Raw genomic sequence first — 57,671 nt, 5'->3', positions numbered from 1 at the left:
GGGGATGGGGCCGATGAAAGACGGCCACATCGGCCCACCGGATATTGTTACGCGCGAGCCGCTGCCCTCCTCAAGCTCCGCGCCCAAGCCCTTCAACAGAGACTCCACATCGGCCCACCGGATATTGTTACCCGGATCTTCACAGAAGAGTTTCTCCAGCGTCTTGCGTTGTTTGCTGTTCACCACTCGATGATACTATGGACAGTATCGCTTCGTCAACGGTGACGGCAATTGCGCCGGATACGGCCTCTAGTCCCACCTCACGCCAGCGACAGGATCTTCTCGGGTATCGCGTCCAACGAGCAGACATGCTCCACGGCGCCGCGCTTGACGGCTTCCTGGGGCATCCCGTAGACCACGCAGCTTTGTTCGTCCTGCCCGATGGTGGCGGCGCCCTGATCGCGCATCATACGGAGGCCGTCGGCCCCATCGGCGCCCATGCCGGTCATGATCACACCGATGGCGTTGGCGCCGGCGTAGGTGGAGACAGACTTGAAAAGGACGTTGATGGAGGGTCGGTGTCGACCGACGAGAGGTCCGCGGCGTATGGACACGTAGTATTGCGCGCCGGAACGGGCGAGGAGCATGTGGAAGTTTCCGGGGGCGATAAGGGCACGGCCGGGCTGGACGATGTCGCCGTCTTCGGCTTCCTTGACCTGCATGGCGCAGAGGCTGTCGAGGCGCTCGGCAAAGGCGCGCGTAAAGTGCTCGGGCATGTGCTGGACGATGACGATGCCGGGGGCGTTGGCGGGCAGGGCGGTCAACACGGACTGAAGGGCCTGGGTGCCGCCGGTGGACGCGCCGATGGCCACGACCTTGTTGGTGGTGCGGGTCATGGCGAGAGAGCGGGCCGCCAGGGCGACGGTGTCGGCGTGGAGGGCGCGCCGCTCGAGGTGGGCCGAGGCCGCACCCTTGAGCTTCTCACAGAGGGACTCGGCGAGATCGTCCACGCTGAGGGCGGACCCGGACTTGCACATGACGTCCACGGCGCCGGCCTCCAGCGCCTCCATGGCGAGGGCCCCACCGCGCTGGGTGAGCGAGGAGACGACCACGGTTGGGATAGGGTAGTAGTGCATGAGCTTGCGCAGGAAAGTGATCCCGTCCATGCGGGGCATTTCGATGTCGAGGGTGAGCACGTCGGGCTTGAGCTCGACGATCATGTCGCGGGCGACATAGGGGTTGGGCGCGCTTCCGACGACTTCCAATTCGGGGTCTCGCGCAAGTTCACGGGTGAGCACGCTGCGGACCAGTGCGCTGTCGTCCACAATGAGGACGCGAACCCGTTTGGGAGGGCTTGGCTGCATGGACATGTTCTGCCTCCTTTCAGGCTTTTCGCGCGTTGTTGAGCAGACCGGCCGTATCCAGAATCAGGCCGACGCGCCCGTCGGGCATGATGGCGCCGCCCGCGAGGCCCGGCACGGAGCCCAGGCTCTTGCCCAGAGGCTTGATGACGACCTGCTGCTGGCCGATGAGGTCATCGGCCAGAACGGAGATGCGGCGACCGGCGTCTTCGAGAATCAGCACGATCCCCTTTTCCGGATCGTGTTCCGCATGGGGAATGTCCATGAGCGCGTGGAGCCTGAAGAGCGGTATCAGGCGGTCATGCTGGTGCAACACCTCGCCACTCGTGTTAATGGTGTGTACTTCACCGGGCTCGGGCCGGGTGGCGCGGACCACGTTGCCGATGGGGATGATGAATCGCTCTTCCCCGACCATGACGGCCATACCGTCGATGATGGCGAGGGTGAGGGGAAGGCGGATGGAGAACGTGGACCCGACGCCGCGCTCGGAGCGGATGTCGATCCGGCCGTGGAGCGCGTTGATGTTGCGCTGGACCACATCCATGCCCACACCGCGCCCGGACACGTCGGTCACTTCTTTCGCGGTGGAGAATCCGGGCTGGAAAATGAGATTCCACACGTCGCTGTCCGGCGGTTCTTCGCCCGGCTGCACCAGGCCGCGCTCCACCGCCTTGGCAAGAATGGCCTTCCGATCCAGGCCCTTGCCGTCGTCCGTAATGTCGATATAGATGCCGCCGCCTTCGTGGTAGGCCCGGAGGATGACTTTCGCCTGTCGGGGCTTGCCGGCGGCTTCGCGGGCCTCGGGGCTTTCGATGCCGTGGTCAACGGAGTTGCGCACCATATGCATGAGGGGATCGGCCACCATGTCCACCACGTTCTTGTCGAGCTCGGTGTCGTCGCCTTCGGTGATGAACTCGACGTCCTTGCCTTCCTTCTTCGCCAGATCGCGAACCAGCCGGGCCATCTTCTGAAAAGTGCCGCGCACGGGCACCATGCGCATGGACATGGAAATGGACTGGAGCTCGCGCGTGATCTTGTCCATGTGGCCCAGGCGTCGGGCGAGCAGGGCTTCGGAGTCTTCGCGGCCCATAGGGGTCTGACTGACCATGGCCTCGGCAATAACCAACTCACCGATGAGATCAACCATGAGATCGAGACGGTCCGCATCCACCTTGATCGACTCCCGCGCCTGAACGATGGGGCGGCGCTGCTCCTGCTGCTTGCGCAGGGCCTCTACGGCGTCGCGCGCGCTGACCGCGCCGGTGCTGACGAGGACTTCGCCCAGCTTTCGGGGCGGGTCGGCGCTGGCCTGCACGTGGAGCGCCGCGGTGACCTCTTCGGAAGTCGCCGTTCCGCTTTCGATAAGGATCTGGCCCACGCGCTTGACCGGTTTGCCCTGGCCGGTGAGCGCCTCCAGGCGCATCACGAGATCGCGAATCCATTCGGTGGACCGGGGCGCGGCGCCGCTCCCCAGTACCGCCTGCTGATCCTCCACCAACTGCTTGAGCCCGTCGGCGGCCTCGAAGCAGAGATCAATGACGGGGCCTTCCATCCGGATCGTCCCCTGGCGCACTTTGTCGAGGAGCGATTCCGCCACGTGGGCGAGAGACTGGATGGCGCTCATCTGGAGGAGGCCCGCCCCACCCTTGACGGTGTGGAAGGCGCGAAACACGGCCGCGATGGCCTCGGCGTTCTCCGGCTCCGCCTCCAGCGTGAGCAGGTGAATGTCCGCCTGTTCCAGGTGCTCCCTGGCTTCCTGAAGAAACTCGTTCAACAGCTCGGGGTCGCCGCAGAAACTGTCCACGACGTCCGGGGTGTCGCCCTCGTCCTCTCCCCCGTCTTCGAAGGCTTCGCAGTCGGAATTCGTGGCGTTGTCGTTCTTCTCGGCGCCATCCAGCGCCCATTCGGCGGGCAACGGAGGCACATGGCCACGTCGCACGGCCGAACGCATGAAATCCACCATCTGGCCCAGCGCTTCAAAGGTTGCTTCGGGCTCGTTGCACTCTTCCATGATGATGACCGCGAGGAGCCCTGCCGCATGCCGGGCAACAACCACGAGGTCCGGCAAGGTCTCGGCTTGGAGCACATCCCGGGCCACTTCCTCGAAATCCGTGTGGAGCGCCGCGAGTCCGGCGAGGTCGTGCGCGTCGAGGAAAACAAGTTTTTCGCCGATGGCCTCCAGAGCCGCTTCGATTCGGGCGCCGAGTTCCGTCTGTGTCACAATCTCATCCCCTTCCCAGGCAGCCATCGCCACGGTTTCGACCGCAATCTCTTGGCATTCCATCAGCCCCGAACCGGTTTCTTCCATCACGGTTGATTCTAACTCGGCTTGTCCCATGGCTTCACTCACTTTCTTTCGCACTGGCGATACGCACCCTGACCTCCGGGCTGGCCCGCCCCCGCGATAGTCGGGGGCGGGCATCGCGATCGCTAGAATTCTTTGAAATCGTCTTCGTCCAGCGGAATTACACTTTCGGCGGCAACACTGGCGTGGGTAAGTTCCTGCGCGTTCCGCATGGAACGGGCGCCGTCTTCGCTCCGCACACTGGATTCTTTACTACTGAGGGCGTAGCGGGCGCGTTGCGCCTTTGTCGCTTTCCAGGACTCCCGGCGCGCGGGCAGGTGCTTCACGGTCGACTCGGCCGTATAGCCATTGTTGGCCGCGCCCGCGCCCTTGACCATGGCGGTGAGCTCCACCACCATGTCCTGGAGTTCCCGCGCCTGGGCGGAGAGCTCTTCGCCCGCCGCCGCCGACTCTTCGGCGTTGGCCGCGTTGGACTGGGTCACCTGATCCATGTTGCTCACGGCCAGGTTGATCTGTTCCACGCCCTGGGTCTGTTCGCGGCTCGCCGCCGACACTTCGGCAATGAGCTGGGCCACCTTGTCGATACTGCTGGCCACCTGACCAAGCACCGTGCCCACTTCCTGCGCCGCCGTCACACCCGACTTGGCGTTCTGCTGCGACTCTTCAATGAGCGTGGAGGTGTTCCGCGCCGCCTGCGCGCTGCGCTGCGCCAGGTTGCGCACCTCTTCGGCCACCACCGCAAAGCCCTTGCCGGCTTCGCCCGCCCGGGCCGCTTCCACCGCCGCGTTCAGCGCCAGCAGATTGGTCTGGAAGGCGATCTCGTCGATGGTGCGGATGATCTTGGCCGTCTCGTCCGACGACACCTTGATCTTCTCGATGACCGAGCTCATGGTCTGCATCGCCTGTGTGCCGCGCACCGCGCCGTCGCGCGCTTCGCGGGCCGCACTGTTCGCCTGCTCGGCGTTGCCGGAATTCTGGCGGGTCATGCTGGAGAGCTCTTCGAGCGAAGCCGAACTCTCTTCGAGGGAAGCCGCCTGCGAGCTTGCGCCCTCGGCCAGGCCCTGGCCCGACTGGGCAACCTGGTTCGCGGCCGAGGCCACCTGCTCCGCGCCACCACGGAGACCGTCGATAATGCGCTGCAGCGGGCCCGTAATCGAACGGGTGATGAAGATAGCCAGCGTGACGCCCAGAACCACCGCAATCGCAAGACCGATAACCATCACGGTCGACGCCACCCCGAGAGCGCTGGACGCGTCGGTGCTGGCCGTGGAGGCGGTCTTCATGCCATCCTTGGAGGCGGTTTCCGCGGCTGTCAGCACGAGGTCGGCGGCGGCGCCGCGCTTTTTGCCCAGTTCTTCGCGCTTCAACCAGCTTTCGAGGAAGCGGGTCATGCCGTCATTGTAGGCCTGGCCGGCGGCGCGGCAGTCCTCAATCTGCTTCAGGTTCAATTCCTGCGTGGTAATCGCTTTCAATTCATCCAGTTTGGCATTGACCTCGGCAAACTTCTTCTGTGTTTCGGTGAAAAGGGCCGGGTCGCGCAGGGAGATGGCTTTCCAGACACCGATGCGGATATTGTTGCCCAGTTCGATGATATCATTCGTCATGGCGGTCTTGGTGAAACGTTCCTGGACCTTCTTGGCCTTTTCGGAGGCCGTGGCCGCCGTACTTACCGCCGTGGCTTCCGCGCCCGCGGCCGAGGCGCCCGCCAACTCGGCGATTTCCGCATTCAGCTTATCCGTCTGATCTTTCAGAAAGACATCGCAAATGCTCATGTACTCCTGAGCGGCCTTGTTCAGCGCCTCTTTCTCCACGTTGAGTGCTTCCGTGGTGGTCACCGTCTCCTCAAGGAGCTTCTCGTACTCCAGGGCGGCCGCTTCCGCGCCCCTGGCCTTGGCGTCGAGATCGGTGTCATTGAAGGTCGCCGCGTGCGCCTCCACCTGCTTCAGAAAATCCTTCACCTTGGCGAGTTCTTCGCGCGCCGTGTCCAGATAGGGTTTTTCTTCCGTGAAGGCGTAGCCTCGGGTGGCGTACATGGTCTTGAGCGAGTAGCGCTCCACTTCCGTGGCCAGCCCGACCTCGGGCATCGCCGACGTCGCGAGCATTTCCGCCGTGTTCTTGACGCCGTTCATGTTGACGACGGCGAGACCGCCAAGGGCGATCGCGATGACAAGCAGCAGCGTGAAGCCCATGCCGATTTTTGATCCAAGTTTCATGCTCTTAAACATAAGCCTGTTCTCCCAGTGTTAAACCCTGTTCAGCTTCGAAACACTCGAAGCCCTGCTCAAACCGCTTCCGCGGGTATATCCAGATCGAGCGCCACGCCGGACTCGATGACACGGGCCATGTCCAGCAGGATGACCACCTTGCCGTCCACCTTGCCCATGCCCCGAAGGAAGGCGTCGCCGTGGGCGCCCCCCAGGTCGGGCGGGGATTCGATATTCTCGGCGTGGATATTGATCACTTCCGAGACTTCATCCACCACCACCCCCATGGTGATCGAGTCGCCCGCCCGCGCAAGCTCGATGACGATAATGCAGGTCAGCGAGGTTTCATCCCGGTCGGGCACGCCGAAGCGCCGCGACAGACTCATCACCGGAATCACTTTTCCCCGCAGGTTGATGACCCCACGGATAAATTCGGAAACCTTGGGAATGCGCGTGATCGGCATCAGACCGATGATTTCCTGCACGCAGAGAATTTCTATGCCGTAGGTCTCCGGGCCCAGCTTGAAGGTCAGATACTTGCCCGCCATACCGGCGGCTCCGATTTCCTGTCGTGCGCTGTCTGTCATGGCCGTCACTCCTTTCCTGATGCGTTGCTTGATGGGGGTTGAAATTGCGTCGGATTGTGCTCGTCCAGGTTCCAGGAAACCTGGCAGACGGTGCGGCGCCCGCCGAGCTCGAAGCGCAGGGAATCGCTGAGCGCGTTCACCAGCCGCAGGCCGCCCCGGCTCGAATCCGAGGGGCTGTCGAGGAATTGAAGATCCACGTCGTCCGCGGTGAAGCCCAGACCTTCATCGGTGACGCTCAACTCGACCGAGTGGGGGCTGAGACGCGTGACGCGGCACACGACACCCCGCCGGGGATCGTTGCGATTGCCGTGCTCGATGGCGTTGCCCAGCAACTCGCGGAGCACAAGATTTACTTTGGGCATTTCCCCGCCTCCGGGACCCGCGGCAAAGGTGCTGCTCGCGAGGCAGATCCCCGGAACAAGTTCGCGGAGAGAGGAGAAGCGGAGCTCGATTGCGCTGCAGCCCGGCGTCGATGGGTGGGGTGGAATGTCGTCTCGTAATGCGTACATGGCCCAATCTCCTTTCAGGGTTGCTGCCCTGCTAATGCATGGACCGTGCCAGCATCAGCCAGGGAAGGATTGGGCTGAAAACAGGAGCAATTGGCGCCCCGGCGCGCAATAGCGGGATGCGCAAATCGGAACAGGGCCGGGAGAGCGCACGCACCAACCCATTGTGGATCAACGGGTTAAGCGCATGTTCAGATCGGCACTGCTGTGCCGATTTTCACACCCCGCCCCGGAGCGGCCCTGTGGATCCGGATGAGATTCGGTGAAGGGCCCCGAAATCGCTCCGTGAATTACTCGGCGGCCTCGGAAGACGAGGTCTCGTGATTGTGGAGACGCTTGTTCAAGGTCGTGCGCGAAATGCCGAGCATGCGCGCCGCGATGCCCTGATTGCCATCGGCGCGGCGCAGGGCGTCTTCGATCAACTGGGCCTGGGCTTCGGCGATGGTGGGGAGTACGTCCATCTGGTGGAACAGGTTGGACGGATTGGGAGCGTGGCCGTTGCCCCCCGCGGGCACCGTCTCGCGAGGCGCGCCTTCCCGCACGAGATAGGGCTCGAACAATGCAAGGGACAGGGCGTGTCCCCGGGCTTTGGCGACACCATCGAATATCATGGCTTCCAGCTCGCGCACATTGCCCGGAAAAGCGTGGGTATTGAGCAATTGAAACAGGGCCTGGGGAATCACGGGAGGATCCACGCCCAGATCCGCCGCCGCCCTGACCACGAAATGGCGCACCAGCGGAACGATATCGCGCCGGCGCTGGCGCAAGGGAGGAATCTCGATGAAGTGGGTGGAAAGGCGGTAAAACAAATCGCCGCGAAAAGTACCCGCGTCCCGCATGGCCTTCAAGTCGCGATTGGTGGCGAAGATGAAACGAGCGCTGGTGCGCTGGAGCCGATCCGACCCCAGGGCCCGGAATTCGCGCTCCTGGAGCAGACGCAAAAGCTTAACCTGCGACGGCGCGGAAAGATCGCCAATCTCATCCAGGAACAAGGTGCCCGATTCGGCGCTCTGCACCAGCCCCTGGCGCGCGCCCGAGGCGCCGGTAAAAGCCCCGGCCACGTGGCCGAAGAGGGCGTCGCTGAACATATTGTCGTCGTAGCCGGCCACCGTCTCGCTGACAAACGGACCGGGTACGCCGCTGGCGCGGTGCAGCGCGCGGGCGATAAGTTCTTTGCCCACGCCGCTCTCACCGGTCACCAGGACCGGTTTTCGAGAGGGCGCGATGGTTTCCACATAGTGGAAGATCGAGCGCATGTTCGCGCTCTCCGCGATGATGCCCTCGAAAACTTCCGGATGGTCCAGATGGTCCTGGGTGGATTTGTTGATGAAGGTGCGGTATTCATCCCGCAGTTCGCCGATCTCCAGGGCGTGGGTCACGCTGGAAATGAGCCGCCTCGGCTCCACCGGCTTGGAAAGATAGTCCCGCGCGCCCAGCCGCATACAGCGGATCGCGGTTTCGAGATCGCTCTCCCCCGTGATCATGATAACGGGCACGGCGGGATGGGCCTCCCGGATCTGGGCAAGCAGCTCGTGGCCCTGCACCCCGGGCATGTGAAGATCCAGCAGCACGAGGCTGACGGGCCGCGTGGCGAGCAGGGCGGGCACGAGGGATGCATCCGACTGGGTCACGACATTGGAAAGCCCCTCGGACTTCAGGGTGAGTTCGATTACCCGGAGCACCTGGGGTTCATCATCGATGGCCAGGATGGGATCGGCCGGATAGAGGCGATTTTTCGCGCCGATTTCAATCATCTGAAAACTCCCGCTCTATTCTTGCGGATCCCGCGGGGCTCAATTCCGCGAGGCCCGTTGGCCGACTCCCCATGGCGCGCTAACGCGGGATTCGGCTCCGCTTTTCCCGACCACTGATTGCTAGCCTATCACAATACGGCTCGGTCAATCACCGCGTTCTTGCCAGGACGGGGCTTTCGCATCCAATTTATGGTCCATCCCCAGGCCGGAGAAAACGCAATGATGACTCGGACACGTCTTCACCATCACGCCGCCCCTGGATTGCGCACGGAACTTCACGAAAGAAACCGTGTTCAAGACGGTATGACCGGAGCTTGGCGCACGGTGGAAGCAACTGGTTTTCTGAGGTATCGAATAGATTCTCTGTCGTTCACGCAACGGTCCCCCATAGGTTGCCCTGCCATGAACCCGCGAGAATCGGTATCGACGCTTCCTTGTCTTCCGGTACAGGCTTTTCAGAAGTCCTCGCCGCGTTTCGAAATTTAATGGCTTGGGCCGGGCATCACGCCGCAGCGGCGCTGTTGCCCAGCCGGACCTGCGGCGTGGTATACTGTCAGAAATTGGTCACTATTGTGCGGGACGATTTCCCTGAAATTGCCCTGATATCCACTTTCGGGCAAACCCGCAACGTGGCGATCCATTTCATCAGGTATCTACCCGATGTTGATGGTTGTATGTACATGGGGGCGTTTTCCTGGCGCTGGAGACGCGCCCACTGGGACACGAACCCGGGAGGCTGACCTCTTACTTCCCCCCCACGTACCGGCGCATTCAAGCGGGGTACGCCCGTGAGCCGCGAAAACGTCCGGAAGGTCTATCTCCCCACAATCCTGTCCACCGTCCTGTTTCTCGGTGTGCTGGCGCGCGCCTACTGGCTCTTTGACGCCTCCTTCAAACCGGTGTACCGGCCGAATCGCCATCTCCATGAAGCCGCCTATGCCCTCAACCAGACCATGGAACACGCCCTGAAACGCGATGGCGTTGATGGTTTCGCCCGGCTGCGGGCCGCACGGGAAGGCATGGCGGGGGTCACCGGCCCGTTGGCGGAAGTCGCGGACGACGAGCTGGTCAAACATTCCGCCCGGATTGAGGCCCGCCTGGCCGAGGCCGTCGCCGCGGGCCAGCCCCTGGACGCGGACGGCTGGTTGCCCATTCTTCAAGATATCGCCGCCCTTCAGGTGCGCTTGAATCTGAAGGATCAGGGGATGCTGTTGGAAATACGGAATCGGTTCCACGGCGCCTTTGATCGCATGGACTACTACGCGATTGGGAGCGTTCTGCTCGTGGTCGCCATGTGGCTGGTGAACAGCTTCTGGCTGGTGCCCCGCTACGCCGTCCGCCCGCTGGAGGCGCTGCTTAAAGCGCAACGCGAACAGGAAGCCCACGTGCGAAAAAGCGAGGCGCAGATGCAGGCCATCGCCAATGCGGTCGCTTCGGGTATCGCCCTCGCCGGTGACGACGGTCGCATCAAATTCTGGAACCCTTCGGCGGAGCGACTGCTGGCTTGCCCGCGCAACGTCGCGCTGGGCGCGCCCCTGATCGAAATACTGACGGGGGCGGATGGGAGTCCGTTGCCGATTTTGTCGGGCTCACCGGAGCCCGGAAGCCGGGATCACCTGGTTGAGGATGTCGTGGTGCGCAAACACGATGGAGACCACCTGGCAGTGTCCCTGTACCACACGTCGGCAACGCTCGACGGGAGCCCCCACACGGTGGTGGTGTTCCGCGATGTGACCGAGGAACGTCAACTCCAGGCCGAATTGAACAAGCGCCACGCCGAGTTGCAGGCCCTGTACGAAAACACGCCCGTAATGATGGGGCTGGTTGACGAATCAACCACAATCCGCTTCGGCAATCCCGCCTTCATCGCCTACGCCAGTCCCGAAGAGGGCTCGTGCCTGGGCATGCCCCTCGGCGATGCGCTGGGCTGCATCCACACCCATGATTTCGAAGACGAATGCTGTTCGACCGGAGCCTGCGGGGCCTGTTGCCTGCGGGCCGTGGTCCGAACAACGCTGGAAGGCGGCAACGCCCCCCACGAATTTGAACACCACGCCCTGCTGCGGCGGGGCGGTCAAACGCGACCCGTCACCCTCTTGGGAACGGCGGTTCGGCTGGACGCGGGCGACGATCCCCGGGTGCTCCTCTGCCTGCAGGATATCACCGCGCGCAAGCAGACCGAGGAGGCCCTGCGGCGCAGTGAAGAGCGTATGGCGCTGGTCCTGGAAGCGGCAACGGACGGCTGGTGGGATTGGGACCTGGTCAACCACGACGTCTTCTACTCGCCGCGGTGGTGGGGCATGCTCGGTTACGCGCCCGACGCCCTTTCGCCGGATGAGGACTTGTGGCGCCGCCTTACCCATCCGGACGATGCGGAACGGATTAACGGATTCTTTCAACACGTGTTGCAAACCTGTACCGAGAACTACGAAGTGGAGTTCCGGCTCCTCCACGCGGATGGCCACTACGTTCCAGTGCTCTCCAAGGGGCATTTCATTCGCGATGCAGAAGGCCTTCCCCTGCGCGTCTGCGGCTTCAACATTGATCTGAGCGAGGCCAAGCGGCGCGAAAGCGAATATGAAGAATTGATCCAGACTTCCATGGACGGCTTCTGGGTCGCCGATGCCGGCGGGCGTATCCTGCGGGTCAATCACGCCATCTGCGAAATGCTCGAGTATTCGGAGCACGAACTGCTCCGGATGAGTATTGCCGATGTGGAAGCCAACGAATCGCAGGCGGATGTGGCCGGTCACATCGAGAAGATCATGAAGCTCGGTCACGATATCTTCGACACGCGATTGCGCCGACACGACGGCTCGCTGCTTGAAGTGGAGGCGAGCGTAAGTTCTCCGCCGGAATCCAAGGGCCAGGTTTTTGCCTTCCTACGCGATATCTCCGAGCGCAAAGCCTATGAAGCCAGCCTTCAGGCGAGCGAGACCCGTTTCCGCTCCTACATCGAGCACGCACCCGTTGGGGCCGTGGTCGTGGATCGGACCGGGCGCTATCTCGAGGCCAACCGCGCGGCGGCGGAGCACCTCGGCTACACACGCGAGGAGTTTCTCGGATTGTCCATCAAGGACCTGCGCATCGATACATTCGAGGCCCTTGCCGACCGACATTTTCAGCGGGTGATTCGTGGCGAAAAAAGTGCCATTGAGGTGCCGCTCCGACGCAAGGATGGCGGCACCGCGCCCACGGAAGTACACGCCTCACGACTTGACGACAATCATTTCCTCGGATTTCACATCGACTTGAGCGAGCGAAAAAAAGCCGAGGCCGCCCTGCTTCATCAGGCGGCGCTGGACGCGGTCCTGGCGGAAGTTTCCCAAGCCATGGTGGTGGAAGAAAGCGACGCGGACATCGCCGGCCAAATCCTGCGCCACGCCGGTCGGCTCGCCGGGACCGCCCTGAGCTGCCTGATGATCCCGGGCGAATCGCCGGGCTGCGCCACGGCGATACGGCCCGACTTGCCGGACCTGACGCTTCCGGGTACGGCCGACGAGGAAGACCCCGACCTTCCCCTGCTGGAAAGGCTCTGGAACGATCTGGGCCGAGTCGAGGCACCGCGCACCACTAACGTCCTCGTGCCCGGCGCGGGAGCAACCCTGCCCGGCGCTCATTCGCCAATCAGGGTTCTCGTGCTCCCCATACTTCAGGGCGGCGAGTGGCTGGGGCAGATCGTCCTCGCCCACCCGTCCCAAGACTTCAGTTCGGTCGATGTGACTTCGCTCGGGCGCCTGGCGGAGCTCTATCGCCTGCACCTGCAAGGCATGCGAATCCGGCGGGAACTGGAAATGAGCCGACAGCAGTTTCTCCAGGCGCAGAAGATGGAGGCCGTGGGGCGGCTGGCGGGCGGCGTGGCCCACGACTTCAACAATATCCTGGGCGTAATCATCGGCTACTCCGAATTCGCCCTGCGCAATGAAGCCTGCACCACCGAGTTGCGGGAACACCTGGAATCCATGCGCACGGCGGCGCTGCGCGGGGCCGACCTCACCCGGCAGCTCCTCGCTTTCGCGCGAAAGCAGACCGTTCAACCCCGGCGTCTGGACCTGAACGAGAACGTGGGCGCCATGCTCAAACTCCTCGGACGGCTCGCGGGCGAGCGGATAACCCTGTTCTGGCATCCCTTGAGCCGTCCCTTGCCCATCCAGATCGATCCCTCCCAGTTTGACCAGTTGCTGGCCAACCTGATCGTCAATGCCCGGGACGCCATGAGCGGCTGCGGCACCGTCACCATCGGAACCGCCCTGGAGTTTGTGGACGATGAACGGGGCGTGCTGCTCGGCAGAGAACGAAAGTCGGGCTCCTTCGCGGTGTTGTCTGTGGCCGACACGGGCTGCGGGATGGACGCGGAAACGCTGAACCACATCTTTGAACCCTTCTTCACGACCAAGCCGGAGGGCCAGGGCACGGGCCTGGGCCTTGCCACCGTCCATGGCATCGTCCATCAGAACGGCGGCTTTGTGACGGCGGACAGCGAACCCGGCCAGGGGACCACCTTCCGGATCTACCTGCCCATCCAGGAATGCGAAAGCGCCGACGGCATTAACCACCCGGATCGACCGAAGGGCGACCCCTCGGGATCGGAGACGATCCTGCTGGTGGATGACCAGGGCGACTTTCGCGAGGCCTGCCGGACCATATTGCAAAGTCTGGGATACCGAGTCATCACCGCCCGTAACGGCGACGACGCCCTGCGCTCGCTCAACGGCGACACCGACAAGATTCAGCTACTCATCACGGACCTCGTGATGCCAGGTATGAACGGTCGCGACCTCTGGGCCCACCTGAGCGCGCGCTGCCCGAAGCTTCGCTGCATCTACATGTCGGGCTACACCGCCGACATCATTGGCGAGCAGGGCGTGCTGGACGAGAAAGTTTGCTTTATCGACAAGCCCTTCTCCATGGGCACCCTCGCCCAGCGGATCCGGGAAGTCCTGGACGCCTGACGGGCTACGGGGCCTTTTCTTCGTTCCGGACCGGCGCCGACTCGGGCGCCGCCGGTTTGAGCGCGAGCTCCTGCTTCACCAGGGTCACCAGCGTCTTCAGCTTCTCCTCGCTGAAACCGGCTTCGGCAAACTTTACAACGCCGTCTCGCCCGATAATGACGTTGCGCGGGATGAACTTGGTGGCGTAGAGGCTGTAGATGCCCCGATCCGGGTCGGGGGCAAACGGAAGGTCGAGCCCCTTCTGCATACGAAAATCCTTCAGCTCCGCCGCCGTGTGCTCCCGCCCGATGACGATGAGCCTGAAGTCCGCCTCGTCCTTGAACGCCTCGTGGATGCTCTTTTCCAGCTCGGGCAACTCCGCCAGACAGGGGCCGCACCACGTGGCGAAGAAATTGATAAACACCACCTTGCCCGCGTGCTCCTTGAGCGAGAATTTCTCCCCGTCAATGGTCTCGCAGGTGAACTCCGGTGCTTTGTCGCCCACACGGGTCACCGTCGTCTCCTCGTATTCATCCGCGCGCGCCGCCACCATCAACACGGCCAGACTGATGGCCAACAGAACTGGGGATTGGCGTTTCATGGCTCTGCCTTTCGTTGTTGCGGGTGTGCGCCCGCCCTACCGCATGATGCCGCGCCGCCGATGGATCCCTATCCGCAGCCCGGCAGCGACAACTCCTTTGTCTCCAGTCTAGCACGGCACGAAGGGATGCGCGGGAAGAAATCGGTCGTCACACCCTCCGGTCGACGGCCATGCCCTGCAAGAATTGCGCACGTTGCAGCGTCACGGACCATTTCTGCAGGGCAGGCGCCCCGAATCGAGGGAAAATCGTGGGCACGCTTTATGCCCCTGTAAAGGTGGAGTCGCCACAACGGCGGCTGAAACGGGATTCCCGCCGAGGCGGGCCCCAGAAAGGAAAGGCACCCCATGAAACGCACAACGCTCACTCGAAGCCTCCTGGCGGCCGCCGGCCTGGCGCTGGCCCTCGCAACGCTCCACGCCGCGGCCCAGCCCGGTAACGCCGCACCCCGGGGCAATTGCTACCTGAACAGTATTGCGACCGGAAACAACGCGGCGCCGACAACGCCCCTGACCGACGCGGAGAAGACGGCGCTGAACGGCGCGATTCAGGACGAGTACAAGGCACGCGCCACCTACAACAAGATCCTCGACACCTTTGGCCAGGTTATGCCCTTCGCCCATATCGTGAACGCCGAAGATCGCCATGTGGAGGCATTGGCATACCTCCATGAACGCTACGGCGTGACCCTCCCGGAAGATACGTGGGCGGACAAGATCCCAACCTACGCCACGCTGACGGAGGCGGCGGAGGCCTCGGTAAAGGCCGAAGTCGATAACGGTGCGCTCTATGACGCGCTGATGAAGGACGTGGACAACGTGGAATTGACGAACGTGTTCAAGGCACTCCAGTTTGCTACCATGGAGCATCACCTGCCCGCCTTCCAGCGGCTCCTTGATCGCCAGAACGGTGTCGTCACCGGAACGGGTAGCGGGATGGGTCGCGGCATGGGTATGGGCCGCGGCATGGGTCGCGGTTGCGGCGCAGGCGGATGCTGCGCCGTCGCGCCGACGGCCGGACCGGGACGGGGCATGGGCCTCGGCGGCCAGGCCATGCGCGGGCGTGGAAACAACTGGACGCCCGGACAGGGCAAGGGTCTCGGCGCGGGCCGGGGCAACGCCACCGGACGCGGCTACGGCCAGGGTTACGGCATGGGCCGTGGCGCCGGGCGGGGTATGAACCCCAACCCGCCGGCGAACTGCCCGCGGATCAACTGAACTGATTGGCGCAAGGCGCAATGAAAATCGAAAAGGCAACGATCGGTATCGGGCTGGCGGCCATCACGGTTATGGCCGCCAGCCTCCTTGTGCTCGTGGCGGACTATCGCACGGCGGTGGCGGGGCACCGCGCCGTGCTGCTGGCCCGGGGCGAGACGGCGCTGGACGCACTCGCGGCGGGCATCCGCGCCCAGGGACGCATGGGACGCTATCGCGGGGATCGGCTGGACTACATCTTCGAGGAACTCATCTCCGCGCCGGGCATCACGGGGGTGGCGCTCTTCGGCGCGGATAACGAAATCATCGCTTCCGGAGGTGACACGGCGCTGCTGATCGGCTCCAGAACCGGCGCCGTATGGGAAAGCGCCGCACTTGTCCTGAGCCGCGAAGTATCCCTGGAAACCGGTGGACACGGCCCTGGGCTGGGCCAGGGTCGCGGCGCACAGCGATGGGAGGCCGAAGGCTTTGAAGCCCTGCCGGCCGGGCCCTACCGATTGGTAATCGCCCTGGACACCGAGTTGATGTACAACTTGATGTCTGTTGACGCCGCGCGGCGCATACTGGTCTTTGGCGAAATTGGGGTCTTCACGCTCTTGTGCGGACTTGCCGCGGAAGGGGTGCTCCGTCGGCGCAGACTACAGGCCGCATTGGCAAAGGCCCGCGATGACGCGGCCCACCAGGAGCGCCTCGCCCGCCTCGGCGCGGGCCTGGCCCACGAGACGAAGAACCCCCTCAGCGTCGTGCGCGGCCACGCCCAGCTTATCGCGGAGTCCCCCGAGGACCACGAGGAAAATCGCGCGCGTGCGGAGCGCATCGTAGACGAGATCGACCGCGCCGTGGGACATATCAATGGTTTCTTGAGCCTTTCGAAGCCCCGAGAGCTCGAAATCGCCCCCCTGGCGCTCCAACCCTTCCTCAAAGCCTTCGTGGCGCTCATGGAGGAGGAAGGACGCCAGAAGGGCGTGGCGATTGCCGCCAACATACCGGATCTTGTCGTGCGCGCCGATGGAGCCCAGCTCCGCAAGGCTTTGCTCAATCTCGTGCTGAATGCCCTCGCCGCCTGCGCGCCCGGCGACCGGATCGCTATCGCGGTAATCCCATCCAATGGAAAAGTCTCCCTCACCGTACGCGACACGGGCCGGGGCATCGCGCCGGAGGATCTCGCCCGGGTGACCGAGCCCTATTTCACCCGCTCGGAGAAGGGCTGCGGCCTGGGCCTCGCGCTGGTGCAACAAATCGCCGAGGGACACGGCTGGACCTTGGAAATCCAATCCGCGCCCGGCGAAGGCACGACGGTTTCTTTGTGCGGCCTGGAAAGCGTATCGTGACGCCATGACGGACACACTGTCTATCGCCATCGTCGATGATGACCCCGGCCAGCGCCAACTGCTGGACAATGCCCTCCAGCGCGCCGGCTTCGCCACCCTGCTCTGTGCCGACGGCCCGTCGGGCCTGGCGGCGGCGCCCGATTGCGCGCTGATGCTCCTGGATGTTCGGATGCCCGGCATGAGCGGTCTGGAGGTGCTGGCGAAGGTGAAGGCGGATCATCCCGCGCTGCCGGTGATTCTGCTCACGGCCTATATCGACGTGCGCGACGCCGTTGCCGCAATGAAGCAGGGCGCGCTGGATTACCTGGAGAAGCCGGTGGACCTGGACGAGCTCATCGCGGCGGTGGACGATGCCCTGGGCACGCCGCCGGACCGAGCCGCCGATCCGGAATCCGCAACTCTGCCGCCCGGTATCGTGGCCGAAAGTGCCGCCATGCGGCTGGTCTTCCATCAGGCCATGCGCGCCGCCGGGAGCGACGCCACCATACTCATCACGGGCGAAAGCGGCACGGGCAAGCAGGTGCTGGCCGAGTATATCCAGCGCCAGAGCCCGCGCGCGGGGGGACCCTTTGTCACCGTGAACTGCGGAGCCCTGCCCGAGCACCTGATCGAGAGCGAGCTCTTCGGCCACGAGAAAGGCGCCTTCACCAGCGCGGACCGCCAGCACACGGGGCGCTTCGAGGAAGCCCACCGCGGCACGCTCTTCCTGGATGAAATCGGCGAATTGCCCCTCGCCCTGCAACCGGCCTTTTTGCGCGTGCTGGAATCGGGCGCTTTTCGGCGCGTGGGCGGCTCGGAAGAGCGCCGCGCCGATGTGCGCCTCATCGCCGCGACCAATCGCAACCTGGAGGAAGCCGTGAAGGCGGGGCGCTTCCGCGAAGACCTGTATTACCGGATCAACGTTTTCCCGCTGCATGCGCCCGGCCTTGCGGATCGCCCGGAGGACATCCTGCCTCTCTCGAATCTCGTGCTGGCGCCCCACCGAAAACGCCTGAGTCCCGCCGCGGAGCGCTGCCTGCTGGCCCACCCCTGGCCCGGCAACGTCCGCGAACTGCGCAACGCCCTGGAGCGCGCGGCCATTCTCGCCGACGGCCACCAGATCCTGCCCGACGATCTGCCCGAGGCCGTGCGCAAGAGCGAGCACCTGCCCCGGAAAACCACCGGTGTGCTCGTGGGCGACATGCAGGCCATCCAGCGACAGGCCATCACCGAAGCACTGGAAAAAACCGGTGGGAACAAGACCCGCGCCGCCCAGCTACTCGGTATAAGTCGCCGCAATTTGGTATACAAGCTGCGCGACTATGGTATGTGACAATGTGACGCCCGTGCCGTGAACCCTCGTGGCGGGAGCGTCTTCCGGGTTATGTTCGATCATCGAAGCAAGGAAGTTGCGGATGCAACGCTCAACGACAAGTAAACTGGCCCTTGCGCTGCTGCTGGCGGCAACCTCCCTGCCTGCGCGCGCCCACGATGGCGACCACGAGCTTCTGCCCCAACCACCGACCCTCGCGCAGGCCGGGACGCGGGTCACGCCGCCCGAGGCAGCCACCTGCGCCCTTACCCTTCGCGTCATTGATACCGTCACGGAAAAAGCGATTCCCGCCTTGATCCATATTACCGATGCACAGGGCCAAACGATCCGGCCGGCGGAGCTCCTTCCCCGGAGCACCGCCCTGAACGGGAAAACCGTGGGCGAGGCGGCTTTTGCGTATATGGACCGCTGGTACATTCTGCCGAGTGAACGGACCATCGAAGTGCCTGCGGATGCCGCCCGGGTTGACGTGTTTTCCGGACTTGAATGGTCGGCGGTGGAGCAACCCCTGAACCTCCGTGGGAAGACCGGCGCCACGGTGGAGCTGCGCCTGGATCGCTTCCACACGCCGGTTGAACACGCGGGCAACGTCCATCTGCACCTCAAGGAGATGACGCTTCCCGAGGCCGAGCGCTACGTTACCGAGACCGCCGCCGCCGATGGCCTGGACCTCGTTTTTCTATCCTACCTCGAGCGCCCCGGCGCGGACGCCCAGTATATCTCGAACTCCTTTACGGCCCCGGACCTCAGGCGCTTCGAAGAACACTCCGGGGTCATCTTCGGCTACGGCGAGGAGTATCGCCACAACTTCCCCCGTGCCGAGGGCTATGGTCACGTCATGTTTCTGGATCTTCCCCAGCTCATTCTTCCCGCGAGTCTCGGGGCCGATATCATGAAGCAGGGAAACGACGACATCGGACTGCGGGGCGGTATCGAGGCCGCGCGGCGCCAGGCGGCCACTATTCTCTGGTGCCACAATGCCCGGGGCTTCGAGGATATTCCGAGCTGGGTGTCCGGCCTGCTGGACGGGCAGATTGTGTTTGACGGCGGCGCGACCGGGGGCTACGAGCGGGGCTTCTACCGCTATCTCAATGTGGGACTCGAGGTACCCATCGCCATGGGAACGGATTGGTTTCTCAACGATATGGCCATGACCATGGTCCGCCTGGAGGACACCCCCGCCACCGCAAACTGGCTTGCCGCCCTGCGGGAAGGGAAGTCCTACATTACCAACGGCCCCCTACTCGAATTCTCCGTGGACGGCGCGCGGGCCGGCGCGATCATTGAGCCGGGCCCCGATGGATCGGTGCGCGTACACGGGCGCGCGATCGGGCGCAACGACTTCAAGGCGCTGGAACTGGTGGCGAACGGCGCGGTGATCGCGCGCGCCGATTCGAAAGCGACGACGGGGGCCTTTGAGGCAGATATCGACCAGACGGTCGCCGTACGGGAATCAACGTGGCTGGCGCTCCGGACCGTCCCGTTTGAAGTCAACTACGACCGGCCCGAAGCGGTGAGCATCGGCTTCAACGAATATGGACGACCCCTCTTTGCCCATACGAGCCCGATCTACGCGCGCGTCGCGGGAAAGCCGGTGTTCCTGCCCGAAGCGGCCGAGGATCTCATCGCGGAGTTGCACTCCTGCATGGTGACCATCGGCCGCACCGGAAACTTCGGCAGCGAGGCCGCAAGGGACAGCGTGCTCGCGGTCTACGAGGCCGCGCGGGTGGCGCTGGAGAAGAAGCTGGGTCGCTGAGGAGCTATCGCAAGGAATAGCGCGGAAGCCGGAATCATCCGGCGCTTGGACGGCGCTCAGTCGATGGCGGACGTCTCAAATTCTCCAAGTATGGGGAGTCCCCCGAGGTTGCTTCCGAGGGTGCCTCCAAAGGTGCCGTCGAACCAGTCCATGCGCCCGTCGCCGTCGGAATCCGTACCCTTTCCGAAGAGTGCGATCTTTACGCAGTCGCCGCTGGCGCATGTTTCCAGCAGGTCCGGGGTATTGAGCTCGAGGGCGCCATCGGGCAGCAGCACGCCGGTGACTTCGATCGCGGGCAGGTTGAGGAGGCTGGCCACACCGGCTTCCAGTCCGCCCGCGCCCAGAGCGGCAAGCCCCGCACCTCCCCCACTCGCGAGCAGGGCCAGGTCTTCCGGCAGCACGCACCCGAAGGAGAGGGTAACACTTCCGGTGACTCGGCCGTTTGCGAGGGGCAACCCCGCCACATCCTGTTCGAGGGTAAGCAGCATGCCGCACCCTTCGATAAGTTCGAGGTCCCCGGCGCCCACGGCAAAGTCGCCGCCGTAGTTTCCGGAGGCGTCAAAGGGGGGCGACAACTGGGGACATCCCGCGAGAGAAAGACTGCCGAGGGTCAGGGCGGCGGCAAATGTGTGCTTCATTTTCATGGGGATTCACCTTTCGTTGGGTGGCCGATTCATCCAGGACAATGTCCACCCGATCTATGGGTCGGTGTCGCTCCCATTACGCGGCAGGGGGCCGCTTTACCAAAAACTTACCTGGGACGTCCGCGGGCATTGGAACGCGGTCCAGGGGCCATTTTTGCTGGGTGGCATGGACAAGTCCCCGCCCTGCTCCGGCCCCTGTTCCGAGCGGAAAGAACCCCATAATCCATTTATTTTCATGCACTTACCCCGATCCAAAGGCACCGTTGTAATCTTTGCCAAATCACTGCCAATCCCAGGCGGATTCCTAGATCCAGCCGGTTAAAGTTTCACCAGAACCCAAACGGAGGATCGAAATATGAATCACGCAATGGTAATGAATCGCAGTTCGATGGACAGAATGGGAGTACGTCCTTGGGCCGCCACCGGAAATCGGAAAACGGCGCCGGAGCAACAGACCGACGAGGCCCTCATGGCCACCGTCGTGCAGGGCGACCAGAACGCCTTCGCGACGATTGTCGAACGGCATCAGGTCGACTTGTTTCGATACTGCATGAGTTTCCTGAAGAACCCCGAGCGCGCGCGGGACGCGGCGCAGGAAGTCTTCCTGAAGGCCTACAGCAAGGCGGGCACCTTTGACCGGGATCGGCTTTTTCGCCCCTGGTTCTTCCGGATCGCCCGAAACCTCTGCCTCAATATGCTTGAGCGGGATCGGATCGTGGATATGACCTCGCTGCAGGATCCCGCCTTCAACACGTTTGGTCAGGATGGCCGGATCTGGGAGTCGGATATGCCGGACCCGGCCGCGATGGCCCTGGAGGATGAGCGCCACCAGTGCCTCCTCGCGGCAATGGAACGACTGCCGGAACGGGAGCGGGAGATTGTGGAGCTGCGGTTCTTTCAGAACATGTGCGCCCGTGACATTGCGGCCATTGTCGGAAGTACGGAGGGCGCCGTGCGCACTAAACTTCATCGAACGCTGAAGTCCCTCCGGGCCGATCTGTCCGCGTATATGGCATAGCGCCCGCCGCGTGCTGGAAAGACACCGGCGGCAGAATGTCCCGGCAGTAAAGGCGCATGGCGTACACCAGTCGATTTCGGAGAATAAGCATGTTGGCAATCAGATTTCGGAGCATGGATTGGTTCCTTTCAACCGGAGCGCATTTTGCCGAGATTCGTGTTGAGGCCGAGGGCGTAGCCGGGCATCCCTTCACGCCGAGAACTACCCGTGCCCGTGGGTGTCGTTACTCCGCCGGGAGGGAGCGCGCCCCGTCTTGCGAGAATTCGTAGTGGCGTGTAACACACGGCGACTTCGCCCGTAACTAAGCACGCAGCCCACTGTGGGTTGCCCAGGAAACACTGTCGGTTCAATACCCACCCCCAAAAAGGAGTACACACCATGGATTTCGAATCACTCTTCAGCGGCATCTTTGAACAGATCCTGTCCACGATCACGACCCTGATCACCGACCTTATTCAGGGTGGACTGAATGACCTGCTGGGTGGTCTGCTGGGCTGAGCACCCCGCGGACGGCGCAGGCGGTTTGCCAGCCTGGGGGGGCCGTGAACGACAGGTTACGGCCTCCCCGATTCAATACCGTTGCGACAAACTGAGGCGTATCCGCAACGAAGCACGCGCCCCCTTTTCGCCAGCCGGGTGCGACAACCAATCGATTCTAGACGGAGTACACACCATGAATTTCGAATCACTTTTCAGCGGCATTTTTGAACAGATTATGGCCACCATTACGGATATGCTCAGCCGCTTGTGCGAGGGCGGGCTGGCCGAACTCTTCGGTGGCCTTATGGGGTAATTGACGGGCAGGTGCTCCAGACCCTGACCTTGTTCGTTTCGCAAAGTACTTGACGACGTTCCGCTTGCCGTATCCTCGGCCCCAATAGGATGGGAGGCCGGGCGCTGACAGCGCTCCGGCCTCTCGTCGCATTTCGGCGCGTCGCCGAGCGGGTGGCGCCAACAGGCGGGGGAACCAGGGCGCGCCATTGAAGCTGGAGCGGGTGGTGAGATAGCATGGGCCGCGGTGGATGCCCCACGCGCGATCCGCCACCACCGGTACATGTCTCACCGGGAAAACAGCGCCACCTCCTTTCGGGGGAGCGCCGTTCGCGGATCAGGAGAGCGTTAGATGGAAGATGTGAAGCACCCCTGGGAGGCGATCGTTCTTGGACTGAGCCTGCCCGTGCTTATCTGGCGATGGAGCCCGGGCGATCCACAGTCGCCGGAACTCGCCTATGCCAATCCGGCGGGCGCCGACACCTTTCGCCTTCCGCCGGACCATGCCGTCAATCGCCGCTTTGATGACGTCATGCCGGATTCCTCCATCGTACGCCGCGTGGAGGACCTGCGCCAGGCGATAGTGGATACCTTGCGCTCCGGCGAAACCCGCCATCTGCGCGGCGTCTCGATCCACTTTCCCAATACAACGCTCGACTGTCTCCACTTCCAGTTCGTGCCCCTGCCCACGTCGGAAGTGGCCATGGTGGGCGAAAGCCCCTACAAGGGCTACCTGGACAATTTCTCGGATGTCTTCGGGGTACTCTCGCCCGCCGGCGACATGCTCTATGTAACACCGAGCGCCGCCACGAATTTTGGCTTTTCAACGGAGCATATGAGCGAAGCGATTAATGGGCTGACCATCGACGATCCGGGCATGTCGGCACTGATAGACGCCTGGTATTACGTGATGTCGAACGAGGACGCCACGCGGAAGATCGAGTACCGGCGCCAGAGCCGGGACGGCGCCTGGCACGACATGGAGCTGATCGCCCGGCACTACACGGACGATCCCCGGATCGGCGGCGTGCTCTTCAACAGCCGGGACATTTCCCAGCGGAAAGCCGATGAGCGAAAAATCCTCGCGTTGAATGAAGAACTCGAGGCTTTTACGTATACCGTATCCCACGATCTGCGATTGCCCCTCCGGCTGGTTGCGGAAATCCTGTCCCGGACCCTGGCCGACGAAGCAAGTACGCTGTCGGAGCAGGCACGCAGGGACCTGAATCGGGCGGACGCCCTCACGGGCGATATGACCACACTGATTCGCGATCTGTTGGCTTTCTCGCGAACGGGAAACGCGGCGCTGGAGCGCACGGTTGTTGACCTTTCCGCCCTGGCGAGGGAAGTGTGCGAGGAATTGGTCTTCTCCGGAGTCGTGACGCGGGACGTGTTCGCCATTCAGGATGGCCTCCGGGCGGTGGCCGATCCCCCGCTCCTGCGCCAGGTACTGGCGAACATAATGGGCAACGCGGTAAAGTTCTCTCAGCATGTGGATCGGCCCCGAATCGAACTGACGGGTACATCAGGCGCCACGGTCACGCACTTTCAGGTGAGGGACAACGGCGTTGGCTTCGAGCCGGAACAGGCGTCCAAACTCTTTACGGTTTTCCGGCGCCTTCATCAGGATCCCGCCATCCCCGGCACGGGGGTGGGGCTCGCAATCGTGAAGCGCGTTGTGGAACGCCACGGTGGCGAGGTCTGGGCGGAGGGATCGCCCGGAGCCGGGGCGGCCATTCATGTGGTGTTGCCGGTTGGAAATCCATGGAATCGGGAAGAATAAGGAGTCCTTCGGGATGTCGCGGAAATCAATCCTGGTGGTCGATGATGATCGCGAACTTCTGGCGCGTCTTACGGACGCGCTGCGCGGCGGCGGATTCGAAGTGCGTACGGCCATGACGGGGCCCGGAGCGCTGCGGTGCTTCCGGGAAGCGCCCGCCGATCTGGTGGTGCTCGACATCGCCCTGGCGGCGGAAGACAGCAACACCGAAATGGACGGACTCCAGGTGCTCGAAGCCCTCCGGAAGATGGCCGCCGTTCCGGTCATGATGCTCAGCAGCACGGCCATTCCAACGGTAAAGGTACTCGCGCTCGACGCCGGGGCGGATGACTACTTGACCAAGCCCTTCGACACCAAGGAATTCATCGCGCGGGTAAGGGCGCTCCTCCGGAGGTTGAGTCCGGGCGATGCCTCGGGGGCCCAGCGGGTGCTGGGTGAATTGGAAATTGCTCCCGAAGCGCGCAAGGTCTGGAAGCGGGGCGTGGAAATACACCTGACGGCGCGGGAGTTTGATCTGCTTCACGTGATGTCTTCCAGACCCGGACGTGTCTTCAGTCGCGATGCGCTCTTTGATCTGGCCTGGTCCGGCTCTTTCGTGGGCGTTGCGAAAGGGATAGACGTCCACATTGGCAACCTGAGAAAGAAGCTCGGCGAAGGTCCGGGGGAACACGCCTATATCGCAACGGTACGCGGTGTGGGCTATCGCTTCGATCTCCCCGAAGGGGAATAGCGAAGGGCTTTCCCTTCCGCTTTGACATATCCTCATCCTGCCCGCGCTCCGGCGAATAGTACGCCCCCCAACCTTCGCCCATAGCGCTTCTTTGCCGCCGCGTCGGGCCGCTTTTCGACACGATGTCTCCCCTCCGCCGTCCTTTCCAAATCTTTTCCATTTCTTGTCCCGAGCCCGGAATTGCGACGTTAGACTTTCAATGGTTCACGCACGGATTAAATCGCCGTGGTTGCCCGTGATGAATGGAACTGTTGCGGAAGCTCGCAGCGCGCCCGCACAAAACCGCACATACGCGGCAAGTTCCCCACGGTAGCGAAGTCGGCGTCTGTGGAGTGGAATTTCGGAACGAACATCGGTAGAAACCCGAGAGGAGACGAGTGAAATGAGCGGTGCACGATTGGAAGCGAAGTATTGGATGGGCGTATTGAAGGGACGGTTCTGGCGCGCGACGCAACGGTGGCTCCTCGCGCCGCCCCGCCCGAGTGACGAGACCCTGGTTCGGGCGGCGATGGGAGGCGATGATGCGGCCTTTGAAGCGCTCGCAAATCGCTACGAGCTGGAGCTCTACCGGTATTGTCTGAACTATGTTCGGGACTCGAATCAGGCCCACGCATTGGTTGGTGAAGTGCTTTCAGCCGTCAGGAACAAGGCGGAGAGCCCCGAGTCCGGCGGGTCGTTCAGGCACTGGGTCTTCGGCATCGCACAGAAATGCTGTATACGATCCCTGCTTCGGGAGCGGCGCCTGGAAAGGGGTGCTGATTTCCGCGAACGATTCGCGCGACTTGTTCTCGCGCCCTGTGGCCCACCTTTCCTCGAAGGAGACTTCGAATAACACAACCACAAAAAATGGGCTTCCCGGCGCGGATAAGCGCCGGGAAGCCCATTGGCTGTCATCTATTCAACTAACGGCGCCCGGGCGCGCCACCGGCGCGCCGCCCGCCTCCGGGACCGCCGCCGCCATTCTTTATGGCCGGGCCGCCACCGCCAATCTGATTGTTGCGGAAGTTGCTGAAGTCCTGGGTTCGCCGGGCGCCGTTCTGACGGGCCACCGAATCCCGATTCAATTGCTGGGCCATGGGCAACTGAGCCGGCCCGGACTGACCCACACCCGCGCCAATCTGCGCCGGAAGCTGCGCCGGGGGCGTACGATTCGCCGCCGGGGCCTGTGGTGGTGCCGCGGGGGGAGTCTTCTTCGTTCCCTTGGCCTTCAACGTCGGTGTTTCGCCGCCCTTGAGTTGACCACCAAGTTGCTCCCAGTCGCCATTTTCTCCCCGGTGATACACGTTGCCGTCTTGACCGGCGTAGATATTGCCGCCATCGCCGCGAACCACCATGCTGGGCCCGTCGCCATCGCGGCGCACCACGGCCGCGCCCTCGTCGGTCCGTATCACACGGGTCGTGTTGCCGGTCACCTTGTTGGTGTAGCGCTTGGTCGAAGCCCAGTCATCGCCCCGCTGCACGTACGTGGAGCCCCAGCTCGCATACACGTTCGAGCCCTGTCGGGTCTGCCCGTAGGTATCCGTGCGGGGATTCCACACCTGGGCGCCGCCCCGCGCGCCATAGGGGCCATAGGCCACGCCGCCGCGCGCGTAGGTTCCCGTGCGCGGGTTGTACACCGCCGCCGCGCCGGCGCCGCCATAAGGACCATAGATTCCCGCGCCGTGTCCGTAACGTCCCGTCCAGGGATTGTACGCGGCGGCCCAGCCATAGGTCACGGGCCGCGGATAGTAAATGGGGTATGTGGTGCGGTACCACACGTAGGGCGGATAGTAATATCCAGTACCCCACACGGCACAGCCCCAGGCAATCATGAGACCGGTATAGCCCGCCGTGTACACAAATTCAGCCCATTCGTCGTCCTCATCTTCAGCAACGGTGACATAGGTCACGTGGTGGACCGGTGAACTGGGCGGTATGGTGTAGATTTCGCCCGGAACGGACTTCGTCACGCTCCAGGGGCCGGCGGCGTTCGCCGACACGAACCACACGCCCTGGTAGCACATGTAGTACGAATCCCCAACTTTGATGATCGCCTTGTCCGTGTTGACCGCCATCTGCATCGAGGTGTTCGCGATCGTCTCAAACTGAGGCGCGTCCTGGTAGATCACTTCGGGCGCTTTTACTTCGCTGATCTTGACCCGGGCCGATTGGGGAATCTGGGCGAGGAGGACCGCCTCCATGGCGGCCGGAGAGCCCGGCACCGAGGACAGTACCCGCGCGCGCGGGTGGTCGGCGGGAATGCGCTTGAAGTCTTCCGGAAGGTCGGGGGTGGCGAAGGACCACGGCCCGGTCAGGTCGAGCGCGGCAAACCAACGTCCCGCAACAAGGTAATAAAAGGGGCCCTCTTTGCCAAGGCGGAAAACGTCGCTCTCGGTGTTCTTCACCCAGAGAAGGCCCGTTCCATCAATCGCTTCGTAGGCGGGCCGCCCCTTCGTGGAGATGATTTCGGCGGGTCCATTGTTCACAAAAACGGTGGGAACGTCTTTGGCCGAAATCGTCTTGCCGGGCAGGGCTTCCTTCACATCCTTCCAGTCCGCATCCGGCAGCTTGGAGAAGCTGTCCGGCAGGGTACCCGCGGGCGCCCAGGGGCCTTTCAAGTCGGTCGCCGTGAGCCAGGCGCTTTCGTTTCGGAGATAGTAAGGCCCGGACTCGCCCTCCTGGAAGAGGTCCCAGTTCGTGTTCACGACGAAGCGAAGGGAACTCGCCTGGATGGGGCTCCAAACCGGATCGCCATCAATCACCGCCAGCAACGCGGGGGCGTCGGCGTAGAAAACAACCGGAGGATCGGCTTTCACACCCTCGACATTCTTCGGCGCTATCTGGCTGGTGTCGATCGCGGCGAGTACGCGATCCAGCGCGATCACCCGGTCTTCCTCGGGAAAGGCGCCGGTGATTTCCGTGATCATGTCGAGTGTCTGCGCTTTTTCAAGCGCCGGAAAGTTTGCCTCGGCAATCTTCAGCGACGCAAAGCTCACGAGGCGCTCTTCCACGGCAACGCTGGTGTCGGATTCTATTTTGATGGTTCCGAGGGCCGTATCCTCGCTGTCCTTCGCCCGGTAGGAAACCGCCGCGTAGGCGGTCATATGCTGCTGCCGGTCCCAATCCGCTATCTGGGGCTGGTACACGACAACGGCGGCTCCCAGGGGAGTCGTATACCCCCTCGGCCAACCACCGTCTACCGCGGTCTCTTCGGCCTTCACTTTCTTCCCGCTCTGACCATGCACGATTGGGCAGGGGCCCGCCACGAGCCCCAAAGTAGTCAGCGCGATCACACACACCTGCTGGAACTGAGACAACATTCTCATTTTTTGCTCTCCGCGGCCGCTTCGGCCTTTTCGGACTCACTCGAATGATCTCGACACTCACCAACGAGAGAATTAACAGGACGACCCCGGTTCAGGCCGGCTCCATAATCCACGCGTGGGCCTTGTCAATTTCTGCATGAAGAAAATATCGTATGGGAAAACGGCGCACGCCCTGGCCGGTAAAAAGAACTACCAGTTCCTCCCACTCTTTGTTACCGACGAGCGCCATCTTCTCGATGTAGGCGTCATACTCCGCCTGAAAGGAAACATTTCCCCAGTCCCCCTCTTTGGCCCAGCCGAGGAAATTATCCGCCACGATAAGGTAACGAATCGGACCCGTCTCGTCGATGTGTTGCGCGGTGCGCTTCTGCACCTCGGCCAGTTCGGTGCTGGTCAGGAGCCCGCTGACTTGCACCTTTATCAGGTCATCGACAATTTCTACAATGCGTGCTGGCACGGCGATCCCTCAGTTCAACGGATCCGGAAGCCGAAGGCCCCGGAATTCAGCATTTCGGGTTTGCATCATCGATTTGTCCCGCCGCGCGCGACGGGATCGTCACTTAAACTCGGGGTAGCCTGGATTGACTACCCAGAAATTATCCTGAAGCGCCAGGGGCCGACCATTTTCGGCGCCGGCCGCCCGATGTTCTTTGAGAACGAGGATTACGTCGGAACTGACCGACGGGTCCTGATAGAAATAACTATGGCCGAATATGTCCGCCCGTTTGACTCGGGCATCCACGACTTCCAGGGTATCGTTTTGCGCCAGGCGCTTTTTCTGGACCGGCGACAGGATCTTGCTGGTGAGTTTTCCGATCCGGCTGACGCTGTCGAAAACCCAGCTTGAAAGACCAAGGGCGCGGTCGTCTTCGGAAATATAGATCGTCACCTGCTCGGGCACGAACGGGACCCCCTCCGCCATGACCCGCTGCGTCACCACTTCAAAATCAAGATCGGGCGCGGCCAGCACGACACTGCCGAGCTTCAGGGCCTTGCCGGGATCCAGGCCGCGATTCCTGTAGGCGATGTTGAGTTCGCGCAGCGCCGTCAGCGCCACATCGGTGCCCCGGCTGTGCGCCAGGATGTTTACCTTTTGCAGGTCCGGGCACTGGGCCAGCGCTTCCAGCATATTCTTCAAATGCATCACGGTGTACTCGCCGGACTCGCGATCGGTGGTGTAACCGCGAATGCCGCCGTGACCCGCCGGCCAGGAATAGGCGATGGGCACGCCCTGCCGCCCCATGAAATGCCACAACTCGGCGATCGTGGTGACGGAATCGTCGAAGGGGACGTTGTAGCCGTGGACGAGAACATACACCTCCTTCAGATCCGTCTGAGAGAGCTGCTTCGACACCACTTCCTGCAATTGCGTACCGGCAACCTGAAATTCGGCTTCGATGGCGCGCTTTCCCGCCTCATCCGAAAGGTACCAGTCGACTTTCCTGCCCGATGCGGGCCAGGTGAAAGTCTCGGTATTCTTCACGATGTGCGGCGCGAGCTTCTCTTTGCGGTCGGTGCTCAGGCTCTGACTTACGAGAGAATCCCAATCCTCAATCTCGCCAAAGCGCACCGCGCTGACGCCCGTAACCAACGCCGGCGCCCGCAATGAGCCATAGGTAAGCGCACCCGTCTTGTCTTCCAGGCGCTGGCGGTCTGTGGCGTAGATAATATTCACATCCGGCGAGCGGAGAACTTCCGGCGTGCCCTCGAAGGGGTTCTCTCCCCGGGCCGCATAGAGCGCGGGCGGCGGCATGAGCTGCCTGGTGGCGCATGCGGGCACAAGAAGTAGAATCAACGTGGCCATGGTCACATGGAGTATGGGGCGCACGATACTTTTCATGGTGTTCGGTTCTCGGTCGGGCGACCTTCTGGTTGACGCCGGCGTGTCCACGGCGCGAAGGCCCTTCGGTGCGTTGAATAGAGTCCAATCCCCACAAGGTGATCAGAAATTGATCGCCATCCCGATTACCGGCCCGTACGTGGTCATGTCCAGATCGAGGTGATCCTTGTCCAGCTCGATGTTCATATAGCGGTACCCGAATCCAACCTCATAGCGGTCGGAGATGCTGTAGGTCAGGACCGCCACGGCGTTCGTGGTGAGTTCGGATCCGGTGCCAAAGCCCGCAAGATCACCCCGGAGCGAGGCGTTCCAGCGTTCGGACAGATTGAAGCGCAGGCGCGCGCCGACCATCGGATCAAGCCAGTCTTTGGTTATGTCGGCGCCGAGTGGGCCCACATTTACATCCGAAGCCACGCGGAAGTAACGCGCGCCCACGAGCGCATCCACGCCGAACCGATTCATTTCAAAACTACGAATCGCACCGATTTCGAACATCGTCTGCTTGAGCACGACATCGGCGCCGACCTTGAAGGGGTTTCTGCGCGGAATGCGAAATTCGGCATCCTCGCTCATCTTGATAAAGTCCAACTCCGTAAAAAGTCCCCACTTCCCCTTCTGCAACTCCAAGCGGGCAAAAGCTTAGCACCTCGGCCCGATTGGACACAACCCGTCCCGTCGGTTCCGGGCGCTTTCTTTCCGTAGTACCCAACTACCGTCGGGCCGCTACCGCGTTACATCCATATACCGTCCGAAAACGGGACGCTTCGGATGCCCCGAACCCGAGTGCGCCGACGGAGGGAGGTCCTGTTGCGGAATGAGAAACAGGGCGCGCGGGCTCGTGCCCGAAGCCAAGGTGCAAACCATCGGAAAATAAAGGAATTTTCACGGGTTCGCATCGCGGAGTTCGGGCGGGAGGGTCGGTCACAGTCCCCCTTCGCGTTTTGCGTCGGACTGCCCTGGTCTCGGTTGGGTGGCGGAATCCCAGGTGGCGATGTCCTTCACGGAGGTGGGGCGGGTGTCGCCGGGGACATAGCGCCAGAGTTCCAGGCCCCGGGTGCCGCTGCCGGCGGCGAGGTAGAGCCCGGCGGCGGTGGGTGTGATGGTTTGGTAACTCAGCTTCTCAAATGGAACCGGTACGATGTCCCGCACCATCACGGTGCCCGCCGTGGTGCCGTCGCTGCGCCAGAGTTCTTCGCCGTGAACACCGTCGTCGGCGAGGAAATAGATCCCCTCTTTGAAAACCACGAGATTGCGGGGATTGCTGGATGTGGGGCCGGGGGCGATGTCGCGCACCAGCTCGGCGGGTCGATCAGGGCCGACGATCCAGAGTTCGCGCCCCGCTTCGGCTCGGGTGGCGCTGAAAAAGAGCGTGGACTCGCGCACAGTGAGGTGAAGGGGCGACTGGGCTTCGGTATCGACGGGCGCGGTTCCCCCGGCGGTGCCGTCGGTGCGCCAGAGTCGCACCGCGCCGCCGCCGTCTTCCGCGGTGAAGTAGACGATGGTGCCCAGCGGACTGAGGGACTGGGGCGCGCTGCTGCCGGGTCCGGGAAAAATGTCCTTCAGCAGGCGCGTCCCATCGCTGCCGCCGTCGGAGATCCAAAGTTCCGCGCCATGCTCGATATCGTTGCACACGAAGTAGAGCAAGTCGCCCACGGGCGTGAGCTGCTCTGGAGACGAGGATGGGTTGACGCTTGCATCGGTGTAAACATCCGCGAGCAGGGCCACCTCGCCCTGCTGATCGATGTACCAGAGTTCGCGACCGTGGATTGGATCGGTGGCGGCAAAGATCACGCGGCCATCGAGCGCGACGGACCAGTAGGGATAGGAACTGTCCGGCCCGGGATAGATGTCTTTCTGGAGCCGCGCCTCGCGGGAGGTGGCGCGCGCGAGGAAGAGTTCTTCGCCATAGTTGGGATCGAGGGCGCTGAAGACGGTATCGTTCTCGATGAGAGGAAAGATTGAATAGGGTTCGGAACCCGTCGGGCCGGGATACAGGTCCGCGAGCAAGGCGACTGTTTCATAGGGTTGGGTTGTAAACCAAAGTTCGCGCCCCATGCCCTCCCCGCGCGCGGGGAAAGTAATTCGATCGCCGTAGACCTTGTAGTTGTAAGCCCCGGAGCTCTCTTTACCGGGATAGACATCGGCCAGCAGCCGGGTGCCTTCGCCGGTGCCATCCGTTATCCACGGCTCTATGCCATGGGTGCCGTCGTCCGCCGAGAACACCGCCAGTTTCGTCCCATTTTCATTGGACACCAGTTCGAACCGGTTTGGCGGCGCGGTTCGGGGCGAAAAGAAGCTCCCGATGGTCGTGAATTCATTCGGATAAGACGGGGCGGGCCCGGGAGCAATGTCGGCCACAAGACGTGTGCCCTCCGATGTGCCATCGCTGATCATGAGCTCCAGTCCGTAGCCGACGGGCGCGCCGCGAAATAGAAATCGCTCCCCGTCCCACGGAAGAAATTCGGTATCGGGGGATCCCAGTGCGGCAACACGCTCAACGATCCCGCCGTCGGTGTTGTATCGAAAAAGTCCGGGCCCATCAGCGGGATGAAGCCCGCCGAAGTACAAGTATCCCCCCTGCAGGATGATGGAATAGTCGATCGCGATCTCCGGACCGTCGGGAAGCCTCAAGGCGCACAACTGGGTCCCCTCCGGCGTGCCATCGGTAACCCACAAATGGGTGGAGCCCGCCGCGATACGAAGCCACGCCCGTCCGTCGGGCGTGGCTCCAATCACGCCGTCGAAGTGCAGGCCCTGCTCCGCATCGAACTGGGCGATCCGCGTCGTGCCGGCGGCTGTCCCATCGGTGCGCCAGAGCTCGCTGCCGCCCACGGCGGGATCGAGGCGGAATAGTAGATGATGCCCGAAATCGGCGAAGTCGCTGATCGTGGAGCTCTCGGAGCCGGGAGTGATATCCGCCACCAGCGCGATCTCGCCCCTGGCGGTGGACCGCCATAACTCCCGACCGTGGATTCCGTCGTCCGCGGAGAAGTAAACATGCCCCTGGAAGGTGTAGAGCTCCTGCGGATCGGAAGACGGGGGCGCATAGGGCGCGGCGGGAAGGAGCCGAGGCAGCGCAAGCAGCGCCGCGAAAAGGACGAATGATCGCCGGGGATCGAGAAGAATCATGGTTTTGCCTCCTGGAAGACGAGCATCAATCCGTGGTTCACCTCGTCCAGTTTCTCAAAGCCCCAGCGGGCAAGCGCCTGGTCGCCTTCCACCGGCAGCAGGGCGGCGTTGATTCGCCAGCGCTGGTGGAGCCGCGGGCGGGCCGGCAGTCCCAGTTCCGAAAGGGGGATGCGCAACTCCGCCTGCCACTCGCCGCCCTCTACCGCCATGGCCACTTCCCAGTTGCACTGCCAGGGCAGCTCTCGCGCGCCCGCGCGCGCCCCGCTCCCGGTGATGCCCCCCGGCCCTATCTCCACGTGGAAGTGTTGGGAGATGCCACCGGGATCTTTGAGCCCGGAATCGAGGACGACGCGCAGACGCGCGCCCGGTACGGGGGAGGATGCGGTAAATCCCAGGATCAGGGCATTGTCCGACCAGCGCGCGCGCAAGGCCGCGCCACCCTCGCCCGCTTCGGCGTTTTCCGAGGGGCCCGTGCGGAATTCCTCCATCCACACGGACTCCTCCAGGTGTCCGTTCACCGCGATGGCGGTGTCGGCCCGAGGCACCGCGAGCCGGCCCCGCGCAAGGCCCGGCATGAGCATTTCCACTTCGCCGGCCCAGGCAAGTTTCCGGGGCATGAGCTCGTTGTAGATCAAGTTTTGCAGGGCGGGTGCGGACTCCAGGCGCTCGACGAAACTGCGCTCGCTGTAGGTCCCCGAGAGCGGCTTCGCAACAAGGAAGGCCGAGGTGCTCTCCCGATCGCGGCTATTGATCTTTTCCAGCGAAAGAGAGAGGGTGTTGCCCGCCCGATCGATCAGGGCCTCGCCACGGACCGCGCCGTAGCGGAAGCTGCCCCGCGCGGGTGAGAGATACTCCGCCCATCCGCCCGTGACGGTGAAGCGGTCCCGCCCGCCCGCCGGGATCAGGGCGAGGCTGAGCAATTCCAGATCGCCGAGAGACACGATCCGGGCGGTCTCCCCCTCGAAGGAGAGCTTCCAGATGGCATCGCCCGCTTCCGAATCGCCCACGCGCTGGGGGCGCAGGAACACAAGCGGCGCGTCCAGCTTTGCGGTGGTGGCTCCGGCCGCCGGAGCGGGTGCCGGTGTGACCGAATTGGACTGAAGCAGCCAGACCGCCGCCCCGCCGATGAGGATAAGACCGGCGGCATAGGCCCCGTGCTTTATCCACTTGCCCAGATCGGGAAGGCTGCGTTTGAGTTGAGTATTTCTCAATGCGGCCCGAATGGTCCGCGCGGTTTCGCTGTCGCGGGCCTTGCCGTATTCCGGCGTGGCCTGAAGGCGCTGGAGCGCTTCCAGCGCCGTGGGGCTCGCGCCCCCGCCTTTGCCCGCGATCAGGGCATCGACCAGCCCGGCCAACACGGGCGAGGCGTCGGGCGCCGCCTCCGCGATGGACGGCAGGGGCGCGGCGAGGTGCTGCCGCATGATGGCCATGGGGCTCTCCCCGGGAAAGGCCACCGTGCCGCTGAGCATTTCGAAGAGCATGATGCCCAGCGAATACAGGTCCCAACCCGGCGATGGCTCTTTGCCCTCCCACGCCTCCGGGGGCGCATAGCGCGGCGTGCCCATGAAAAAGCCACTGGAAGACTGGCTTCGCACCGAGTCCTTCATGTGGCTGGCATAGGCCGTGGCCAGGCCGAAGTCCGCTATCTTCGCGATTCCCTGCTGGGTGAGCAGAATATTGGCGGGCTTGATGTCGCGATGGATCACCCCGACGCCGTGGCAGGTCGCCAGACCCTCCAGGATATCCCCCGCGATCTGCGCCGCCACGGGCGGGGGAACGGCGGCATTCCGCATGAACCTGTCCAGCGAAAGGCCGTCAACATACTCCATGTCGATGAGGAAGGTGTTGTTGACGATCTCCAGTCCGTGCACGGCTACGATGTTCGGATGATGAAGCGAGGATACCGAGCGGGCCTCTTTCTGGAAGCGCTCTACAAACGCCGACTCCCGGTTCAGGTACTCATAGAGCACCTTCAAGGCCACCGTCCGCTTGAGCAGCTTGTCCTCCGCCAGATAAACCACCCCCATGCCGCCACGACCCAATTCCCGGATAATCTCGAACTTCTCGGACTCCAACACTGCAAGGTCCACCAGACCACCTCCCCTTCGATCCCTTCAGTCGACCACTTCGATGCCGCAGTTGCCCGCGCCCCGCCGACCGATATATATAGCGTACGCAATCAATATAGACGATGGAGGTCGGGCATGTACAGAACAGCAAGTGGCCCAATGCGGGAGACCGCGTCAAAGCGGACAGCAACGTGGCGGAACGGGCACATCCCCGGAGCGTGCACGCCACAAAGCGCCCGCTGGATGACCAGAAAGGTCTGGGTGGGTGAGAGGCGGTCGCGAAGAAGCGCCGGTGCAGTGTATCTCGCCGCCGTGACGCCCTATTCCCGCACGATGACCGCCGACCAGTCCTCGCCTATCCTCAATTCTGTCCAGGTTTTTCCTTCCTCCGTGGTGAACGGAGCCATGAAATCCGGCACTTCTTCCCCGCGTTCGTTGTACACGTGGACCTCGTGTTGCGAGGCATCGCCCCAGCCGTATCTTCCGCTGAGTTTCGTCACAATGCGTTCTTTGCCGATTATGTAGCCCTGGTGCAGCTCCAGCGGCGTAATGGGGAACATTTGCGAGGTGATCGTGGGATGCGTGGGGGTCACGGTCATGTCGTTGTACCAGTGATAAACGCAGCCATAGTCCAGCGCGGCGAGCATGGTGGCGTAGGCGTCCTGCTGGCTGTGTTCGGTGAGGTGATCGCCCAGGGCGATGGGCGAATACAGATGGCTCAAGGTGCAGTTCGTGATGTTCCCCGTTTCCACAAAGCAGGGGAACTCCAGCGCCGTCATGGCGCGCGTGTAGGGCGCGCCATTGCCAATCAACGGCCCGCGCGACTGGATGTACTTCGCCAGGCCCACACGCCAATCCTCGGTCAGCAAGGTGACCGAAGACTTCAGCCCGCGCACCTGCATGGACTTCGGATCGATGTCGCCGCTGATGCGGTCCCACGGCTCGCCGTAGTGGTACTGCACACTGCTGTACTCGTGCTCGTCCCAGTAAACGCCGTCGGCGCCGATCTCGTCGAGAATCACATCCACGTTCTTGCGCACTTCGGCGCCGTAGAGGTTGCCCGTCATGGGCAGGTAGATACGCTGGTCCTCCTTGCCGTAGTCCGCCTGCTTGCCGTCGGGCCGCAGCGTGCGGGCGTCTGCATAGCGCTCCACACCCTCGTCGGTAACGTCGAGGAAGCAGTGGAAATAAACCATATACGTCGCGTCGTACAGGCCGCGCCAGCGCGCGAAAGATTTCTTGAAGGACTCGTGCTCCACCTGCTGGAAGGCCGTGCCGTGGGCATAGCGGCCTTTATAATTTGAAAATATCGACGCACAAACATATTCGGGATCTTTCCACTCCAGAAAGTTCTTCACCTGCTCGTCGCTCCATACGTCGGTCAGTTCCCCAGAGCGCAGGAAGGCAAAGCCGCCCTCGATCACGAAGTTCGCCTCCATGAATCGCCGGGCGATATTGATGAAGGTGTAGTAGTCCGGCGCGGGCACGGGCACGGCGATCCACTCAGCGGTGTAGCTCGCGCCGGGTGGCAGCACGAGGTTGTTGTCCGCCACGCCGACGCTTCCCTCCGCGCCGTAGTTCGTGCTATGGACGCGGAAGACATCGTCCGACGCGATAAGGCCCAGGCCCCACTTTTCCGATGCCCCGAAGGTGGTGCAGTTCGCCGGGGTGCTCGCCTGTCCGGCTTGATCGCTCTGCTCCAGGCCCGCAATCCAGAGGCGCTTCAGATCCGCGCCGAGCTTCGCCTGGTGGCGATGCATGATGCCCAGATTCTCACTGGTCAGGTTGGTGAAGGTATCGAAGACCACCACGCCCTCGCCACGCTCTTCCACGCGGCGGCTGTGGCGGAAGTAGTCGTTGCTCCCCGTAACCCAGCCCGGGGCGGGCGTGGAAAACTGGCTCTCGATCATCACCTCGGTATCGCCGAATTTCAACGCGATTCTTGACTCGGGCAGCACCGCGGCCGTGTAGGTTGTGCGGTGGCTGGTGCCCGGCGCAATCGTGGCAATGGGCCCCGTCGGCGGACCCGCCTTCGCCCGTTCGGCGGCGGCGGGCGCACGAAAAACCAGCTCCGCCTGACCCGCGTGGAGCACTTCCTTGATCCGCTCGTCGGCGGAATGCTGCACGACCAGATCATTCGCGCCGACTTTCAGCAGGTCGGTAACGTCCAGCTCAAAAAGGCAGGGGATGACGCCATCCTGAAGTCCATAGTGATTGTCGTGATTGGGCGCTTCAAAATCCGGGCTGTAGTAGGCGGCCAGTTGCTCGCCGGAATACATGGAGTACACGTCGCCGCCCCGGGAGGCCTGGCGCAATTTCTTGTTGAGCAGACGTTCGCCCGATAGCCCAACGCCGTTCAAAACAAGCCGCAACGACGGCGTGTAGCCCGCCACTTGCTTGAAATCCAGCCGGGCCATCAGGCGAATCACCGCGATCTGGCCCTCCGGTGCAGCGGGCGCCTCGAACGTAAGACGTTCTTTGCCCCCCTGCGGAATGACAAGTGCATCGAAGAGCGGTTGGCCTTTGACCGTCGGCGTCGCCAGGCCATCACTCCCCGCGAGTATCATGGGATGCAGCCGCGCCCGTGTGTGCTCCCAAACCGCTGTGCCCGTGGTAAGCAGTGTGTCCTGATGGGCCTCGGCCCCGTCGGTGTCGCTCAGGCCAACTTCCACGCCCAGGGCCAGACCCGCAACCGGCGCAATACCGAGCGCTTTCCACGGAATGGCCGCCTCCAGGATCCAGCCCTCCGCCGTTTGTGTGGAGGCGATCAGCGCGCCTTCCAGCGCAAGCGCCCGCGGCTTGTAGACAAATACTTCCGGCTGGGTATCGGCCAGCGGATCGCCTGTCACGCCGAAGTTGCCGGGACTCAGGGCAATCTGAAACTGGCCCGCACCGAATTCGGCGCGACCCGGCTCCACATCCGGCGTCACATCGAGGTACAACTCCACATGATCGCCCTGCCAGAGTCCCACGCCCCGTTGTGCCTGGGCAAGGACATCGTCCTTCACTTCGGCGGCGAGGTAAAGGTGATCTTCGCGCCACGCCAGGTGAACCGTGCCACTGAGGTCCGTTGCGCCACCCCAGGCCCCCGCGCCGAAAACCGCTTGCCCGGGCTGATCGATCATGATGGCGTTGACCACGGCGGACCAGTCGCCCAGTGCGCCATCCACCGCGATGGGCGGATCCGGCTTGAGCGGGATTCCGTGGATCGCCTGGGCGGAGGCCACCAGCGTGGTCAGGAAGAGAACAGCGAGGGCAATGGGCAGACTTGGGCGCATGGGGCTACTTTCTTGATCTTCAGTGCGGTGTACGCGATAGAGAAGATCATGTTCGCACAGCCGCGCCTCTGGATCAATGCCCCCTATCCCCCGATCATACCCGCGATGTAGGCGCGGGTGGTCCACTGCGAGCGGCACTCGTTGCCTTCATGGGCCACGTAGGCGTTGCTCTGGGTCTCATCCAGCACGCGCGCCTTGGAGGTGTCCGCAATCTGTAACTGCATGAGATCCCAAATGTAATCCTGGTGCTTCTCGTTCAGGATCGGGAAGGCCACCTCCACCCGCCAGTCGAGATTGCGCTCCATGAGATCGGCGCTGCCGAGAAAAATGTCGCGCTCCTTGCCCTTGCCGAAGATATAGATTCGCTGGTGCTCCAGATAGCGATCGAGAATCGATATGGCGCGGATGTTCGGATGAGGCCTCATCGCATAGGTGGTCCGCACGATGAAGTCCATCTTCACGCCGGCATCGGCCAGCTCGTAGAGCTTCTTGATGATGTCCTGATCGGTCAGGTGATTGACCTTGATCAGCACATAGCCCTTCTCTTTCTTCGCCTTCTCGCGCTGGAGCAGGGCCATGAAGCCGCTCCGCGAGTTGAAGGGCGACACGAGCAGGTACTTGAACTGGGGCGCGGTGACGGCCCGCATGGTCGCAGCCGTTTCCAGATAGGCAAAAATACTCGCGACCTCGTCGGTCAGCCGTTTGTCGCTGGTGAGCAGGATGCTGTCCACATAGAGCTTGCCCGTTGCTTCGTTGAAATTGCCCGTGGAAAGACCCGCGTACAGGGTGCTGCGGCGCTCGATCAACAGGAGCTTGGAGTGCACCTTCAGCGGCGGGACGCCGTAGACCACCTGGGCCCCCACCTCGGTAAGGGTCTCGGCAATGCGAATGTTCTGTTCTTCGTCGAAGCGGGCCTGAAGCTCGATGGAGACGAAGATCTTCTTGCCATTGCGCGCGGCATTGTACAGCGCGTTCACGATCTGGGAATTCCGCGCGGAACGATACATGGTCATCTTGATGGACTTCACGTGGGGGTCAATGGCCGCCTCGCGGAGCAACCGGACCACATGATCGAAGGACTGGTAGGGATAGGTGATGATGAGATCCCGTTCCTTGATTGCGTCCATCATGGGGCGCACATCGCCGTCGAGGATTGGGTGGGGCAGGGGCGGCAGCTTGGGGAAAACCAGCTCTTCGTGGTTGGCCGGAAAGCGGATGAGGTCCTTCATGTTGTGGTAGCGGCCGCCGGGAATAAGCGTGTCTTCCTCGTGAATGTCCAGCTCGTGCTTCAGCATCTTAAGGAAGCCCTGGGGCATCTCAGCATCAAAAACCAGGCGGGTCGGGCGACCGCCCTTGCGCTGCTTCAGCACCCGCTCCATCTTGCGGATGTAACCGTCCGTGAAATCGTTGTCCATGTCGAGCTGGGCGTCGCGCGACACCTTGAATTCGAAAGCGCCGATCTCGTCGTACTCGAAGATGTAAAACACCTCGTGCAGGTTGAGGCGAATAACGTCGTCGATGTACATGATGTTGCCGTTGGGCAATTCCACGAAGCGGGGCAGCGCCGGGGGAATTTCCAGGATCGCATAGCGCTTCTTCTTGCCGCGCATGACTACGGCGAGGTACAGCGCGCCGTCGGTCAAGTTGGGAAAGGGCTGGGTCTTGTAGCAGATAAGCGGCACCAGCATGGGCAGCACGTTGGCCCGGAAGTAGCCGTTGAGCCAGGTCTCCAGGCCGTTGCCGTTGTTCCGGATGTCCTCGTCGGTCACAATCCGGATACCCTTTTCCGCAAGTGCCAGCGTGATTTCCCGGTAGGCCGCGCGGGAGCGTTCGTCCAGCTCCCGGGCTTTTTCCTTAAGCTTTTCCAGGATCTCCTCGAAGCCCTTTTTTCCCATTTCAATTCGGCGGTGAATACTGGCCACGCGCACCTTGAAGAATTCGTCCATATTGGACGAGAAAATCCCCAGGAAGTGGAGGCGCTCCAGAAGCGGGTTGCGATCATCCTCCGCCTCCTGCAGCACGCGCTCGTTGAAGGAAAGAGTCGAAATCTCGCGAATCTGGTGTATGTTCTTCATGATGCCTTGCGAAAAGGTTCGGGTAACGGGATCGTGCAACTACAGGGCGAACGCATCGGGCGCGGCGGCAGTGCGCGACCTACGCAACCGCACCAAGTATGGCCTATAATAAAGACTCTCTATTGTTACAGTTTCTCGCGACACGGGTCCATCTTTCGGGGGCGGCGCCCTGTGCGAGGCCCAATTAAGGCCCTCTTGTCATGCCCGCTAACGATTCCCTAATAATTCTCGGCCCCACCGCATCGGGTAAAACCGCCCTGGGCGTCGCCCTGGCCCGTCTGCTGGGCGGGGAGATCATCTCCGCCGACTCGCGACAGGTCTACCGCGGTCTGGACATCGGCACCGGCAAAGACCTCCACGAATTCGATCTCGGCGGGCCGCCGGTGGCCCACCACCTCATCGATATTGTGGATCCCGGCACGGAGTACAACGTGTTCCAGTTCCAGCGCGACTTCCACGCCGCATTCGCGGAGATCCGGGGCCGGAGTCACTTGCCCGTCGTTGTGGGGGGCACCGGCATGTACCTGGATGCGGCCCTCTCCAAGACCATGATGATCGCCGTGCCCCACAATCCCGAATTGCGCGCCGCCATGGAACCCATGTCCACCGAGCTGCTTCAGGAAAAGCTGGTGGCGCTTAAACCCGACCTCCACAATACCACCGACCTTCTGGACCGGGACCGCATCCTCCGGGCCATCGAGATCGAGCTCTTCATTCAAGAGGCGACGCCGGAACCCGCGCCGCCGATTCAACCCTTGGTACTCGGGGTGGCGTGGGACCGAAAAAAGCTCCGACAGCGCATTGCCGGTCGCCTCAAAGCGCGCCTGGAAGAAGGCCTGATCGAGGAGGTGGAGGATCTCATCGCCAGCGGTTGCTCCTGGGAACGCCTGGAACAACTCGGCCTGGAATACCGCAATGTTTCGCAGTTCCTCCGGGGCAAGATCAAGAATCGCAACGATCTCTACCAGAAACTGAGCGGCGAAATCAGCCAGTTCGCCAAGCGGCAGGACACGTGGTTCCGCAGGATGGAGCGCAACGGCACCGAGATCCACTGGATCGAAGAAGGCCGCCTGGATCGCGCGCTGGCCGTAATCCGGGCGCACCAGTGAAAGACCCCGTTCCCGCCTATCTTCAGAAGCGCGCCGCGCACGTTTCGTGGCCGTGGATCGAGGGCAACCTCCGCGCCGGGGCTCTTACCCAGGCCGTGGTAATTCCCGTCCTCGCGGAGTCCGCGAATCTCTTCCTCACGCTTTCCGACCTCGCAGCAAACTCACGCGCAATGCTGGAAAATACTGTGGTGCTCTGCGTGGTCAACAATCGCCAGCCCGATATCGCGGGCGAGGCCGATTGCGCGGACAATCAGCGCACGCTGGAGGCCCTCCCCGTTTTCGCTGCCGAACACCCGGGGCTACGCCTCGCCTGGATAGATGCGGCCAGCACCGACCGCGCGCTGGGGCCGAAGGAGGGCGTAGGATTGGCGCGTAAGATCGGGCTCGACTGGGCCCTCGCGCTTCTTCAAGAGTCGCGCGCCGACCATGGCGGCGCGCTCATCTGTCTCGACGCCGATACGCGGGTAGAGGCCAACTACCTCGCCACAATTCACGACTTTTTCCAGGCGGAACGGCGCTGGGCCGCCGTGGTCGACTACGCCCATCCCGTCGACGGACCCGACGATGATGTGCGCGCGATATTGAGCTACGAGCTCTTCCTGCGCTATCAGGAGCTGGCGTGGCGCTTTGCGGGATCGCCCTATGCCTACCCCGCCATCGGCTCCACCATGCTGTGCACGGGGGAGGCCTATGCCGCCTCCGGCGGGATGAACCGTCGCCAGGCAGGGGAAGATTTCTACTTCCTCCAGCAACTGGCGAAGACGGGAAAAGTGGAGCGGGTCCACGGCACGACCGTCATCCCATCGGGGCGGGCCTCCCACCGCGTGCCCTTTGGCACGGGCCGAAAGGTGGGCCAGTTTAAAGTCGACGAAGAAGACGCCTACCTCACCTACCACGCGGATACGTGGAAGGTGCTCCGGTCGTGGCTTACGCTGGTGGACCGCAATCTCGACGCCACCGGCGCTGCGCTCATGTCAAGCGCGGAGGCTGTCACACCCGAACTCTCCGCCTGGCTCGCAGCGCAAGATTTTACAACGGCATGGGAACGCATCCGCCGCCACTGCACCGATCCCGCCCAGCGCCGCAGCCAGTTTCACGGCTGGTTCGACGCCTTCCGCACTCTGAAACTTGCCCACCACCTGCGCGACAGCGGCCTGCCCCGGCAGGACCTCTTTGAATCCCTGGCAAAGGTCATGGCGTGGCTGGAGATCCCCACGCCCATGCCAATCACGGCCGCCCTGCGCCACGATGTACCCGCGCAGCGAAGCTTGCTTCAAGAAATGAGGGAAAAGGCTGAAGTGTAGGTCCTGAAGCTCATATGAGTAAGTATGAAAACTGCGATCCCATAAGACCCATAAGACCCATAAGACCCATAAGACCCATAAGACCCATAAGACCCATAAGACCCATAAGACCCATCAAGCCCTACAGCGATTCCAGCGGCGCCACCTCGTCCACCACAATCGCCTCTTCGGCCGGCGCAGGCGCGGCATACGAAGGCGGGCCATTCCCCTTGATATAGGCTTCCTTGTACTTGCCGCCCCGATAGCCCGTGCGCCGATCAATCTCGACAAACTCAATATTGTCCGGCACGGCAAAATCCTTTACCGGCATGCCGTCCTCCGCCGCTTTGATGAACTCGATCCAGACGGGCGCCGCCTGGTGGCCACCCGTGAAGGTCAGACCATCGCGATCGCGACCCTCGCCCAGCGGACGGTTGTCGGCATAACCCAGCCATACCACGCATGTAAACTCCGGCGTGAAACCGGCAAACCAGGCGTCGCGGCTGTCGTTGGTCGTGCCGGTCTTGCCGCCCCGGGGACGATTGATGACGTGGGTGCGGGCGCCCGTGGGGCTATAGCCGCCGCCTGGAAAGGGCGTAGCCACACCCTGAAGCATGTGATTTACCACGAAGGCCACATCGGCGGGCATGGCCTCCTCCACCTGCGGATTGGCGTTATAGTCATAGCGCGTATGTCCGTCGCGATCTTTGATATCCGTGATCAAGATGGGGCTGTAGCGCTTGCCGCCATTGGCGAAGGTCGAGTAGGCCGAGCACATTTCCATCACGGTGACGTGGGGCGTGCCCAGAGCGATGGTGAGGCCCTGCTGAGGATCGGTCTGGATTCCGCAGCCCTCCAGGTAGGAGCGCACATAGGGCGCGCCAAGCTGCTCCACCAGCTTGATGGATACGATGTTAATCGACCGCTCCAGGGCCTGGCGAATGGGCATGGCGCCGTGAAACTTGCCATCGAAATTCTTCGGGGCCCACACGGTTCCGGCACTGTTCACGCGCACATAGGGCGCGTCCACAATGATGGTGGAGGGCGTCATGCCCGAGGCGATGGCCGCCGCCCAGACAAAGGGCTTGATACTGGAGCCAATAAGGCGCTTGGCCTGGGTGGCGCTGTTGAACTTGACGGTGTCGAAGTCGCGCCCGCCCACCATCGCGCGGACAAAGCCCTGGGAGCCTTCGCGGTTGTCGATGCAGACCAACGCCCCGGAAACGGGAACAAATTCCTCCTCCCGACCGACTTTGGTGAGCCACGCCAGCTTCTTCTCGTCGAAGCGGTCGAGCGCCTCCAGCAGAGCCTTTTCCGCCGCCCGCTGCATGCGCATGTCGATCGTGGTGTTGATCTCCATGCCCTGCTCCAAGACCTCTTCTTTATTGAACTTGTCGTAGATGAACTTGCGCACTTCCTCGGCAAAATAGGGCGCCTTGAACTTCGAGGGCGACCAGACCCCCTCACCCGCCTTCTCCCGCTCCAGCCGCTCTTCCGGGGTAATGACGGAGGCATCCATGTCTTCGGCCATGGCCGCGTCGTACTGCGCCTGGGTGATGAAGGCATTCTCGGGATCAAGCATCTGGCCCAGCACAATATCCCGGCGTGTTTTCGCATTCACCGGATTGTGGATTGGCTCGTTCGCATTGGGCGCGCGGGTAAGCCCCGCCATGGTGGCGGCCTCCGCGATGGTCAATTCGCGGCAGCTCTTGCCAAAATACTGCTGGGAAGCGGCCTCAACGCCATAGGCGCTGATGCCGAGGAAAATCTGGTTGAGATAGAGTTCCAGGATCTCGTCTTTGGTGAACTCGCGCTCCACCTGGAGCGCCGTGATCATTTCGCGGATCTTCCGCTCGGGCGTAACTTCCTTGCCGACGGAAAGATCTTCAATATTGCGGACGACCTGCTGGGTGATCGTGCTAGCACCTCGAAAATTGCCCGTTTGCAGCCCCTGGAAGGCCGCATTCAGAATCGCGTCCGGCCGGACGCCCTTGTGCGCGTAGAAGGTGTGGTCTTCGGTGGCCAGAAATGCTTTGACCAGGTGGAGGGGCATCTCGTTCAGCGGGACAAGCTGGCGCTCCTCAATCGTGAACTGGCCCAGCATGACGCCGTCACTGGAATAGACCTTGCTCCCGATGTTGGGCCGGAATTCCTCCAAGGCCTCGATCGTGGTCTTCGCATCTTCCAGCACCCACACGAAAACGCCAAGGCCCGCGCCCCAGGCCCCGCCCATGATCAGCATGAGAAAGAAAAAAAGCCCCGCGCAGCCACGGTTTACTGTGCCTCGATGCTCTTTCTCGGATGCCTTGTCTGCCATGTTGCTGCTGTGCGTCCCTTGTGGTGCGGTACCCGGAAAAGGTGGGGCGGGCCGGGTGTGGATAGCCTGAGTTGGGTGCCCTCAGTTTACCACCCGGCCTTCCGCCGGGGCAAAGAGCACTGCCTGGTGGGTATATATCCCCCACCGCCCCCTCAGGTTTCATCCGGCTGGGGCAGCGCCCCCCAGCGCCCACCCCGAAACCACGCTCGCAGAAACTCCTGCGCCGCTATCGCGCCCGAAACATCCATGATGAGGTCCACCACGTCCGGCGACCGGAGCGGCACAAAGTACTGATGGCACTCGTCGAAGGCGCCGTAGGTGAACACCGCCATCGCGGGGGCCACATGATACACCCAGGAGGGATGGGGCTTGCCCGATCGGTGCAACCCCACGGAAACCACAGCCGCCAGTCCCCCGAAAAGGACGAAATGGGCCATCTTATCCAGATGAGGGATTTTGAAACCCGAGCCGGGCGGCATGCTCTGGTTCGACAGCCAGAATATGAAGCAGCAATAGGCCAGCGCGGCCACATAGTAGCGTGGTTTCAAGGATGGGGCCTCCTGGGTCCCGTGGGTGATTTTCTCATGCCCGATCGGGCCCACTGACGATACCGACTATCGCGTAGCGGTGTCATTCTTCCGTCAGGGGCACCCGGGTCACTTCTATCCGAAGGATTACGTCATCAAAGTCATAAGACGCCGGCACATCCCCCACACCGAGCACGCCGTCGTGGCGGCGAATGCCGTTGGGGGGCGCCGTGGCCAGACTGCGATTATCGTCTTCCACCTCGTCGTCGGGCTCATCGCCGGGAATCGGCTCCGGGCCCAGGCGGGAGGCGTCGTCGTTGATAAAGGCTTCCAGTTCGTTGTTTTCTTCAATACCGGCATCGTAGCCAAAGGCGAAATAGACCGCCGAACCCGATTCCGGGAGCACGGCGCGATCAACGCCCCAGAAGCCGTCATTCGTTCCCAGGAGCCCCCCGGCCAGAGAAAGGACATCCCCCGGGACCGCATCGATTTCCAGGGTCTGGGTATCGGTCAGATCGGGGCCCGAACCGGCATGGACACCAAATCGGGGCACCACAAGCCCCATGGCGGGCAGGGGAAGAACCGTATAGGCCACCTCCGTCACACCACCGCGCGCCTGAAAATCGTCGATTAAGGCGCTCAATTCACCCGCCGTCGCCAGACCGCCAATGCCCGGTCCCGCGTGCTGTCCCTCCTCCCATAGGGCCACCTCCGGCACATGGGCCGCCGCCACCACGGGACTCATGGGGTGATTGCTGATATTCCGCACCTCAATGGCGTAGCGACGCAGATCCTCCCCTTCCTCGGGACATCCGCACAGAACAGCGGGAGCAAGGAACAGGATGAAGGCTGATAGCTTGGGCGTACGCACAACGAAACTCCGGGAATGACCGCGACTCACCCGCTATGGTAACCGAAGCAGGCCCGAAGTTTGAAGTGCCAAGGCATCATCGATTCCACGCGCCACTGTTCATCCTTCATCCTTCAGCCTTCAGCCTTCAGCCTTCAGCCTTCATCCTTCAGCCTTCATCCTTCAGCCTTCAGCCTTCAGCCTTCAGCCTTCAGCCTTCAGCCTGCAGCCTGCAGCCTGCAGCCTGCAGCCTTCAGCCTGCACTTGATCCCTCCCCCCTCCTTTGCCACAATGGCCTCGCTCATTGAGCTTGACGCAATATCGGCGGAGTGGTCTGCCGCAACAGGGGTAAACGATGCTGCAATCCATGGCCCGGCTCCCGGGGATTGGTCTCCGGATCGGTCGCGAAATCGGGCGGCGCTTCCGGCGTCATGGCGCCCGATCAGCCTGGATCTGCGCTCGGGTTCATCTCCAGAACGGCACGCTGCGACTGCGCGGCCGCTTGCATTCCACGGACCGCGTGGCGTGCCCCTGCTGCGGCTGGCGCGGCCCCGGTTTTCGCGCCCTCGACTGCGGGCAATTCCTCGTGCCACAGGTGGAGTGTCCCCACTGCGGTGCCCACGAGCGGCACCGCTTTCTCCACCTCTTCCTCTCGCGCCGCCCGCCCGTCTTCATGACCGCACCGGGGCGCATCCTCCACTTCGCGCCGGAGGCGAGCGTGCGCCGATTCATCGATCAGAATCCCGACGCGCGCTGCATCTCCACGGACTACGCCAAAGGCGTCTATGAGCGCATCCTTCATGGGGTCGACGGCCCACTCTTTATATCCGACATTCACCACATGCCACTGGCGGATGACGTGATCGACGGTATATTCTGCCTCCACGTGCTGGAGCACGTGCGGGATGATCGCGAGGCCATTCGCAACCTCTTCAGGATTGCCCGACCCGGCGGGGAAGCGGTACTCATGGTGCCCTTCATGATGGACCAGACCGAGACGGAGGAGTACGGCGCTCCCGATCCGGAGCTTTTTGATCACGTGCGTGGTTATTCGCCGCTGGATTTCAAGGACCGCCTCGCGCCCTTTGACTACGAAGAAATCGTACCGTCGGCCATGCTGCCGCCGGGCGATGTGGACCGCTACAAGATTCCGGACAGCCAGGTGATCTACCTCTGCCGGAAAGGAGGAGACTCAAATGCGTAAGATCCCGTTGGCTCTGGTCGCCACAACCCTGTTGGCCCTTTCCACATCCCCGACCGAGTTCCCCGCCTTCGACGCCCTGCCGGTACAGACCGCGCTTCCAGACGCCTTCACCATGATGGACGGTACAAAAATCACCACGGCGCAAGAATGGACCGAGAAGCGCCGTCCCGAATTGATCGAACTCTTCAAGCACTATGTCTACGGATTCGCCCCCGATGCGCCGGAAATTGAAGTCTCCGAGACCGTGCCGCCCCAACCCCTCCTGGAGGGAAAAGGCCTGCTGAAGCAACTCACCATCCGCTTCAAGAATCTGCCGGGTGAAAATGCCCCGCGCATTCGCCTGGCCCTGTTTCTGCCCGCGGCGGCCACGGGGCCCGTGCCGGTATTTCTCGCGCCGAACAAGTGCGGCAACTACGAGGTGCTGCGCGATTCCGCCATCCAGTACGACCCCGCCACGTGGTGTCCGGATAACTGCCCGGACCCCGAAACCGAAGGCCGCGGGGCCAATGAAGACTACTGGTGCGTGAGTTCCATCCTCGATCGCGGCTACGCCTTCGCTACCTATCACGACAGCGACATCGATCCGGACAAGCACGACTTCACCGATGGCATCCACGCCGCCTATGCGGCCGAGCACCCGATTTCGGGCGAGAGTTGGGGCACCATCGCCGCGTGGTCCTGGGGCCTGAGCCGCTGCATTGACTATCTCGTCACTGATCCTGCGATCAACCCCGCGCAGGTGGCCGTGATCGGCCATTCGCGCCGAGGCAAGACCGCGTTGCTTACCGCCGCCCTGGACGAGCGTGTCGCCCTCGTGGTGCCCCACCAGTCGGGCACGGGCGGCATGGCCTTGAGCCGGGACAACGATCAGGAAACGACCGAGCGCATCAACCGTGTCTTCCCCCACTGGTTCTGCGACAATTTCGTTCAATTCGATCTGAAGGAAGACAAGCTGCCCATCGATCAGCACCTGCTGGTGGCGCTGGTGGCGCCCCGTCCACTGCTGGACACCGAAGGGCTTCAGGACACCTGGGCCAACGGAAAAAGCGCGCTGAAGAGCATCATGGCCGCGAACCGCGTCTACAAACTGCTCGGCGCGCAAGGCATCAAGGGCGGCGGCATGATCCAGGGTCCCGCAAAGCTCACGAGGGAGAACACAGGAAATCTGCTCCAGTATCGGCTGAACACGGTCCATGTGCTCACGCAGGAATACTGGAACGCCATCCTCGATTTTGCCGACATCCAGTTCGGGCGGAGCTAACCGATCGCACCAGCCTCTGCGATTGTTGCACCACGAAGGCACGAAGGGCACGAAGAAGAAAGATTGATTTCCTGCCCGGTGGGCCATAGTCCTTTGCGTCTCAGCGCCTTTGCGTGACATATTTCCCTGGGTCTCACGCAAAGGCGCGAAGGCGCAAAGATAGATGCCCTGAGCTCACGGAAAAGTCTTCTGCCTTTCTTCCTTCGTGTCCTTCGTGCCTTCGTGGTTAAATTTTTCAGGCCCTGACGTTTGGAGATCCCCAATCATCGTCAACCGTTCACACATTCCGCGCATTCTCATCGTGCCGCCGCTCTGGGCGCTGGCGGTGATGGCCTTCATTGGCCTCATCGATCCGGTGAGCCATGGGATCATCCGCCACTTCCCGCCCGAGGGCGCCGCACCCACCGGCGGCCACACGGTGGACACGATCTTTTACCTCGCGGGCATGGAGCATGCCCACCCGCCTTGGACTTCGCCCTATACGCTCTGCGGCGAACCCTACACCGAAGGCGACATCTCCCTCTTCGCCATTCCTTTCCACCACCTCTTCGGCGCGGTGGGCACCATCGGCGATTGGCTCCACATCGAGCCTTTCTACATGATCGCCCTCGCCAATGGCGCATGCGCGGCCTTTTACCTCTATGCGGTGTATTGTTTCCTCGTTCTGGTCGTGCCGCGACTGGCGGGCCGTGCGTTTCTGCTCTTCAGCCTCGGCGGAGGATTGGGCGGGCTGCTCTATCTTCTCACGGCACCCCGGCACAGCCACCCGGATTTTGGCGTCTATTTTCAACGCTATTTCATGTATGAGCTCAACGAGGGCGCGCGCTTTCAGCCCTGGCTCATGGCCGCGCGGCTCTACTACACCCTGCCCTTCGGCCTGGCCTTTCTCGGGCTCGCCGCCTTCTGGCGCGGACTCGAATCGGGCCGACGTGTCGACGGCATAGTCGCCACCATGCTCCTCGCCCTTCCGGCCTTCATCAACATGCGCCTCGGCCCCATGTTCTGGATGGTGCTGGTGCTCCTGGCCTGTTGTCATCCCGTCGCGCCCTGGCGACGGCGCATCGCGTGGTCGGGCGTGGCCCTCATCGGAACGAGTATTGGCCTCGGCGCTTCCGCGTGGATGATCTCGTTGAATCCCCAGTTGGTGGAGAACGTGGCCCGCAGCCAGCGCACCGCCCTGTGGTTTTCGCCCATCGTAAGCGCCACGTTCTTCTATTGGCTCATCGTACCCGGCGCAATCCTGCGCAGCGGCAATTCCGCGAAGGGCATTTTCCGCTACGCCGCCTGGGCCGCCATCGCGTATGTGGGCACCTTCGCCGCGCTCTATTTGGCCTACCAGCTCTACTATGGCAATTTCCTCCGTACGGGCGAGTTCCATGTGGCGGTGAAGATCTCCGACTGGGCACTACTTCTCGGGACGCCACTGGGGCTCGCGTTGGCGTGGTGGAAGGGTAAGACGCCGCAGGTCGCGACGGACGCCGATGCCCCGCCCTGGGCCGCCTTGTGGCTGCTGCTCTTCTTCACCCTGTCCATCTCCGCGTGGGGCCAGGGTTGGTTCCTGAAATTCACGCCCGACCGCTTCGCCATCATGATCGGCGTGCCCCTGGCCATTCTCGGCGCGGCCGCCATCGAGCGGGGCGTCGTGCGGTGGCCGAAGATTTACCGGAGTCTGCATGCGGCGTTCATCGTCTGCGGCGTGCTCTCCATAGGCGTCACCTGGCTCGTCACCTATGGTCCCCTGGGCTACCGCACACTCCAACAGCACTATCCCTGGACGCGCTTCGCCTTCATGAACCAGGCCGACGCCGACACGCTCGCGCACCTCGAAGAGGGCGTCGTTCTCGCGCCTTCCGACGGCGCGCCGATCATGGGCGACATTGCAGTACTGAAAGGAAACTCCACGGTCTACGGCATCGGCATCCAGGACTACGCCCGCCACGAAGGGCCCGCCTTGCGCGGCGTGGTGGCAAAGTTCTTCCACCCCGACACCCCTGATGATTGGCGCAAGGCAAGGGCCGAGGAGTGGTGCGTGCGTTATGTCTACTGCCCCGACACCGACCCGGTGAATCCAGAGACCGTGGCGCAGTTAAGGGCGTGCGGATGGCTGACAGAGGTGGCGGGGAAGGGGAACGCGGTCATGTTTGAGATGAGGGACAGCGTCGCCCCGTGATGCCGACGCGCGAGAAAAACGTTGCATGATCTTTTCCACCTCAATCAGGAAAAGGGTTCATCCGGCTTGAGCGTACTTTCTCTTTTGTGGCCAGCTCCGCAAGGATCTGAAAGTGCTTGATTTTCGAATGCTTTGGCCCCGGAGGGGCGGCGGAACTTAGCCCAGGGTGGAGCGAGGCACGAGCGGAACCCTGGGATCTCGATTGAATCCGCACTCCAGCCCCCGAAGGGGGCGACGGAAACCACTCAGGCGTACTACTGTTGGTACACTTTCAAAGAGCCGCGCCAGGTAGCGAGATTACGTCGCTTTGCCAAAATCTCCGCCACCCCCTTCGGGGGTTCTACGCTATAGATATTCCAGATCCCAGGGTTCCGCTTTGGCTCCATTCGCCGCGGCGAACTAAGTTCCGCCGCCCCTCCGGGGCATTGACTGAAAATGAAATCCAATCACGCGTGGTGACTTGCTCTTGATGTAACTCCCTGGCTCACAAAGACGCAAAGAACTCCCAGAGTATTTCCAGTCCGAACGAGCGTGTACGATCAAACCGGATGAACCAGAAAAAGTTTACCTCGACCGGCGGGGCTGTCCTGTAGTCAGGGAAGGCGACCAGACCGATCCGAGGGCGTCCCTGTTTTGTGAATTCAGCGTCTGACAGAACCCGTCGCAAATTCGCGCGGCCCACTGCACACGCCCGAGTCGTGGGGCGCCGCTGTCCCTACCCCCGTTGATACACCGTCTTCCCGTCGCAGATTGTGTACTTCACCAATCCCTTCAACGTCTCGCCGATGAAGGGCGAGTTCTTGCTGCGTGAGCCGAATTCGCTTTCCTGGACGAGCCATTCGGCTTTCGGATCGAAGATGCAGATGTCCGCCGGACCGCCTTCTTTGAGTTCGCCCGCGCCGAGATCGCAGATGCGTGATCCGGAGACGGTCATGAGCTCGATGGCGCGCTCGATGGTGATGTGGCCGGGCTCGACGAGGTCGGTAATGACGCGGGCGAGGGACGTCTCCAGGCCGATGATACCGAAGGGGGCGTCGGCGAATTCCTGGGCCTTTTCCGTGGGCGTGTGGGGCGCGTGGTCCGTGGCGATGCAGTCCACCGTGCCGTCTTTGATGCCCGCGATGATGCCGTCGCAGTCGATCTGCTCGCGCAGGGGCGGGTTCATCTTGGCGTTGGTGTTGAAGGAGCGCACGGCGTCGTCCGTCAGCGCCCAGTGGTGGGGAGCGGCCTCGCAGGTAAGCTTGACGCCCTTGCGCTTGTAGTGGCGGATGGTGTCGATGCCTTCGGCCGTGGTGACGTGCTGGATATGGAGGTGGGCGCCGGTCATCCACGCGAGGCGGATATTGCGCGCGATGGCAATCTCTTCGCAGGCCTTGGGGATGCCGGGGATGCCTAGGGTCGTGGCGGTGTAGCCTTCATTCATCGCACCGCCGCGGGAGAGATCGTGATCCTCGCAGTGGGCCATGTAGGGCAGGCCGACCATCTTGGCGTATTCGAGCACGCGCCGCATCACGCCGCTGTCGGGGATGTCCTTGCCGTCGTCTGTGACGGCGACTGCGCCCACGTCTTTCAGCTCGGCCATCTCGGTGATTTCTTTGCCCTGCATGCCCTTCGTGGCGCAGGCGCCGGGGCGAATCTTGATGCAGGCCGTCTCGCGCGCGCGGCGGTTGACGAATTCCACCATGCCGGCGTTGTCGATGGCGGGCTTGGTATTGGCCATAGTCACCACGGTGGTGAAGCCGCCTCGGGCGGCGGCGCGGCTGCCGGTCTCGATGGTCTCTTTCGACTCAAAGCCGGGCTCGCGGAAGTGGACATGGATGTCCACCAGACCGGGGCAAACGATGCAGCCCGTGGCGTCGATGGTGATGTCGCCGTTGAGGTCTTTGCCGATCTTCGTGACCGTAGCGCCCTCAAAGAGGACATCCAGGTTCTCGGAAATGCCGCTGGCGGGGTCGATGACGTGGCCGTTCTTGATTACTGTGGTCATGGAATTACCTCTATTCAATGATGAACCGGAAAGGGCCGGTATAGTTCAACGTTTAAATTCGTGGTAGTTGGTGTAGGGAAATTTTCTACCACGAAGAGCACCAAGCACACGAAGAAAAAAGGAAAAGAGAACAGGAAATACCGAAGCAACTTAGCCATGTAAAGTAGAAAAAATCCGACCACGAATGGACACGAATTCACACGAATCAGAAACCGGGGTCTAGCTTATGAAATCAGCTTTCTCGCAGGCCCGCAAACTGGCATCTTGAACACCAAGACGAAAATTAACCTGAAAGAACTCAACGCGCGCAATGGTGTACTTATTATCGTTCTATTTGAGTCCTTTGAGGCTCAATCCAATTTCAAATTCATCCACGTCAACTTTTTTCTAATTCGTGTGGATTCGACATTCGTGGTTAAGTCATTTCGTAAGACTTCAAGAGACAAAAGTACTTCCTTCTCTTTTTTCTTCGTGCTCTTCGTGTCCTTCGTGGTAAAACTCTTCATTACTTCCCCTTGCGCCCGCTGTTGACCAGCAGGTGCATCACCGCCATGCGGATGGCCACGCCGTTGCTCACCTGCTCCAGGATCACGCTGCGCGCGCCGTCGGCGACGCTGGTGGAGAGTTCAATATCGCGGTTGATCGGGCCGGGGTGCATGATGATCGCGTCGGCCTTGGCGTGGGCCAGGGCCGCGGTGTCAATACGAAAAAGTCGGATATATTCGCGCAGACTCGGGAAGAGCCCATCCTGCTGGCGCTCCAACTGGATACGCAGGGAATAGATGACGTCGGCCCCGTCGATGGCCTCGCGGAGGTTGTGGGTCACTTCCACACCCATACGCTCCACGGCGGCGGGCATCAGCGTGGCGGGACCGCAAAGCACGACCTTTGCGCCGAGCTTGTTGAGGCACATGATATTGCTGCGGGCCACGCGGCTATGCTCCACATCGCCGATAATGGCCACCCGCACGCCTTCCAGGCCCGCTTCGGGATCCTGGCGGAGTCTCCGGATGTGTTCGCGGATCGTGAAGGCGTCCAGCAGGGCCTGGGTCGGGTGTTCGTGGCGTCCATCGCCCGCGTTGATGATGTGGCTCTCGTGCCGGGCCGCGAGGATGTGGGGCGCTCCGGCCGCACTGTGGCGCAGCACGATCACGTCGGAATGCATGGCCTCGATATTGGCCAGGGTATCGTGGAGCGTTTCACCCTTCACCGAAGAAGACGAACTCGCCGCAATGGCCAGGGTATCGGCGCTAAGGCGCTTGGCGGCGAGCTCAAAGGAAGTGCGCGTGCGCGTGCTGGGCTCGTAGAACCAGTTCACCACCAGGCGGCCCTGAAGCAGGGGAACCTTCTTGATCCCGCTCTCACGCTTCGATACCGCCACAAACTGGGGGGCCGTGTCCAGGATCAGCTCAATTTCGCCCCGGCTGAGATCCTCAATTCCGATCAGGTCCTTGCGGGTCCAGACGGTTTCACGCGGTTCGCTCATGGGCTTCACGCTCCTTCCGGTTCAGGCTCGGGGCGCGTCAGCAACACGGCATCCTCCCCGTCGATCTCCACCAGGCGCGCCGTCACCCATTCGCTCGGGTCGGTGGCCATGGAATGGCCCAGATAATCCGCCTGGATGGGCAATTCGCGCCCGCCCCGATCCACCAGGCAAGCCAACTGGATGCGGCGCGGGCGGCCATAGTCCATGACCTCGTCCATCGCCGCGCGTATGGTGCGGCCCGCCGCCAGCACATCGTCCACCAGCAGAATCGTGCGGTCGTCCACGTTGAAATCGAAGTGGGTGCTGCCCTTGGACTTTGGAGAACTCAGTCCGCCGCGATAGTCGTCGCGATAGAGCGTCGTGGCGAGGGAGCCCACCGGAGGCGTGACGCCCGTCATCTTGCCGATAAGGCCCGCCAGCCGGTCGGCCAGTGGACGGCCCCGCCGCAAAATGCCCAGCAAGGCCAGGCGCTCCAGTTCGGGGTTGTCGTTCACAATCTCCCGGGCCAGACGCCGCAGCGTCTCGGCCATTGCCGAGCCGTCCATGACGACCGTGGCATCCGCTTCCCGTGGCTTTATATCCGTCATTGCAGGGGTCCAGACAAAAAAATAGCCTCCTCAACACGCGTGAGAAGGTGGGGCTCGTCCATGGTACAGGCGACCTTTACGGCTCGGGTGCAGCCCGATGCATACACCGGCGCAATTTTAGCAGGGTGGGATGGGGGATGCAAGGCGCGGGCAGCCTCCGGATACGCCCGGCCATTTCACATTGTACGCCATTTTCCGTTACAATACGCGGTTCGTGGGGGCGCGATTTCGCCCCCTGATTTAAAGTTTTCTTGTTTTACTTGTCGCAATACGACGTGGACTACAAGCGCAATGGAGAACAACACATGAGCCATACCGTGGAAACTTTTGAGTTTCAGACCGAAGCACGCCAGCTCCTGGACTTGATGATTCATTCGGTCTATTCGAACAAAGACATCTTCCTTCGCGAGCTGATTTCAAACAGCTCCGACGCCCTGGACAAGCGGCGCTTCGAGGGCCTCAAGGATCCGGCGCTGCTGGCCGAAGGCACCGAGCTGCACATCAAAATCGAGCCGGATCGGGAAGCCCGCACACTGTCCATCATCGACAACGGCATCGGCATGTCCCGGGACGAGGTGAAGGATCTCATCGGCACCATCGCCAAGTCGGGCACCAAAGAGTTTCTCAAGAAAATGAAGGAGAGCAAGGAAAGTTCCCTGAACGCCGAGTTGATCGGCCAGTTCGGCGTGGGCTTCTACTCCAGCTTCATGGCGGCGGACCGCGTGACCATGATCACCCGCAAGGCGGGCGAGGAACATGCCACGCGCTGGGAATCGGCCGGGGACGGCACCTACACCCTGGAAGCCGCCGAGCGCGACGAGCCGGGCACGACGGTGACGCTGCACCTCAAGGCCGCCGATACGGAAGACGGCCTGAACGACTACACCCAGGAATGGCAAATCCGCCAGATCGTCAAGCAGTACTCCGACTTCGTGGCTTACCCCATCCAGATGGACATCGAGCGTACCGAGATCGAGCGTGACGGAGACGGCAAGCCCGTGGAAGGGGCCGAGGAGAAGAAGGTCATCAAGACCGAAACCCTCAACTCCATGAAGGCCCTGTGGCTGCGCAACAAGAGCGAAGTCACCGAAGAAGAGTACAACGAGTTCTACAAGCACATCTCCCATGACTGGAACGAGCCCGCATCGCGCATTCAGGCGAAGATCGAGGGCACGCTCGAGTATTCTCTGCTCCTCTATGTGCCCTCCAAGGCCCCGATGGACCTCTATTACCATGGTGTTCGCCATGGTGTGCACCTCTATGTGAAGCGCGTCTTCATCATGGACGACTGCAAGGAGCTGCTCCCCGACTACCTCCGCTTCCTCCGCGGCGTGGTGGATTCGGAAGACCTCTCGCTCAACATCTCCCGCGAAATCCTCCAGCAGGACCGCCAGATCGAGCGTATGCGCAAGGGCCTCGTCAGCAAGGTGCTCGACTTCCTCCGCAAGCAGTACAAGGATGACCGTGACGAATTCATCGCCTTCTGGAATGAATTCGGCCGCGTCTTCAAGGAAGGCGTCTTCCAGGATCGCGAAAACCAGGAAGGCATCCTCGATCTCTGCCTCTTCTGGTCCACGAACAGCAAGGAAGAGTATACAACCCTCGCTGAATACATCGGCCGCATGAAGGAAGGTCAGGACGCCATCTACTACATGACTGGCGAGTCCCGCGCCAAGATCGAAGAGTCGCCCCACCTCGAGAGCTTCCTGGAAAAGGGCTACGAAGTGCTTATTCTGCCCGATCCCGTGGACGAGATCTGGGCCCAGCAGGTCTTCAAGCACAAGGACCATGCCTTTAAATCCATCAGCAAAGGCGAAGTGGAACTGGGCACGGAAGACGAACGCAAGGAAGCCGAAGAAAAGCGCAAGGAGAAGGAGAAGGAATATCAGTCTCTGCTCGATTGCCTGAAGGATAAGCTGCAGGAGCACGTGAAAGAAGTTCGCCTGTCGAACCGCCTCACCAACTCCGCCGCCTGTCTCGTGACGGGCGCCAGCGATCTTTCGCCCCAGCTCGAAGCCATGATGCGCCAGATGGGCCAGGATTTCCCGACCGCCAAGCGCATTCTGGAGCTCAATCCAAAGCACCCGCTCCTCGACAAGCTCCAGCGCCTCTTCGACGCTAGTGCCGATGACCCCCAGCTCAACGATTACGCCCAGCTCATCTACGGCCAGTCGATCCTCGCCGAAGGCGGCGACCTGCCTAACCCAGGCCAGTTCAGCAAGCTCGTGGCGGATCTGATGGTAAAGGCCGGCTGATACCAGAGAGGGGACCGTCCTGCACGCACGCAGGCCCGATCCGCGAGTTTGCCTTCGCTCAGAAAAGTCAACCTGACCGAGGCCTGAGGACCGCGCGTGCGGGACCGTCCCCCGTTTTTAAAGCGCCGGAAGTTCCCGTCGAGGGGGGACCGTCCTGCACGCAAGCAGGCCCGATCCGCGAGTTTGTCTTCGCTCA

Annotated in this window: 37 protein-coding genes; 15 read left to right on the top strand and 22 right to left on the bottom strand. The window is 62.3% G+C overall.

What is annotated here, in order from left to right; all coding sequences use genetic code 11:
* Positions 1 to 260: 260 nt before the first annotated feature.
* From JNK74_06020 to JNK74_05995, 6 genes are all read right to left on the bottom strand, one after another.
* Positions 261 to 1,310: a chemotaxis response regulator protein-glutamate methylesterase gene (locus JNK74_06020; GenBank protein ID MBL7645734.1), complete on the bottom strand. Its 1,050-nt coding sequence runs from the start codon at positions 1,308 to 1,310 to the stop codon at positions 261 to 263.
* Between the two features lie 13 nt (positions 1,311 to 1,323).
* Entirely contained in the window at positions 1,324 to 3,612 is a 2,289-nt protein-coding gene (locus tag JNK74_06015) for a chemotaxis protein CheA (protein ID MBL7645733.1), read from the bottom strand.
* Positions 3,613 to 3,731: 119 nt separating this feature from the next.
* Positions 3,732 to 5,831, bottom strand: coding sequence for an MCP four helix bundle domain-containing protein (locus JNK74_06010; GenBank protein MBL7645732.1), 2,100 nt, complete (start codon positions 5,829 to 5,831; stop codon positions 3,732 to 3,734).
* A gap of 56 nt (positions 5,832 to 5,887) precedes the next feature.
* Positions 5,888 to 6,397: a purine-binding chemotaxis protein CheW gene (locus tag JNK74_06005; protein MBL7645731.1), complete on the bottom strand. Its 510-nt coding sequence runs from the start codon at positions 6,395 to 6,397 to the stop codon at positions 5,888 to 5,890.
* 5 nt (positions 6,398 to 6,402) lie between these two features.
* On the bottom strand, positions 6,403 to 6,906 hold the full coding sequence (locus tag JNK74_06000) for an ATP-binding protein (GenBank protein MBL7645730.1): 504 nt from the start codon (positions 6,904 to 6,906) through the stop codon (positions 6,403 to 6,405).
* A gap of 287 nt (positions 6,907 to 7,193) precedes the next feature.
* Positions 7,194 to 8,657 carry a sigma-54-dependent Fis family transcriptional regulator gene (locus JNK74_05995; GenBank protein MBL7645729.1) on the bottom strand — a complete coding sequence of 488 codons (1,464 nt, stop codon included), beginning with the start codon at positions 8,655 to 8,657 and terminating at the stop codon, positions 7,194 to 7,196.
* Between the two features lie 788 nt (positions 8,658 to 9,445).
* Here JNK74_05995 and JNK74_05990 point away from each other — a divergent pair.
* On the top strand, positions 9,446 to 13,609 hold the full coding sequence (locus tag JNK74_05990) for a PAS domain S-box protein (protein ID MBL7645728.1): 4,164 nt from the start codon (positions 9,446 to 9,448) through the stop codon (positions 13,607 to 13,609).
* 4 nt (positions 13,610 to 13,613) lie between these two features.
* On the opposite strand, the gene JNK74_05985 is transcribed toward JNK74_05990, so the two are convergent.
* Positions 13,614 to 14,189, bottom strand: coding sequence for a TlpA family protein disulfide reductase (locus tag JNK74_05985; GenBank protein MBL7645727.1), 576 nt, complete (start codon positions 14,187 to 14,189; stop codon positions 13,614 to 13,616).
* Between the two features lie 345 nt (positions 14,190 to 14,534).
* On the opposite strand from JNK74_05985, the gene JNK74_05980 reads away from it, so the two are divergent.
* The 4 genes from JNK74_05980 to JNK74_05965 all read left to right on the top strand — a co-directional run bounded on the left by JNK74_05980 (position 14,535) and on the right by JNK74_05965 (position 19,800).
* Positions 14,535 to 15,404 (top strand): DUF2202 domain-containing protein, encoded by an 870-nt coding sequence (locus tag JNK74_05980; protein ID MBL7645726.1) that lies wholly within the window; start codon positions 14,535 to 14,537, stop codon positions 15,402 to 15,404.
* A gap of 20 nt (positions 15,405 to 15,424) precedes the next feature.
* Positions 15,425 to 16,732, top strand: a complete 1,308-nt coding sequence (locus tag JNK74_05975) for a hypothetical protein (protein ID MBL7645725.1) — start codon at positions 15,425 to 15,427, stop codon at positions 16,730 to 16,732.
* Between the two features lie 4 nt (positions 16,733 to 16,736).
* A complete protein-coding gene (locus JNK74_05970; GenBank protein ID MBL7645724.1) occupies positions 16,737 to 18,044 on the top strand; it encodes a sigma-54-dependent Fis family transcriptional regulator in 1,308 nt (435 codons plus the stop codon).
* 82 nt (positions 18,045 to 18,126) lie between these two features.
* Positions 18,127 to 19,800: a CehA/McbA family metallohydrolase gene (locus JNK74_05965; GenBank protein ID MBL7645723.1), complete on the top strand. Its 1,674-nt coding sequence runs from the start codon at positions 18,127 to 18,129 to the stop codon at positions 19,798 to 19,800.
* 56 nt (positions 19,801 to 19,856) lie between these two features.
* Here the strand turns inward: JNK74_05965 and JNK74_05960 are convergent, their stop codons facing one another.
* Positions 19,857 to 20,444, bottom strand: coding sequence for a hypothetical protein (locus tag JNK74_05960; GenBank protein ID MBL7645722.1), 588 nt, complete (start codon positions 20,442 to 20,444; stop codon positions 19,857 to 19,859).
* 397 nt (positions 20,445 to 20,841) lie between these two features.
* Between JNK74_05960 and JNK74_05955 the strand changes: the two genes are divergently transcribed.
* The 4 genes from JNK74_05955 (at position 20,842) to JNK74_05940 (ending at position 25,575) form a co-directional block, all read left to right on the top strand.
* On the top strand, positions 20,842 to 21,462 hold the full coding sequence (locus tag JNK74_05955) for an RNA polymerase sigma factor (protein MBL7645721.1): 621 nt from the start codon (positions 20,842 to 20,844) through the stop codon (positions 21,460 to 21,462).
* A 1,123-nt stretch (positions 21,463 to 22,585) separates the two neighbouring features.
* Positions 22,586 to 24,016, top strand: a complete 1,431-nt coding sequence (locus JNK74_05950) for a PAS domain S-box protein (GenBank protein MBL7645720.1) — start codon at positions 22,586 to 22,588, stop codon at positions 24,014 to 24,016.
* A 13-nt stretch (positions 24,017 to 24,029) separates the two neighbouring features.
* Positions 24,030 to 24,743 (top strand): response regulator transcription factor, encoded by a 714-nt coding sequence (locus JNK74_05945; GenBank protein MBL7645719.1) that lies wholly within the window; start codon positions 24,030 to 24,032, stop codon positions 24,741 to 24,743.
* A 382-nt stretch (positions 24,744 to 25,125) separates the two neighbouring features.
* Positions 25,126 to 25,575 (top strand): hypothetical protein, encoded by a 450-nt coding sequence (locus JNK74_05940; GenBank protein MBL7645718.1) that lies wholly within the window; start codon positions 25,126 to 25,128, stop codon positions 25,573 to 25,575.
* Positions 25,576 to 25,645: 70 nt separating this feature from the next.
* Here JNK74_05940 and JNK74_05935 read toward each other — a convergent pair whose 3' ends face one another.
* The 8 genes from JNK74_05935 to ppk1 form a co-directional block, all read right to left on the bottom strand.
* Complete coding sequence (locus JNK74_05935) at positions 25,646 to 28,048, bottom strand: hypothetical protein (protein MBL7645717.1); 2,403 nt, start codon at positions 28,046 to 28,048, stop codon at positions 25,646 to 25,648.
* Between the two features lie 91 nt (positions 28,049 to 28,139).
* Positions 28,140 to 28,505, bottom strand: coding sequence for an STAS/SEC14 domain-containing protein (locus JNK74_05930; protein MBL7645716.1), 366 nt, complete (start codon positions 28,503 to 28,505; stop codon positions 28,140 to 28,142).
* A gap of 99 nt (positions 28,506 to 28,604) precedes the next feature.
* Positions 28,605 to 29,888, bottom strand: a complete 1,284-nt coding sequence (locus JNK74_05925; protein MBL7645715.1) for an alpha/beta hydrolase — start codon at positions 29,886 to 29,888, stop codon at positions 28,605 to 28,607.
* A gap of 102 nt (positions 29,889 to 29,990) precedes the next feature.
* Positions 29,991 to 30,461, bottom strand: coding sequence for a hypothetical protein (locus tag JNK74_05920; GenBank protein ID MBL7645714.1), 471 nt, complete (start codon positions 30,459 to 30,461; stop codon positions 29,991 to 29,993).
* 348 nt (positions 30,462 to 30,809) lie between these two features.
* On the bottom strand, positions 30,810 to 33,017 hold the full coding sequence (locus JNK74_05915; protein ID MBL7645713.1) for a hypothetical protein: 2,208 nt from the start codon (positions 33,015 to 33,017) through the stop codon (positions 30,810 to 30,812).
* Positions 33,014 to 35,107: a protein kinase gene (locus JNK74_05910; protein MBL7645712.1), complete on the bottom strand. Its 2,094-nt coding sequence runs from the start codon at positions 35,105 to 35,107 to the stop codon at positions 33,014 to 33,016. The genes JNK74_05915 and JNK74_05910 overlap by 4 nt, the downstream gene beginning before the upstream one ends.
* Positions 35,108 to 35,406: 299 nt before the next feature.
* Complete coding sequence (locus tag JNK74_05905; protein MBL7645711.1) at positions 35,407 to 38,364, bottom strand: hypothetical protein; 2,958 nt, start codon at positions 38,362 to 38,364, stop codon at positions 35,407 to 35,409.
* An 83-nt stretch (positions 38,365 to 38,447) separates the two neighbouring features.
* Entirely contained in the window at positions 38,448 to 40,439 is a 1,992-nt protein-coding gene (ppk1, locus tag JNK74_05900) for a polyphosphate kinase 1 (GenBank protein MBL7645710.1), read from the bottom strand.
* Between the two features lie 200 nt (positions 40,440 to 40,639).
* On the opposite strand from ppk1, the gene miaA reads away from it, so the two are divergent.
* The gene (gene miaA, locus JNK74_05895; GenBank protein MBL7645709.1) at positions 40,640 to 41,548 is read left to right on the top strand and encodes a tRNA (adenosine(37)-N6)-dimethylallyltransferase MiaA; all 909 of its coding nucleotides are present in this window, start codon (positions 40,640 to 40,642) and stop codon (positions 41,546 to 41,548) included.
* Positions 41,545 to 42,852 (top strand): hypothetical protein, encoded by a 1,308-nt coding sequence (locus JNK74_05890; GenBank protein ID MBL7645708.1) that lies wholly within the window; start codon positions 41,545 to 41,547, stop codon positions 42,850 to 42,852. Before miaA ends, JNK74_05890 begins: the two co-directional genes overlap by 4 nt.
* A gap of 121 nt (positions 42,853 to 42,973) precedes the next feature.
* On the opposite strand, the gene JNK74_05885 is transcribed toward JNK74_05890, so the two are convergent.
* The 3 genes from JNK74_05885 to JNK74_05875 form a co-directional block, all read right to left on the bottom strand.
* Complete coding sequence (locus JNK74_05885) at positions 42,974 to 45,148, bottom strand: PBP1A family penicillin-binding protein (protein ID MBL7645707.1); 2,175 nt, start codon at positions 45,146 to 45,148, stop codon at positions 42,974 to 42,976.
* A gap of 152 nt (positions 45,149 to 45,300) precedes the next feature.
* A complete protein-coding gene (locus JNK74_05880) occupies positions 45,301 to 45,696 on the bottom strand; it encodes a VanZ family protein (GenBank protein ID MBL7645706.1) in 396 nt (131 codons plus the stop codon).
* A gap of 82 nt (positions 45,697 to 45,778) precedes the next feature.
* Positions 45,779 to 46,546, bottom strand: a complete 768-nt coding sequence (locus JNK74_05875) for a spondin domain-containing protein (protein MBL7645705.1) — start codon at positions 46,544 to 46,546, stop codon at positions 45,779 to 45,781.
* A gap of 334 nt (positions 46,547 to 46,880) precedes the next feature.
* Here JNK74_05875 and JNK74_05870 point away from each other — a divergent pair, with 334 nt between their 5' ends.
* The 3 genes from JNK74_05870 to JNK74_05860 all read left to right on the top strand — a co-directional run bounded on the left by JNK74_05870 (position 46,881) and on the right by JNK74_05860 (position 51,160).
* On the top strand, positions 46,881 to 47,729 hold the full coding sequence (locus JNK74_05870; GenBank protein ID MBL7645704.1) for a methyltransferase domain-containing protein: 849 nt from the start codon (positions 46,881 to 46,883) through the stop codon (positions 47,727 to 47,729).
* Positions 47,722 to 48,990, top strand: coding sequence for an acetylxylan esterase (locus JNK74_05865; protein MBL7645703.1), 1,269 nt, complete (start codon positions 47,722 to 47,724; stop codon positions 48,988 to 48,990). The genes JNK74_05870 and JNK74_05865 overlap by 8 nt, the downstream gene beginning before the upstream one ends.
* A 301-nt stretch (positions 48,991 to 49,291) precedes the next feature.
* A complete protein-coding gene (locus JNK74_05860; protein ID MBL7645702.1) occupies positions 49,292 to 51,160 on the top strand; it encodes a hypothetical protein in 1,869 nt (622 codons plus the stop codon).
* A gap of 715 nt (positions 51,161 to 51,875) precedes the next feature.
* Here the strand turns inward: JNK74_05860 and JNK74_05855 are convergent.
* The 3 genes from JNK74_05855 to pyrR all read right to left on the bottom strand — a co-directional run bounded on the left by JNK74_05855 (position 51,876) and on the right by pyrR (position 55,220).
* Complete coding sequence (locus JNK74_05855) at positions 51,876 to 53,147, bottom strand: dihydroorotase (GenBank protein MBL7645701.1); 1,272 nt, start codon at positions 53,145 to 53,147, stop codon at positions 51,876 to 51,878.
* 505 nt (positions 53,148 to 53,652) lie between these two features.
* Positions 53,653 to 54,633 carry an aspartate carbamoyltransferase catalytic subunit gene (locus JNK74_05850; GenBank protein MBL7645700.1) on the bottom strand — a complete coding sequence of 327 codons (981 nt, stop codon included), beginning with the start codon at positions 54,631 to 54,633 and terminating at the stop codon, positions 53,653 to 53,655.
* A 5-nt stretch (positions 54,634 to 54,638) separates the two neighbouring features.
* A complete protein-coding gene (pyrR, locus tag JNK74_05845) occupies positions 54,639 to 55,220 on the bottom strand; it encodes a bifunctional pyr operon transcriptional regulator/uracil phosphoribosyltransferase PyrR (protein MBL7645699.1) in 582 nt (193 codons plus the stop codon).
* A gap of 305 nt (positions 55,221 to 55,525) precedes the next feature.
* Between pyrR and htpG the strand changes: the two genes are divergently transcribed.
* A complete protein-coding gene (gene htpG / locus JNK74_05840) occupies positions 55,526 to 57,475 on the top strand; it encodes a molecular chaperone HtpG (GenBank protein ID MBL7645698.1) in 1,950 nt (649 codons plus the stop codon).
* The last annotated feature ends 196 nt before the right edge of the window (positions 57,476 to 57,671 follow it).

The sequence above is a fragment of the Candidatus Hydrogenedentota bacterium genome (assembly GCA_016791475.1).
Lineage (GTDB): Bacteria > Hydrogenedentota > Hydrogenedentia > Hydrogenedentales > JAEUWI01 > JAEUWI01.
This window is presented reverse-complemented; position numbering and strand designations above follow the sequence as displayed.

Coding starts and splice junctions, on each gene's coding strand:
- htpG (MBL7645698.1), top strand. CDS start 55,526: ATGAGCCATACCGTGGAAACTTTTGAGTTTCAGACCGAAGCACGCCAG.
- JNK74_05965 (MBL7645723.1), top strand. CDS start 18,127: ATGCAACGCTCAACGACAAGTAAACTGGCCCTTGCGCTGCTGCTGGCG.
- JNK74_06005 (MBL7645731.1), bottom strand. CDS start 6,397: ATGACAGACAGCGCACGACAGGAAATCGGAGCCGCCGGTATGGCGGGC.
- JNK74_05915 (MBL7645713.1), bottom strand. CDS start 33,017: ATGATTCTTCTCGATCCCCGGCGATCATTCGTCCTTTTCGCGGCGCTG.
- JNK74_06020 (MBL7645734.1), bottom strand. CDS start 1,310: ATGTCCATGCAGCCAAGCCCTCCCAAACGGGTTCGCGTCCTCATTGTG.
- JNK74_05920 (MBL7645714.1), bottom strand. CDS start 30,461: ATGAGCGAGGATGCCGAATTTCGCATTCCGCGCAGAAACCCCTTCAAG.
- JNK74_05855 (MBL7645701.1), bottom strand. CDS start 53,147: ATGACCACAGTAATCAAGAACGGCCACGTCATCGACCCCGCCAGCGGC.
- JNK74_05935 (MBL7645717.1), bottom strand. CDS start 28,048: ATGAGAATGTTGTCTCAGTTCCAGCAGGTGTGTGTGATCGCGCTGACT.
- JNK74_05985 (MBL7645727.1), bottom strand. CDS start 14,189: ATGAAACGCCAATCCCCAGTTCTGTTGGCCATCAGTCTGGCCGTGTTG.
- JNK74_05850 (MBL7645700.1), bottom strand. CDS start 54,633: ATGAGCGAACCGCGTGAAACCGTCTGGACCCGCAAGGACCTGATCGGA.
- JNK74_05925 (MBL7645715.1), bottom strand. CDS start 29,888: ATGAAAAGTATCGTGCGCCCCATACTCCATGTGACCATGGCCACGTTG.
- ppk1 (MBL7645710.1), bottom strand. CDS start 40,439: ATGAAGAACATACACCAGATTCGCGAGATTTCGACTCTTTCCTTCAAC.
- JNK74_05885 (MBL7645707.1), bottom strand. CDS start 45,148: ATGGCAGACAAGGCATCCGAGAAAGAGCATCGAGGCACAGTAAACCGT.
- JNK74_05905 (MBL7645711.1), bottom strand. CDS start 38,364: ATGCGCCCAAGTCTGCCCATTGCCCTCGCTGTTCTCTTCCTGACCACG.
- JNK74_05950 (MBL7645720.1), top strand. CDS start 22,586: ATGGAAGATGTGAAGCACCCCTGGGAGGCGATCGTTCTTGGACTGAGC.
- JNK74_05945 (MBL7645719.1), top strand. CDS start 24,030: ATGTCGCGGAAATCAATCCTGGTGGTCGATGATGATCGCGAACTTCTG.
- miaA (MBL7645709.1), top strand. CDS start 40,640: ATGCCCGCTAACGATTCCCTAATAATTCTCGGCCCCACCGCATCGGGT.
- JNK74_05960 (MBL7645722.1), bottom strand. CDS start 20,444: ATGAAAATGAAGCACACATTTGCCGCCGCCCTGACCCTCGGCAGTCTT.
- JNK74_05865 (MBL7645703.1), top strand. CDS start 47,722: ATGCGTAAGATCCCGTTGGCTCTGGTCGCCACAACCCTGTTGGCCCTT.
- JNK74_05970 (MBL7645724.1), top strand. CDS start 16,737: ATGACGGACACACTGTCTATCGCCATCGTCGATGATGACCCCGGCCAG.
- JNK74_05980 (MBL7645726.1), top strand. CDS start 14,535: ATGAAACGCACAACGCTCACTCGAAGCCTCCTGGCGGCCGCCGGCCTG.
- JNK74_05940 (MBL7645718.1), top strand. CDS start 25,126: ATGAGCGGTGCACGATTGGAAGCGAAGTATTGGATGGGCGTATTGAAG.
- JNK74_06000 (MBL7645730.1), bottom strand. CDS start 6,906: ATGTACGCATTACGAGACGACATTCCACCCCACCCATCGACGCCGGGC.
- JNK74_05975 (MBL7645725.1), top strand. CDS start 15,425: ATGAAAATCGAAAAGGCAACGATCGGTATCGGGCTGGCGGCCATCACG.
- pyrR (MBL7645699.1), bottom strand. CDS start 55,220: ATGACGGATATAAAGCCACGGGAAGCGGATGCCACGGTCGTCATGGAC.
- JNK74_05995 (MBL7645729.1), bottom strand. CDS start 8,657: ATGATTGAAATCGGCGCGAAAAATCGCCTCTATCCGGCCGATCCCATC.
- JNK74_06010 (MBL7645732.1), bottom strand. CDS start 5,831: ATGTTTAAGAGCATGAAACTTGGATCAAAAATCGGCATGGGCTTCACG.
- JNK74_05955 (MBL7645721.1), top strand. CDS start 20,842: ATGGGAGTACGTCCTTGGGCCGCCACCGGAAATCGGAAAACGGCGCCG.
- JNK74_05870 (MBL7645704.1), top strand. CDS start 46,881: ATGCTGCAATCCATGGCCCGGCTCCCGGGGATTGGTCTCCGGATCGGT.